General features: G+C 39.4%; 63 protein-coding genes and 1 riboswitch. Of the genes, 6 read left to right on the top strand and 57 right to left on the bottom strand.

Annotation, left to right across the window (positions count from 1 at the left end; translation table 11 throughout):
- Positions 1-325: 325 nt before the first annotated feature.
- The 6 genes from CSV70_RS07860 to CSV70_RS07835 form a co-directional block, all read right to left on the bottom strand.
- Complete coding sequence (locus tag CSV70_RS07860; protein WP_085132599.1) at positions 326-1,363, bottom strand: ribonucleotide-diphosphate reductase subunit beta; 1,038 nt, start codon at positions 1,361-1,363, stop codon at positions 326-328.
- Positions 1,342-1,779 (bottom strand): flavodoxin, encoded by a 438-nt coding sequence (locus CSV70_RS07855; RefSeq protein WP_099626920.1) that lies wholly within the window; start codon positions 1,777-1,779, stop codon positions 1,342-1,344. The genes CSV70_RS07860 and CSV70_RS07855 overlap by 22 nt, the downstream gene beginning before the upstream one ends.
- Complete coding sequence (locus CSV70_RS07850; protein WP_099628956.1) at positions 1,767-3,989, bottom strand: ribonucleoside-diphosphate reductase subunit alpha; 2,223 nt, start codon at positions 3,987-3,989, stop codon at positions 1,767-1,769. Before CSV70_RS07850 ends, CSV70_RS07855 begins: the two co-directional genes overlap by 13 nt.
- A gap of 159 nt (positions 3,990-4,148) precedes the next feature.
- Positions 4,149-4,324: riboswitch (cobalamin riboswitch) on the bottom strand.
- A gap of 488 nt (positions 4,325-4,812) precedes the next feature.
- A complete protein-coding gene (locus CSV70_RS07845) occupies positions 4,813-6,234 on the bottom strand; it encodes an alanine/glycine:cation symporter family protein (RefSeq protein ID WP_085132596.1) in 1,422 nt (473 codons plus the stop codon).
- Positions 6,235-6,309: 75 nt separating this feature from the next.
- Positions 6,310-7,428, bottom strand: a complete 1,119-nt coding sequence (locus tag CSV70_RS07840) for a glycerate kinase (RefSeq protein ID WP_099628957.1) — start codon at positions 7,426-7,428, stop codon at positions 6,310-6,312.
- A gap of 535 nt (positions 7,429-7,963) precedes the next feature.
- Positions 7,964-8,389: a hypothetical protein gene (locus tag CSV70_RS07835; protein ID WP_099626922.1), complete on the bottom strand. Its 426-nt coding sequence runs from the start codon at positions 8,387-8,389 to the stop codon at positions 7,964-7,966.
- A gap of 323 nt (positions 8,390-8,712) precedes the next feature.
- On the opposite strand from CSV70_RS07835, the gene CSV70_RS07830 reads away from it, so the two are divergent.
- Positions 8,713-9,216 (top strand): DUF2243 domain-containing protein, encoded by a 504-nt coding sequence (locus CSV70_RS07830; protein WP_099626923.1) that lies wholly within the window; start codon positions 8,713-8,715, stop codon positions 9,214-9,216.
- Entirely contained in the window at positions 9,206-10,042 is an 837-nt protein-coding gene (locus CSV70_RS07825; protein WP_099628958.1) for a cytochrome c oxidase assembly protein, read from the top strand. Before CSV70_RS07830 ends, CSV70_RS07825 begins: the two co-directional genes overlap by 11 nt.
- Before the next feature lie 30 nt (positions 10,043-10,072).
- Here the strand turns inward: CSV70_RS07825 and CSV70_RS07820 are convergent, their stop codons facing one another.
- From CSV70_RS07820 to CSV70_RS07810, 3 genes are all read right to left on the bottom strand, one after another.
- Positions 10,073-10,492 (bottom strand): PaaI family thioesterase, encoded by a 420-nt coding sequence (locus CSV70_RS07820; protein WP_099626925.1) that lies wholly within the window; start codon positions 10,490-10,492, stop codon positions 10,073-10,075.
- Positions 10,493-10,532: 40 nt separating this feature from the next.
- Positions 10,533-10,859, bottom strand: a complete 327-nt coding sequence (locus CSV70_RS07815; protein ID WP_099626926.1) for a YnfA family protein — start codon at positions 10,857-10,859, stop codon at positions 10,533-10,535.
- A 260-nt stretch (positions 10,860-11,119) separates the two neighbouring features.
- Positions 11,120-11,629 (bottom strand): YfiT family bacillithiol transferase, encoded by a 510-nt coding sequence (locus CSV70_RS07810; RefSeq protein ID WP_099628959.1) that lies wholly within the window; start codon positions 11,627-11,629, stop codon positions 11,120-11,122.
- 149 nt (positions 11,630-11,778) lie between these two features.
- On the opposite strand from CSV70_RS07810, the gene CSV70_RS07805 reads away from it, so the two are divergent.
- The gene (locus tag CSV70_RS07805) at positions 11,779-12,513 is read left to right on the top strand and encodes a MerR family transcriptional regulator (protein WP_099628960.1); all 735 of its coding nucleotides are present in this window, start codon (positions 11,779-11,781) and stop codon (positions 12,511-12,513) included.
- 73 nt (positions 12,514-12,586) lie between these two features.
- Here CSV70_RS07805 and CSV70_RS07800 read toward each other — a convergent pair whose 3' ends face one another.
- On the bottom strand, positions 12,587-12,841 hold the full coding sequence (locus CSV70_RS07800; RefSeq protein ID WP_099628961.1) for a GlsB/YeaQ/YmgE family stress response membrane protein: 255 nt from the start codon (positions 12,839-12,841) through the stop codon (positions 12,587-12,589).
- Between the two features lie 562 nt (positions 12,842-13,403).
- Between CSV70_RS07800 and CSV70_RS07795 the strand changes: the two genes are divergently transcribed.
- Positions 13,404-14,249: a DegV family protein gene (locus CSV70_RS07795; RefSeq protein WP_085132586.1), complete on the top strand. Its 846-nt coding sequence runs from the start codon at positions 13,404-13,406 to the stop codon at positions 14,247-14,249.
- Between the two features lie 81 nt (positions 14,250-14,330).
- Here the strand turns inward: CSV70_RS07795 and CSV70_RS07790 are convergent, their stop codons facing one another.
- From CSV70_RS07790 to CSV70_RS07755, 8 genes are all read right to left on the bottom strand, one after another.
- Positions 14,331-14,939: a serine/threonine protein kinase gene (locus CSV70_RS07790; RefSeq protein WP_099628962.1), complete on the bottom strand. Its 609-nt coding sequence runs from the start codon at positions 14,937-14,939 to the stop codon at positions 14,331-14,333.
- Between the two features lie 308 nt (positions 14,940-15,247).
- The gene (locus CSV70_RS07785) at positions 15,248-15,901 is read right to left on the bottom strand and encodes a VTT domain-containing protein (protein ID WP_085132585.1); all 654 of its coding nucleotides are present in this window, start codon (positions 15,899-15,901) and stop codon (positions 15,248-15,250) included.
- Positions 15,902-16,179: 278 nt separating this feature from the next.
- Positions 16,180-16,614, bottom strand: a complete 435-nt coding sequence (locus tag CSV70_RS07780) for a hypothetical protein (protein ID WP_085132584.1) — start codon at positions 16,612-16,614, stop codon at positions 16,180-16,182.
- Positions 16,615-16,825: 211 nt separating this feature from the next.
- On the bottom strand, positions 16,826-17,092 hold the full coding sequence (locus CSV70_RS07775) for a hypothetical protein (protein ID WP_099660993.1): 267 nt from the start codon (positions 17,090-17,092) through the stop codon (positions 16,826-16,828).
- A gap of 67 nt (positions 17,093-17,159) precedes the next feature.
- Positions 17,160-18,209 carry a threonine aldolase family protein gene (locus CSV70_RS07770; protein WP_099660992.1) on the bottom strand — a complete coding sequence of 350 codons (1,050 nt, stop codon included), beginning with the start codon at positions 18,207-18,209 and terminating at the stop codon, positions 17,160-17,162.
- 106 nt (positions 18,210-18,315) lie between these two features.
- A complete protein-coding gene (locus tag CSV70_RS07765) occupies positions 18,316-18,807 on the bottom strand; it encodes a DUF4825 domain-containing protein (protein ID WP_099660991.1) in 492 nt (163 codons plus the stop codon).
- A gap of 363 nt (positions 18,808-19,170) precedes the next feature.
- Entirely contained in the window at positions 19,171-19,452 is a 282-nt protein-coding gene (locus CSV70_RS07760; protein WP_099660990.1) for a hypothetical protein, read from the bottom strand.
- Between the two features lie 277 nt (positions 19,453-19,729).
- A complete protein-coding gene (locus CSV70_RS07755; RefSeq protein WP_099660989.1) occupies positions 19,730-21,121 on the bottom strand; it encodes an L-cystine transporter in 1,392 nt (463 codons plus the stop codon).
- A gap of 604 nt (positions 21,122-21,725) precedes the next feature.
- On the opposite strand from CSV70_RS07755, the gene CSV70_RS07750 reads away from it, so the two are divergent.
- Both CSV70_RS07750 and CSV70_RS07745 read left to right on the top strand, forming a co-directional pair.
- Entirely contained in the window at positions 21,726-22,085 is a 360-nt protein-coding gene (locus tag CSV70_RS07750; protein ID WP_099626938.1) for a hypothetical protein, read from the top strand.
- Between the two features lie 3 nt (positions 22,086-22,088).
- A complete protein-coding gene (locus CSV70_RS07745; protein WP_099628968.1) occupies positions 22,089-22,415 on the top strand; it encodes a type II toxin-antitoxin system RelE family toxin in 327 nt (108 codons plus the stop codon).
- 577 nt (positions 22,416-22,992) lie between these two features.
- On the opposite strand, the gene CSV70_RS07735 is transcribed toward CSV70_RS07745, so the two are convergent.
- From CSV70_RS07735 to CSV70_RS07540, 39 genes are all read right to left on the bottom strand, one after another.
- Positions 22,993-23,526 (bottom strand): hypothetical protein, encoded by a 534-nt coding sequence (locus CSV70_RS07735; protein WP_099628970.1) that lies wholly within the window; start codon positions 23,524-23,526, stop codon positions 22,993-22,995.
- A gap of 11 nt (positions 23,527-23,537) precedes the next feature.
- The gene (locus tag CSV70_RS07730; RefSeq protein ID WP_233191776.1) at positions 23,538-25,007 is read right to left on the bottom strand and encodes an FAD-binding oxidoreductase; all 1,470 of its coding nucleotides are present in this window, start codon (positions 25,005-25,007) and stop codon (positions 23,538-23,540) included.
- A 228-nt stretch (positions 25,008-25,235) separates the two neighbouring features.
- On the bottom strand, positions 25,236-25,544 hold the full coding sequence (locus CSV70_RS07725; RefSeq protein ID WP_099628971.1) for a hypothetical protein: 309 nt from the start codon (positions 25,542-25,544) through the stop codon (positions 25,236-25,238).
- Between the two features lie 39 nt (positions 25,545-25,583).
- Positions 25,584-25,937, bottom strand: a complete 354-nt coding sequence (locus CSV70_RS07720) for a YrvL family regulatory protein (RefSeq protein ID WP_143560420.1) — start codon at positions 25,935-25,937, stop codon at positions 25,584-25,586.
- 465 nt (positions 25,938-26,402) lie between these two features.
- Positions 26,403-26,540: a DUF2691 family protein gene (locus tag CSV70_RS07710; protein WP_099628974.1), complete on the bottom strand. Its 138-nt coding sequence runs from the start codon at positions 26,538-26,540 to the stop codon at positions 26,403-26,405.
- Between the two features lie 46 nt (positions 26,541-26,586).
- A complete protein-coding gene (locus CSV70_RS16470; protein ID WP_158232397.1) occupies positions 26,587-26,754 on the bottom strand; it encodes a hypothetical protein in 168 nt (55 codons plus the stop codon).
- A 57-nt stretch (positions 26,755-26,811) separates the two neighbouring features.
- The gene (locus CSV70_RS07705; protein ID WP_099628975.1) at positions 26,812-27,078 is read right to left on the bottom strand and encodes a hypothetical protein; all 267 of its coding nucleotides are present in this window, start codon (positions 27,076-27,078) and stop codon (positions 26,812-26,814) included.
- A 200-nt stretch (positions 27,079-27,278) separates the two neighbouring features.
- Positions 27,279-27,689, bottom strand: coding sequence for a DUF4181 domain-containing protein (locus CSV70_RS07700; RefSeq protein WP_099628976.1), 411 nt, complete (start codon positions 27,687-27,689; stop codon positions 27,279-27,281).
- A gap of 128 nt (positions 27,690-27,817) precedes the next feature.
- A complete protein-coding gene (locus CSV70_RS07695) occupies positions 27,818-28,027 on the bottom strand; it encodes a hypothetical protein (RefSeq protein WP_099628977.1) in 210 nt (69 codons plus the stop codon).
- Between the two features lie 176 nt (positions 28,028-28,203).
- Complete coding sequence (locus tag CSV70_RS07690) at positions 28,204-28,785, bottom strand: hypothetical protein (RefSeq protein ID WP_099628978.1); 582 nt, start codon at positions 28,783-28,785, stop codon at positions 28,204-28,206.
- A gap of 69 nt (positions 28,786-28,854) precedes the next feature.
- Positions 28,855-29,289 (bottom strand): membrane lipoprotein lipid attachment site-containing protein, encoded by a 435-nt coding sequence (locus tag CSV70_RS07685; protein WP_233191775.1) that lies wholly within the window; start codon positions 29,287-29,289, stop codon positions 28,855-28,857.
- Between the two features lie 148 nt (positions 29,290-29,437).
- On the bottom strand, positions 29,438-29,914 hold the full coding sequence (locus CSV70_RS07680) for a hypothetical protein (RefSeq protein ID WP_099628979.1): 477 nt from the start codon (positions 29,912-29,914) through the stop codon (positions 29,438-29,440).
- Between the two features lie 94 nt (positions 29,915-30,008).
- The gene (locus CSV70_RS07675; RefSeq protein WP_099628980.1) at positions 30,009-30,347 is read right to left on the bottom strand and encodes a PepSY domain-containing protein; all 339 of its coding nucleotides are present in this window, start codon (positions 30,345-30,347) and stop codon (positions 30,009-30,011) included.
- Between the two features lie 134 nt (positions 30,348-30,481).
- Positions 30,482-30,640, bottom strand: a complete 159-nt coding sequence (locus tag CSV70_RS16570) for a hypothetical protein (protein ID WP_199171603.1) — start codon at positions 30,638-30,640, stop codon at positions 30,482-30,484.
- Positions 30,641-30,757: 117 nt separating this feature from the next.
- Entirely contained in the window at positions 30,758-30,913 is a 156-nt protein-coding gene (locus CSV70_RS16465) for a hypothetical protein (protein WP_158232396.1), read from the bottom strand.
- A 126-nt stretch (positions 30,914-31,039) separates the two neighbouring features.
- Complete coding sequence (locus CSV70_RS07670; RefSeq protein WP_099628981.1) at positions 31,040-31,636, bottom strand: hypothetical protein; 597 nt, start codon at positions 31,634-31,636, stop codon at positions 31,040-31,042.
- Positions 31,637-31,697: 61 nt separating this feature from the next.
- Positions 31,698-32,132 carry a putative periplasmic lipoprotein gene (locus tag CSV70_RS07665; protein WP_233191774.1) on the bottom strand — a complete coding sequence of 145 codons (435 nt, stop codon included), beginning with the start codon at positions 32,130-32,132 and terminating at the stop codon, positions 31,698-31,700.
- A gap of 126 nt (positions 32,133-32,258) precedes the next feature.
- The gene (locus CSV70_RS16890; protein ID WP_099628982.1) at positions 32,259-32,360 is read right to left on the bottom strand and encodes a PepSY domain-containing protein; all 102 of its coding nucleotides are present in this window, start codon (positions 32,358-32,360) and stop codon (positions 32,259-32,261) included.
- Between the two features lie 766 nt (positions 32,361-33,126).
- Positions 33,127-33,309, bottom strand: a complete 183-nt coding sequence (locus tag CSV70_RS07650; protein WP_099628984.1) for a hypothetical protein — start codon at positions 33,307-33,309, stop codon at positions 33,127-33,129.
- An 88-nt stretch (positions 33,310-33,397) separates the two neighbouring features.
- Complete coding sequence (locus CSV70_RS07645) at positions 33,398-33,760, bottom strand: VOC family protein (protein WP_099628985.1); 363 nt, start codon at positions 33,758-33,760, stop codon at positions 33,398-33,400.
- A 100-nt stretch (positions 33,761-33,860) separates the two neighbouring features.
- Positions 33,861-34,082: a DUF3953 domain-containing protein gene (locus CSV70_RS07640; protein WP_099628986.1), complete on the bottom strand. Its 222-nt coding sequence runs from the start codon at positions 34,080-34,082 to the stop codon at positions 33,861-33,863.
- A 92-nt stretch (positions 34,083-34,174) separates the two neighbouring features.
- On the bottom strand, positions 34,175-34,645 hold the full coding sequence (locus tag CSV70_RS07635) for a DMP19 family protein (RefSeq protein WP_099628987.1): 471 nt from the start codon (positions 34,643-34,645) through the stop codon (positions 34,175-34,177).
- A 222-nt stretch (positions 34,646-34,867) separates the two neighbouring features.
- Positions 34,868-35,332: an ASCH domain-containing protein gene (locus CSV70_RS07630; RefSeq protein WP_085132565.1), complete on the bottom strand. Its 465-nt coding sequence runs from the start codon at positions 35,330-35,332 to the stop codon at positions 34,868-34,870.
- Positions 35,333-35,398: 66 nt separating this feature from the next.
- Positions 35,399-35,800 (bottom strand): DUF3139 domain-containing protein, encoded by a 402-nt coding sequence (locus CSV70_RS07625; protein ID WP_099626955.1) that lies wholly within the window; start codon positions 35,798-35,800, stop codon positions 35,399-35,401.
- Positions 35,801-35,891: 91 nt separating this feature from the next.
- Positions 35,892-36,182 carry a hypothetical protein gene (locus tag CSV70_RS07620; protein WP_085132563.1) on the bottom strand — a complete coding sequence of 97 codons (291 nt, stop codon included), beginning with the start codon at positions 36,180-36,182 and terminating at the stop codon, positions 35,892-35,894.
- A gap of 126 nt (positions 36,183-36,308) precedes the next feature.
- The gene (locus CSV70_RS07615) at positions 36,309-36,542 is read right to left on the bottom strand and encodes a hypothetical protein (protein WP_099628988.1); all 234 of its coding nucleotides are present in this window, start codon (positions 36,540-36,542) and stop codon (positions 36,309-36,311) included.
- A gap of 248 nt (positions 36,543-36,790) precedes the next feature.
- Complete coding sequence (locus tag CSV70_RS07610) at positions 36,791-37,153, bottom strand: hypothetical protein (RefSeq protein WP_233191773.1); 363 nt, start codon at positions 37,151-37,153, stop codon at positions 36,791-36,793.
- 700 nt (positions 37,154-37,853) lie between these two features.
- A complete protein-coding gene (locus tag CSV70_RS07600; RefSeq protein WP_099628989.1) occupies positions 37,854-38,354 on the bottom strand; it encodes a hypothetical protein in 501 nt (166 codons plus the stop codon).
- 50 nt (positions 38,355-38,404) lie between these two features.
- Positions 38,405-38,668 (bottom strand): hypothetical protein, encoded by a 264-nt coding sequence (locus tag CSV70_RS07595; RefSeq protein WP_099626960.1) that lies wholly within the window; start codon positions 38,666-38,668, stop codon positions 38,405-38,407.
- A 74-nt stretch (positions 38,669-38,742) separates the two neighbouring features.
- Positions 38,743-39,195: a hypothetical protein gene (locus tag CSV70_RS07590; RefSeq protein WP_099628990.1), complete on the bottom strand. Its 453-nt coding sequence runs from the start codon at positions 39,193-39,195 to the stop codon at positions 38,743-38,745.
- A 53-nt stretch (positions 39,196-39,248) separates the two neighbouring features.
- A complete protein-coding gene (locus CSV70_RS07585) occupies positions 39,249-39,809 on the bottom strand; it encodes a hypothetical protein (protein ID WP_233191772.1) in 561 nt (186 codons plus the stop codon).
- 21 nt (positions 39,810-39,830) lie between these two features.
- Complete coding sequence (locus tag CSV70_RS16750) at positions 39,831-39,962, bottom strand: hypothetical protein (protein WP_255397460.1); 132 nt, start codon at positions 39,960-39,962, stop codon at positions 39,831-39,833.
- A gap of 93 nt (positions 39,963-40,055) precedes the next feature.
- Positions 40,056-40,244, bottom strand: a complete 189-nt coding sequence (locus CSV70_RS07580) for a hypothetical protein (RefSeq protein WP_099628991.1) — start codon at positions 40,242-40,244, stop codon at positions 40,056-40,058.
- An 88-nt stretch (positions 40,245-40,332) separates the two neighbouring features.
- Positions 40,333-40,620 (bottom strand): hypothetical protein, encoded by a 288-nt coding sequence (locus CSV70_RS07575; RefSeq protein ID WP_099660988.1) that lies wholly within the window; start codon positions 40,618-40,620, stop codon positions 40,333-40,335.
- 124 nt (positions 40,621-40,744) lie between these two features.
- Positions 40,745-41,215 (bottom strand): PH domain-containing protein, encoded by a 471-nt coding sequence (locus tag CSV70_RS07570; protein WP_099660987.1) that lies wholly within the window; start codon positions 41,213-41,215, stop codon positions 40,745-40,747.
- A gap of 73 nt (positions 41,216-41,288) precedes the next feature.
- Complete coding sequence (locus CSV70_RS07565) at positions 41,289-41,726, bottom strand: GNAT family N-acetyltransferase (RefSeq protein WP_099660986.1); 438 nt, start codon at positions 41,724-41,726, stop codon at positions 41,289-41,291.
- Positions 41,727-42,344: 618 nt separating this feature from the next.
- On the bottom strand, positions 42,345-42,794 hold the full coding sequence (locus CSV70_RS07555; RefSeq protein ID WP_143560917.1) for a hypothetical protein: 450 nt from the start codon (positions 42,792-42,794) through the stop codon (positions 42,345-42,347).
- A gap of 101 nt (positions 42,795-42,895) precedes the next feature.
- Complete coding sequence (locus CSV70_RS07550) at positions 42,896-43,381, bottom strand: hypothetical protein (protein WP_099660983.1); 486 nt, start codon at positions 43,379-43,381, stop codon at positions 42,896-42,898.
- 390 nt (positions 43,382-43,771) lie between these two features.
- Positions 43,772-43,966: a hypothetical protein gene (locus CSV70_RS07540; RefSeq protein ID WP_099629002.1), complete on the bottom strand. Its 195-nt coding sequence runs from the start codon at positions 43,964-43,966 to the stop codon at positions 43,772-43,774.
- Positions 43,967-44,136 lie beyond the last annotated feature (170 nt).

The raw sequence follows: 44,136 nt of genomic DNA, 5'->3' as shown, positions 1-44,136 counted from the left end.
TATATGAGCGTCTCCTCTCTCAAGATGGATTAGGCTAGTCGCCGCGATGGACATTGAGCGGTTAAGCGAGTGCATAGAGCGGATACTGAGTCACGTAGGGCGGATAAACGGATGGATAGAGCGCTTTCCAAGGGTCATTGAGCGGGTGCGAAAATGTATGAGCGGGTAGCGTGAAAGTATGAGCGCTTGGCCATGCATATATATGAGTGTTATCTCTTAGGGAAAATGAAACTAGACGATCGTGAGCGCAGAGCATCGATCAAAGGCGCCCCCTTCCACAAAAAAAAGAGGAACCCATAACGGATTCCCCTTCCACTCTTACTTATTACAAATCATCAAAGCCGTTCAAATCACTAGTCTTCACGTACTGACGGCTAGTTTGTTCGAAGAAGTCCGTTTTCGTGTCGTCGAAGTTATCGACGTACGCGCGGATCCACTTCATTGGATTCTCTGTGAACTCTGGATAGATTTCGCTCAAGCCGAGCATGCGCAACATTTTGTTCGCGCGATACTTCACGTAGCCTTCCATCTCTTCTAGCTCCAGGCCATCGATTCCTGCTAATACATAGCGGCTCCAGATGACTTCTTGCTCGACGGAGTGGCGGAATTGGTCATAGATCCATTCCGTGAATTCGTCTGTGTTATACTCTGGATTTTCGGCCAAAGCTGCTCGGAAGATATCGCTGATCGCTTTACCGTGCTGCAGTTCGTCACGGTTGATGTACGAAATCATCGTGGATGTGCCAACCATTTTTTGATGGCGCGCTAAGTTATAGAAAAATGCGAAGCCACTGTAGAAGAATAGACCTTCTAATAATGTCGTATACACCATCGCTTTTAGAACTGTTTCGATTGTCGGGTTCTCCGCAAATTCATTGTAGACATCTACAATTCGTTCATTTCGCTTCATTAATACTTCGTCAGTGCGCCCCATTTCAAAGGCTTCCATTTGCTTGTCTAAGTTCGTGACAGATGAAAGTACATACGCGTAGCTATGGTTATGCTCACTTTCCTGGTCGGCAATAGTCGCGAGAATCGACTTGACGGAAGGATCCGTTGTGAAGTCTGCGATTTTCATTGCGATGACAGTTTGTGGACCGTCAAGTGTCGCCAGTAGGCCGATAATTTTTAGGAATGCGGATTGTTCTTCTTGTGTCAGGCTTGAGAACTGCTTGACATCTTGCGTCATGTCGACTTCATTCGCCGTCCAGAAAAGAGAACGGATTCGCTGACGTAATGTATAGAAATGAGGGTGCGCGATGTCGTTCCAGTTTAGGATGCCGCTTGCTTCGCCACCGAAAATAGCTGTCGCCTTATTCGGGTTTGCAGGATTCAGTACTTTTACTCTTGTAAGTGTCGCCAATGTTCGAGCACTCCTTTCGTCCAATTCGTAACCGTTTGTTCTTGTATGCCGCGCGGACTTTGTTCGATCTTCAGTGGGTCAAAAGGTGAATGATAGAATTTTGCCAGCTTATCTGCAGCTTTGCAAAATAGATCATCGCCGCCAAACTGCGTATCCCCTGTGCCAAAAACGTAGACGAGCTCGGGTTTATAACCGACGTCCGCCACGAAGTCTTTTACTTCATCGGGCGTTGCACCTTTTTCCCATGTGAATGAACCGATGCACAGCGCGTCGTATTCTTTAACGTTTGGAATGACTCCGATGCCGATACGATAGGTATCGACTTCGACGCCTTCACTTTGTAAACTTTCCGTAATCAATTCCGCTACTTCCTGAGTGTTGCCGCTCCAGGATGCATAGGCGATTAAGAATGACACCACTCGCACTCCTCGATCTCCGCTGCAGTTGAACGCATATAGTACGTGGTTTTCATGCCGGATTTCCATGCCTGCAAGTGTAAATCCAAAATAACGGATGCGCGGATGGAGTTCGGTACATAAATATTGAATGAAATTGACTGATCGATGTGTTGCTGACGCGCGGCGTTTTGCTTGATAGACCAGCGCTGATCGACGATGTAAGCAGAACGACGGTAAATGTCATACGTATTATGATCTAGATCCGGTGCAATAACCGGTAATTTATAGTCTTTCTTCTCTTCATGGTAGAACGGCTTGAATACTGGATCGATGGAAGCTGTTGAGCCTGCGATAACCGACGTCGAGCTGTTCGGTGCGACTGCCATCAAGTAGCCGTTCCGCATACCGTTCATTGCCACATCCATGCGCAGTTCACGCCATTTATTCGAATCGTATTCGCGTTGCTCGAAGTATTCGCCCGTTTGCCAATCCGAACCATCGAACAATGGATATGCGCCTTTTTCTTTCGATAATTCCATTGAAGCTTTAATTGTCAAATACGCGATATTTTCATACAGCTCGTCTGCGAAATTCACCGCTTCATCCGATTCCCACTGAATGTTTTTCAATGCGAGTAAATGGTGCCAGCCAAATGTGCCAAGTCCAATTCCACGGTAGCGCGTATTTGTGCGTTGTGCTTGTACAACTGGGATTTGGTTCTGATCAATGACGTTATCGAGCATACGCACTTGAATGCGGATCAAACGGTCTAGCACGTCTGCTGTAACCGCTCTTCCAAGGTTAATCGATGACAGGTTACATACAACGAAATCGCCTGGCTTCGTGCGTGTGACGACCATATCGTCTTCTAGTGTTACGGATTCATGTGTAGATGCTGACATATTTTGAAGTATTTCTGAGCACAAATTACTAGAATAAATCATGCCTTCATGCTTATTCGGGTTCATACGGTTTACTTCATCACGGTAGAACATGAATGGCGTTCCTGTCTCGAGCTGGCTACGTAGGATACGCTTCATGATTTCAATCGCTGAAACCGTCTCTCTGGATAAATCTTCATTGCGGACACATTCTTCATACTTCTCGCGGAATGTTCCTTTCCCTTTTGTTTCATCATAGAAGTCTTCCAATGAATAGCCCATTTTCGTGCGGACTTCATGTGGATCGAATAAATGCCAGTCTTCGCGGGACTCGACTTTCTCCATGAATAAGTCCGGCAAGCAAACGCCTGTGAAAATGTCATGTGCGCGCAAACGGTCATCACCGTTATTGAGCTTGAGATCAAGGAATGTGAAGATGTCTTGATGCCATACATCAAGATAAACGGCTACAGCCCCTTGACGTTGACCGAGTTGGTCGACACTGACTGCCGTATTGTTCAGCTGTTTGATCCATGGGAGAACACCACTTGATGCACCTTCGAAGCCACGAATCGATGCACCGCGAGAACGAACTTTCCCCATATAGACACCGATTCCGCCGCCGAATTTCGACAAGTTCGCGATATCAGTGTTGCTGTTGTAGATCCCTTGTAAGGAATCATCCACTGTATCGATAAAGCAACTTGATAGCTGTCCGTGCATCTTGCCTGCATTCGATAATGTAGGTGTCGCAACAGTCATATACAAATTGCTCATCGCCCAATACGCTTCGCTGACTTTATGAATGCGGTCTACTGTTTCATCTTGCATTAACGTCATCGCGATGATTAACCAGCGCTCTTGTGGAAGCTCCACTGATTGTTTCTTAAAGTTTACTGTTACATAGCGGTCTACCAATGTTTTCAAGCCGATATATGTGAATAAAAGGTCACGAGAAGGATCGAGTAGCTTGCCGATTTCCTGAAGCTCATCTTGGCTGTATTTCTCTGTCAGAACAGGTGTATATAAACCTTGTTCCACCAAGCGTTCTACATTTTTCGCAAAATCGGTATACACATCCGCTCCACGCAATGCTTTTTGCTTTGCATAGACGTCGAATAAATAAATACGCGCAGCTACAAACGTCCAATACGTGGTCGCTTCATCAATACGGCTTAAAGACTCTAGCACCATCGCATTCGTCCACTCAGTTGCCGAGCTTGCCGGATGACGCTCCTGGAATTTCTCGCTCGCTTCGATCAACGGTTCGATTTGTTTCTTGCCGAATTCCTCTTGTAAATTTTCCATCAATAGATTAAGTCCCACAGCTTCTTGAATAATAGCCATTATATCCGCTCCCTTTAGTTAATTAGTTCGGTTATATACTAAATAAAAAAACTCCCAATAAAATCGGGAGTCGTCAATTGACGCTTAGTAGATAGCGGAAAGTTTTAGGCAGACTGAAAAAAGACTGCTTTGTGCTTTCACTCTCCAACCCCGAAGAATGTTTTGCTGAGATGACTGGCAGGTCTACTGGCTGGCACATCGCTCTTCCATCTTTCCTTCCCGCCGAAGCAGTGGTTTTACAAGATAGTCGTCCGTGCCCTCAGTTGCGGGGGCAGCTCCGTTCGTGGCGGATTCCCTTTTAAACGTGGTGGGTACCAATTCATCTAATTGCTGTTACACACTATATATAGTGTATTGATTCATATATAACCCTAACATGTTGTGTTCAAACATGCAAAACAAAAATCGAACCGATGTTCAGAATCCTTCTTCTGAACTACGATTCGACTTTTGTTATTCAGTATTTTATAGTATATCAAACTTTTTACTTCTTGACTAAATTGTTTGTGTGAACGTTTTAATTAGATAGTGAAATTAGTGAGGAGAAGGGATTTCCGCTACAGCAGGGGGACGCTTTCCGGAGGGCGTGGCCTGAGCCAAACGAACAGCGAAGGGTTCGCTTTGCCGTATTTCTGTGTACTTTGCAGAAATTGAGGCACCTGGCCAGGGTCTCAGACTCACGCTGATCCTCCCGGAGTCGCCCCCTGCTTCCTCTACAATCCTACTTTCTAACGTAGACCACCTAGAAAATTCACTGTATTTATTAGTTCCAATTCAAAGTCTTAAGATCAAAATATAAAAAGCCCAATATTATCTATCAATATCACAAACGATCTTCTGCTCTTTCAGCTGTTTCTTCCCAACACTCTGCGCCTTTTAAATCAGGGATGCTAGCTGCTTTGAAGACGGGGTTCCTGCCCGCCTTTCGTTGTTTGGTGAAGTCGTCGAGTACTTTGAAGGCAATTTTGCCCAGGAGTAGTATAACGACCAAGTTAATGATGGCCATTAGTCCCATGAATAAGTCGGCCATGTCCCAGACGACTTGTACTTTTGCAACGGCTCCGAAGTAGACCATAGCGAGTACGAGAACTTGGTAGATTCGTTTCCACAAGACGTTAGCGTTGATAAATTCGATGTTCGTTTCGCCATAGTAGTAGTTACCGATGATGGAACTGAAGGCGAAGAACATGATCGCCACGGCGATGAAGTATGGTGCCCATGCGCCTACGTGTACTTCCATGGATGCTTGCGTCAATAAGATACCGTTTGTTTCGCCTGATTGGTACAAGCCGCCAAGTAAGATAATGAAGGCAGTTGCTGAACAGATGATGATGGTATCGAAAAATACGCCTAATGATTGTACGAGTCCTTGTTTTGCTGGGTGTGATACGTTCGCTGTAGCTGCTGCGTTTGGGACACTACCCATACCTGCTTCATTGGAGAACAGACCTCGGCGTACACCTTGCATCATAGCCATACCGATTCCGCCACCCATGATTTCTTTAATACCGAATGCGTGCTCGAAAATTAATGCGATCATCGCTGGAACTTCTGTAATGTTCAATATCACAATATACAATGCTACGATAATATAAAATGTTGCCATTATAGGTACGATAGTCTGCGTTACTTTAACAATACGCTGCACACCACCAAAGACAATTACTGCCGTCAGAGCAATGAGTCCAACTCCTACAGCCCAATGTGGAATGCCGAATACGTCTGTGAACGATTGACTGATTGTGTTCGATTGCACTGCGTTAAAGATGAATCCGAAACACATCGTCAGTAAAATCGCAAAGACAATACCAAGTTTCCGCCAGCCTAACGCTTTTTGCATATAATACGCCGGCCCTCCGCGGAAAGTATCGCCGTCTTTCACTTTATACACTTGCGCCAATGTACTTTCAATGAATGCAGTCGCCATACCGATTATAGCGATAACCCACATCCAGAATACCGCGCCGGGCCCACCGATTCCGATCGCAAGGGCTACCCCTGCTACGTTACCTGTCCCTACACGCGACGCGGCACTAATTGTAAATGCTTGGAATGGCGATACCCCGTCGTTGCTATCCTTCTTCTCAACAATCAGACGGAACATCTCACCAAATAAGCGTACTTGTACAAATTTCGTGCGAATTGAGAAATATAAACCTGTTGCCAATAAAAGTCCAATTAAAACATATGTCCAAATGAAATTATTCGCCGGCCCTACAAGCCAGTTGATTGCATCTTGAAACATCTGACCACCTCCTCGTGTATTCTATACCCTACCCGCCTACTTGCTATGCATCGCATAATAAAAAACTATTTTCTACTATCTACTTTGCATGACTATCGACGTTTTGTTTTCCAATAACTCTGCCGCATTTGCCATCAATTCGGCTAACGACTTCTTTCCATCATCCAATGAATGCAATTCGGTGAACCACACAAGAAGCTCTTGACGCGCCGCTTCTTCAATCGCTCCTGAAATGACAATAACCGGAACATCCTCTACCCTCGCAAGCTTTGCAATCCCCATTAATGCCTTGCCTGCAAGCGTCTGTCGATCCGTCTTACCTTCCCCTGTTACAATGAAATCTGCTGAAGATAGATGCTTTTCGAAATCCATCGCTTCGAGCATGACATCAATTCCACTTTCAAGACGCGCTCCACAATAGGCAATTAATGCACCCGCACTTCCCCCAGCTGCGCCTGCACCGCGTAACACATGCAATCGCACGCCCATTTGCTTTTCCGTCTCGTCCGCCAAATGTCGTAACCCTTCATCCAGACGCAGGATCATCTCTGCATCCGCTCCTTTTTGCGGACCGAAAACAAACGACGCGCCTTGCTCACCGACAAACGGATTGTCCACATCAGATGCAATGCGAATGTCCGTCTCCAGCAAACGTTTATCCAGTTGCGAGGTATCGATTTCATTGATTAACGGAAGCGTAGCCCCATTCATCCGCAATAGCTGTCCATCAGAGAGGAAACGAACGCCTAGCGCTTCAAGCAAACCCGTTCCCCCATCATTCGTCGCACTCCCGCCAAGTCCAATGATCATTTTCCTGTAACCCATATCCAGCGCATGACGAATTAACTGCCCCGTGCCAAATGTTGACGCTTTCATTGGATCGAGTTCATGCTCCTCAAGCAACAGCAAACCGGACGCCTGTGCCATTTCAATGACCGCTGTCTCACCGTCACCAAGCATACCAAAGCATGCATCTATTGTGCGACCAAGCGGATCTTGCACAGATACGGTTCGCAACGTCCCGCCAGTTGACGCGACAAGGACAGCAAGCGTTCCCTCGCCACCATCCGCGACTGGTAAACGGACTACTTCTGCATGCGGATATACTTTCTTCACGCCACTATACATAGCGTCGGCCGCTTGATCTGCCTGTAAGCTGCCCTTAAATGCATCAGGGGCAATGACAATTTTCACGGCTCACACTCCCTTTATTCGTATTCTAGCAGATTATGCAGGAAAAGTTACCATAAATTATTGGATAGCTACTATATTTTTATACTATAGACTTTCCGCTGCCTGTGGTGGATGTGGATCCGATCATACTTTAGTGGATAGCGCTCTATGAGACCGTTCAGCCGCTCTATCGGGATGTGTTTCCGCTCAAGGGCAACGGGAAGCCGATCATACTTCAGTGGAGTGCGCTCTATGAGGCCGTTCATCCGCTCTATCAGCACGCGTTTCCGCTCATGGGCAACCGGAGAAGCCGAGCATACTTCTGCGGGAAGCGCTCTATGAGGACGTCTATCCGCTCTATCAGAATACGTTTCCGCTCATAGTCAACGGGCATCCGATCATACTTCTGCGGAGAACGCTCTATGAGTCTGTTTATCCGTTCTATCGGGGCGCGTTTCCGATCATAGGCAACCGGCATCCGATCATACTTCTGCGGAGAGCGCTCTATGAGTCTGTCTACCCGCTCTATCAGGACACGTTTCCGCTCATAGGCAACCTAAGTCCGATCATACTTCTGCGGAGAACGCTCTATGAGGCTGGCCAGCCGCCCTATCGGAACACATTTCCGCTCATAGTCAACGGGCATCCGATCATACTTCTGAGGAGAACGCTCTATGAGGCTGTCTACCCGCTCTATCGGGACACGTTTTGGCTCATAGTCAACGGAGATCCGATAGTACTTCTGTGGAAAGCGCTCTATGAGGACGTCTATCCGCTCTATCGGAATACGTTTCCGCTCATAGACAACGGGCATCCGAGCATACTTCTGCGGGAAGCGCTCTATGAGGACGTTCAGCCGCTCTATCGGGACACATTTCCGCTCATAGTCAACGAGTATCCGATCATACTGCTGCGGGAAGCGCTCTATGAGGCCGTTCATCCGCTCTATCGGGACACATTTCCGCTCATAGTCAACCGGCATCCGAGCATACTTCTGCGGAGAGCGCTCTATCAGTCTGTCTATCCGCTCTATCGGGACACGTTTCCGATCATAGGCAACCTAAGTCCGATCATACTTCTAAGGAGAACGCTCTATGAGTCTGTCTATCCGCTCTATAAGGACACGTTTTGGCTCATAGTCAACGGAGATCCGATCATACTTCTTCGAAAAGCGCTCTATGAGGACGTCTACCCGCTCTATAAGCCCCCAGTTCATCCCCCGTCTAACATCCACACAACAGGTTTTAAATGCTGCATCCTCAGGGAACACTACATACATAAGGAAAGGAAGGGAGCGGGTGAAATATGGCTGAGTTACAAGTGAAAAACTGGACGAACCGAAAAAGTTATCAGAAAAGAAATCTATGGGCCGGCATACTATTTGGCCTTGGGTTTGTGGCGTTTTTGGATGAGACACTGTTCCATCAATTGCTGCATTGGCACAAGTTTTATGATAAATCTACCGTGGCGGTTGGCTTGGTGTCGGATGGTTTGTTTCATGCGTTCAGCTGGTTTGCGACGGTGGGCGGTTTGTATTTGGTAGCGGATTTGCGCAGAAGAAATGCGTTATGGCATAAGATGTTCTGGGGTGGCAAGTTACTCGGGGGCGGAGCGTTTCAATTATATGATGGAACTATTCAACACAAGGTCATGCGCATTCATCAGATTCGTTATAACGTGGACATTGTTCCGTATGATATCATTTGGAACGGTTCTGCGATTTTGATGATTGTGATCGGTCTGTTGCTCATCAAGTCCGCGCAACGGGATGCCCGCTCGGCGGAAAGGCTGATGCTTCATGCCACATGATTCATATATCAGTGTAACCGATTGGCTATTTGGGATTTCTGCGGTTCTCGCCATCCTATTATATGGAGTCGCTGTCTTTCATTCCAATCGGCAAAGACGTTTGCGAAAATGGCCACGGAGACGGATCGTGTTGTGGGTAGCGGGTGTAGTAGCCTCAGCAAGTGCTGTCGTCGGACCGCTTGCCGACCTGTCACATGATTCTTTCACATGGCATATGTTGGGCCATCTCTTGCTCGGCATGCTCGGCCCCCTTCTGTTGGCGCTCGCCGCTCCCATGACGTTATTGCTGCGGACACTACCCGTTCGGCAGGCACGTAAAGTAACCTACTTGCTAAAAAGCCGACTCGCGGGGTTCTATACACATCCCGTCACTGCATCCGTTTTGAACATCGGCGGACTGTGGCTGTTATACACGACGGGTTTGTTTGCGGCCATGCATCATCATCTTTGGCTGCATATCTTGATCCATGTGCACGTGTTCGTTGCAGGCTATCTATTTACCATTTCTCTTTTATACATCGATCCTGTATCTCACCGCTATAGTTATCGATACCGCACTGTAGTCTTTATTATGGCTCTTGCGGGACACGGAATTCTATCAAAATTCCTATATGCCTATCCGCCTGCCGGTGTAGCTGTTGAAGAGGCGCGTGCAGGGGCTATGCTTATGTATTACGGAGGCGATGCGGTGGATCTTGTGTTGATCATTCTATTGTTTAGAAGCTGGTATCACTCGGCGAAACGTCAACAGGCCAACATTCCGTCCACTTCAGACGGTCATGTGTATAAGAGTGAAACGACACAAAACGCACCTGCCAACTACTAGGTGCGTTGTTTTCTTCGGTTAGGCATTTCATTATTCTGCTATAGCTGTCATAATGGTCCCTTGGGCTGCGGCACACATCTTCTCTTCTCCATCTTTGACGGAAAAAACATCACAACGGCATACGGCTTGCCGCTTGCCTGCTGATATAACTGTCGCCCGGGCAATTAACTTTTCACCAACAGCGGGCCGTATATAGTTGATTTTGTATTCTGCCGTCAATACGTTAGGTCCCAGAACGGAACCGCCTACAAAGGTCAATGCATTATCAGCTGCATAACCAATGACCCCACCGTGCACAAAGCCATGTTGCTGCAATACATGTTCCGTGATGGGAACTTCCAGAACGACTTCACCTGGTTTAAACTCCATCAATTCAGTACCTAACAGTTTGCTGAAAGACTGGGCTTCTAGTGCTTGCTTTCCGATATGAAACATTTCATTTTGCGTCATATTCTCGTCCTCCCCTTATAAAATGTTGTCCTTCATTTGATTACGATCTCGGTGCAAACAATATGACGGACACACCAATCAGGCAAATACCCGCCCCTATGAAATCATACAAATCAGGGGTTTTTTTATCAATTCCCCATCCCCATAACACAGATAGAAAAACGAACACTCCTCCATACGCTGCATACACTCTGCCAAAAGACGGGAATGTCTGGAATGTGACCACCACGCCATATACAATTAATGCAATGCCGCCGAATAAGCCAAACATCGCAGATTTACCTTCGCGCAGCCATTGCCAAATCAAATACCCTCCACCGATTTCGGCCAAGCCGGCTAGGAGAAATATCACTACAACTTTCACCATCAGTAAACCTCCATTTAATCACTTCGGATAATCCAGCGTGGACTTTTCATCTGCTTACAGCTGTAGACGCACGCAAGATTATTGCTTGAAAACTAGTCCTAACTATATCATAATCGCAACCTCTTAAAAATCAGGTTGACTACATTCTAAACCCATAAACTTGGCGTGGAGCCAATTAAAAATGACGACTGTACTTTCGTTCATTGCTCGTATGTAAAAAGACTTACCGAAGTTCGATAAGCCGTTCACTACATCTTCCATTATTTCGCCAAAGCGATCTCAATATGTGCTAAATGATGCGCTTCATGCCAAGCCAACTTCGCGATCTTTTTCGCTACTGTAATCTCCCCGTTTACTTGATGAATAAATGTTCGTTGCAGTTGCTCTTCTGTCAGACTATTGCCTAACGCGACAATACGCTCATTGATCCCTTCGAGCATCTTAATGGAAGGCTCCACCGGTAGCTCGGTGTCAGGGAGTACAGCCCACTTCTCTTGATCGAAAGCAGGTGCTGTTGGATGGTCGTCTGTTAACGCAAGCTTTAATCGCTGATACATAGTCAACTGCGAGTCTGTAATATGATGCACCAATTGACGAACTGTCCACGCACCTTCGCGATACGTTTTAGTTAGTTCTTCGTCATTCAATGAATCTACAGTTCCCCTCAATCGAGTTGTATAGCTTTCAATTTCTTGTAACCACTTTCGAATATCTTCCAACGTCACTTGTTCAGGAACGTGTAATTCTCCGATCGGAAATCGATGATCCATGACGAAACCCCCTTTTCATTACCTCATTATCCCATAAATTATCTGATTACTCTATGATTTTCTCAGCACTACTTTTTAAAAACACTACTACATGTATTGACCCTCACGTTACGTCACACTTTATACTACATAATAAGGAGGTGCTGATAATGAAAATGAAGGTAAAGCAAGTCGCGGAATTAGTCGGTATTAGCGTGCGCACACTTCATCACTACGATGAAATCGGATTGCTGACACCCGAAGAAACCACCGATGCGGGTTATCGCTATTACTCCGAACAGAATCTCGAGACGTTGCAGCAAATACTATTTTTCAAAGAACTGGACTTTCCTCTGAAAGAAATAAAGGAAATTCTCAGCGATCCGTCATTTGACCGCCAGCAAGCTCTTCAGCTGCATCGAAAACTATTGCTTGAGAAACGCGACCGGATCGATCAAATGATTGCGACCATCGATAAAACTACACACTATCTAAAAGGAGAGATCGACATGTCCAATGAAGAGAAGTTTAAAGGATTTAATTTCAGTCAAAACCCATATGAAGAAGAAGCGCGGAAATTATGGGGAGCAAAGGCGATCGAACAATCAAACACCGCATTCAAAAATACAGCCGTCGGAGAAAAGATGAATGACATCTACCGGAAATTGGCACAGCTCAAAAACACACCGCCTGAATCCACTGAATCACAAACAGCTATTACAGAATGGTATGAGTTTTTGAATACGCATACTGGTCACCACTACACATTGGAAGCATTCAAAGGGTTAGGGCATATGTATATAGCAGACGAACGCTTCACGACGAATATCGATCAATTTGGTGCAGGTTTGGCACAATTCATGTGCGAAGCGATGACTATTTTTGCAGACACTCACAAAAAATAAACATCCTATTGCATGACGGATTTCAATCAATAGAAAAAGGGCTCCCGCTCGACAATGCGGGTAGCCCATCTAGTTACCGTCTTTTCCGCGTCGCTTTCATAATGTAACTGACGACAATGACAAAAATCAATGCACCTACAATAGTAGGGACGACATAATAGTCTCCTAACCGCGGGCCCCAGCTACCTAATAAATTGCCGCCAATCCACGCACCTATGATTCCCGTAATCATATTCCCCACAATACCGCCTGGAACACTTTTTCCAATGAGTAGACTAGCAAACCAACCAATCACACCGCCAATTATTAAATACAAAAGGATACTCATTTCACACGCCCCTTCAGCTATTTTAAGTGTATTTACTACTCAAATTGCGAACATGATGAAGTGATCGAGTTACATCTTATTAGTAATCTATTCCTTGTTACAGCATAGTATTCATCATAAAAATCCGTGTAGACGCATGTATGCAAAAAGTATCGCTCATATGTTCCAATCGTCGTGGATGATATAATCTACTACAGTACTAGATATACGCAGTAGGAACTGGAGGTTATAAAAGTATGCGATCCTTTCATTTCAACGGCAGTCGAATAGTGAAAACGAGGATAGCGATCTTTTTGACAGCTATTGTTTTATAGATGAACCCGTTATTACCTTACAGATGGTAAATTACACTATCCACAAACCACGTCCATGGGATTCTTCGTTAATTCCTACACTTCGATTCATTCTCCTCTCTAAACATATGTTCAATTTATGACAGCAAACACATTAATTCGACAAGATATGACAATTATCACTAGGTCCTGGCTAATCCGTAGTGTAAGTTATGGATAGAAGTTCGCTAGTTCATATACGAAATTTATAGTTTGAGGAGAAATTTATAATGAAGAAAATAGCTTGGATTACGGATACGGCAGCACAAGTAGATGAGGCTTTTATTCAACGACATCATGTATCTGTACTTCCTCTTGGCGTAGTGTTTGAAGATCGATGCTATAGGGAATCACTGGATCTTACAGAAGACGAGTTTTATGATAAATTACGCGCTGCAAAAGGTTCACCTAAAACCTCACAACCTACAATTGGTGAGATGACTACTTTATATGAAAAACTGCAGACAGAAGGATATGACTTTGCGATTGCCGTGCATTTATCCAGTGGACTTTCAGGTACATTTGAAAGCGCTCAATCCGCAGCAAAAATGACAGACTTCCCTGTGTACCCTATTGATTCGAAAATCGGTTCCTTTCCGATGGTCAAAATGATTGAGATGGGGAATGAACTGTTTGCAGAAGGTAAAGGACCAGAAGAAGTCGTGGAAGCCCTTACTGCGATGACTGCAAATTCTAAGTTATCGTTTATCCCAGGTAGTCTAGGCCAATTGCATAAAAGTGGTCGCGTTTCAGGAACACAAGCATTTTTAAGTAATTTGCTGAACATAAAAGTTCTCATTAGTTTTGAGAACGGAAAAGCCGTGATGACGGAAAAAGTGCGGTCCATGAAGCGGGCAAAAAAACATGTTACTTCCCTACTCCGATCCGATATGGAAAAAGGTTTTGTACCAGAAGTAGCGGTTATTCATTGCCATAATCCACAGGACGCTAACATATGGAAGAACGAGCTACTAAAAGAATTTCCGACATTACACGTTCAAGTCGTTTCACTTAGTGTTTGTGTGGCCGTGCATGCAGGCGAAGGAACGACGGGATTAAGCTGGGTCACCTATTGAATATATAAAGGGACCGAATCCATTGTGAATTCGGTCCCTTCTTTATTTATAAAAGACTAAAACTCGTAACGTGTGCATTCTTCATAACCGATACGATGGGATGAGTCCCTTTTTATACAAGTACGCTACACCATTCAAAAACGAGCTCGGGACTTTCTTCCAAAAGAAATGTTTTTGATAAAATTGGCGATGAGCTTTTTTCAAATCACCCCACTGCCTGCAATCTTTTTGCTGTCTATACCGCGCCACATCGATCAGTCTGACTTGGTCGTCAGGCGTGATCAATATATTTCGCAAATGAATGTCTGACGGATTCAACCCCGCGTTGGATGCTAACGATAAAGCATAGTCGATTTCTTTAATATGTGCGTCTGTAATCAGCTGCCCATTTGTCAGGCAATCAAAAAGCGTATCTCCTTCGACGTAATCCATCACTAAATAATTTGTGCCTGCTTCATAAATACGTGGAAAATAATGAATATCCTTGAGTACTAGATAAATCTCAGCCTCTTCCTTCGCAATGTAGACGAAATTTGGAAAGAAAACTTTAATCGCCTTGTTCGAGGATTGAATTCGAAATACAAACGCACTTCTCCCTGTTCCGATAAGCTGCAGAGATGGATGAAAGTCCATTAGTCGATTCTTTTTATTCACGACGATCGATTCCACAAGTTCCTGATATATACTCAAAGCGTAACCTCCAATAATTTTAAAAACAAAAAAGAGACATCAAAACCAATTAGTGGATTTGATATCTCTGTAAAAATCACAAGAGACCTCACCAAATAATTGGCAAGGTCTCGCAAACAACGTAAGTTGCCAGTAAAGCCGAGGATTTCCATCCTGTATTGACGACTTTTACTGTGATAGCTACTCCCCTTAACGGAAGTGTTCGTATATTAGTATAGGCTCACTATAAATTGAACCGCCTTATATGTCAACTAACTAGGAATGCATAGGTATTTATTGACTCACTATGATAAAACTACCGACCTTTCTCATCGTACAGCTTGCCTGCTCAATTTACTTTTCACCACACCGATTAACGCAGGCAGGACAGATAAAAAGATAATTGCAAGCAACACCGTGGAAAAGTTCTCTTTAATAACAGGAATATTACCGAATAAATACCCTAGCATCGTGCATAGACCTACCCAAAATGCCGCTCCAACGACATTATAGAAAGCAAAGTACCGATAATTCATGCGGCTCGCGCCCGCAACGAACGGAGCGAATGTCCGGACAAACGGCATAAAGCGGGCAATCAAGATAGTTTTTCCACCATGCGTATTAAAGAACGTCTCTGCAGCTCTCATTTTCTCTTGGTTTATCACTTTCCCTAGCCAACTGCCGGGAGAAATCGACATCCCCACTTTACGTCCAATATGGTAGTTCACTGTATCACCAAGGACAGCTGCAACGAAGAAGACCGCGACAAGCCACCAAATATTAAATGCATCTAACGCCGCAAATGCACCACCTGCGAACAGCAAAGAGTCACCAGGTAGAAATGGAAATATCACTACACCGGTTTCAATAAAAACGATTAAAAATAAGATGACGTACGACCAACCGCCAAAAATTTGAATGATATCGACTAGATGCTCATCAATGTGCAAGATAAAGCTGATTAGTCCTTGAATGAGATTCATGTAAAGGCTCCTTTTTTGGAAAAATGACTTCGACGCGACGCAAGTGGGAATATCAAACGTATACACACGATCTATCTACTTTACGTTTGGCTTAGGGTATTTATCCTTGAAAAGTGCTAAGCCCGTAAAATAAATAGCATCCGCTTCCCATTTGAAAGTAAAACAGGAGTTGGATAATAAACGTTTGCGCCTACTAAAGTGGTGTAGTAAATATACCATGGATTCCCGTAAGTTTATCCAACTTATTGTATTTTCCAAATAATCGAACCCCACACACGCTACACACGACCACGGTCTACGTATCGGATGACCAGGCTAGCAACGAGCACACCGTATATCAAATGACTTCCTGTCCAGTACAACCATGCCATGCCGTCATCCGCTGCTGGCGGCCGGTCAGTCAGCAAGGTAAGGAAATACAACACACCGCTTCCCGCTGTGTACACAACCACATACGGCCACATGTTGTATTGCCATTTGAAAAACTTCAATAGGTAAAAAAGCCCCAATACGCTGGCGATACAAAAAACGAAGTGAAAGACGATGCCGAACCAAGCGACATCCGAAAAGACATGAATGATGGGGAAGTAGTCTACATTATACAGTAAAACATACGCTTCATTTCCGGTTACGACCCATACGCCAAACAGGAGTAGCGCCAAAACGGCACCACTGACAATGCCTATGCTAACCAACTGCAAAAACTGCTTCATCTGCTTTCCCTCTTTTCCATAAGGTAGTTGGTTATCTATTCCCTTTGACTTTATGAATAAACGAACCTATTCATCCCGCTCTAGATTCGAAAAGTACGGATAAGCCGATGGATAATTCATCACTTTAAGGAGATTCATTGCCTCATGCTCTCGGGGGTCATACCATCACAAAAAGAGACCTCACCAAAATACTGGTAAGGTCTACGAATAGTTATTCTTTAATAGTATCCACAAGTCGCTTGGCATCTACCATCGACATGCCTTTATACTCCCGCAAGTATTTCACAGTTTTTACGACTCCGAGAGTTTTTAATTTTTCCTGCGCATCAGCGATCAACTCATCCTGACTTTCGACGGGACGCAATCTCTGATTCTCTTCCTTCAATACTCTAATTTGTTTGGCTTGCCCTAGAATCAGCAATAAGAATCCTACACTTGCTAAAGCGAGTGCTAAAATTAATATACTTTCCGTATTCATAAACGAACCTCCCTAACTAGAGTACATTTCATTTTACTCTCTACCGTAATTCAACATTAACCAGCTACTAGTAAGATGTAATACATAGCCGATGCAAATCGTTCACGAGCATGTCGACATGTTCTTTCTTAGTAGACCAACTTGTGCAAAAACGAACCGCACTATGAGTTGCATCGACCTTTTCCCAGAAAGTGAATGAATACTTTTTACTCAGCTCTGTCATGACATACTCTGGCAAGATCGGAAATTGCTGATTAGTTGTCGAATCATAACGTAATGCAAACCCGTTCTCCACAAATGCTTGTCGGAGAATCAACGCCATTTCTACAGCATGTTTCGAGACTTCATAGTACAAACCATCTTCGAACAACGTTTCAAACTGGATGCCTAACAGTCTTCCTTTAGCGAGCAAGCCGCCTCTTTGTTTGATAAAATACCGAAAATCCTTTTTCAATGAATCATTGGTAATGACGACCGCTTCACCAAACAACGCACCAACTTTTGTTCCGCCAATATAAAATACATCACATAGTCGTGCATAATCTGCTAACGTGATGTCATTATCAACCGAAGCCAAACCATACCCAAGTCGGGCACCGTCCAGTACTAATGGCAACTCGCATTCCCCACACACTTTACTCAAAGCTTCCAATTCCGCTTTAGTATAGGTCGTTCCATTTTCTGTAGGGTTTGATATATATACAAGACCTGGCTGTACACTATGCTCAGGGCTCGCGTCGTTCCAGTGAGCATCCACTAACTCTTTCACTTGCTCCGCTGTAATTTTCCCGTCCTCGCTAGGTACAGTAAGCACTTTATGTCCAGTAGATTCAATTGCGCCCGTTTCATGCGTCGCAATATGTCCACTCTCGGCAGCGATTGCGCCTTGGTACGGACGTAAAATCGACGCGATGATCGTAGTATTTGTTTGAGTGCCTCCTACTAAAAAGTGAACATCTGCCTCTTTCGCTTCACACTCTTTACGAATATACTCTCTAGCTTTCTCGCAGTGTTCATCCATACCGTATCCCGGCGTTTGTTCTTCATTTGTTTCGATCAATCGTTGCAGAATTCGCGTATGCGCGCCTGCCGTATAATCATTTTCAAATCGTATCATAGTTGTCCATCTCCAAATATGCCTGATTTTTTCTGCAAGTATACCATAGAATGATGGATTTTTGTTACATATTACATTGTTCTTTCAATGACGAATTTTCCGATTTTTATTCCGCGAACAGCTGTTGCATTTCACTGTCTTCATGTAACTTTTCTTGAATGAAGACATCCAATACTTCTTCATTTGTAAAGTCGTTTAACTCTTTGCCATACCAGTCCTGCAATTCCAACTTGTTGATTTTATAGGTGTAGTTTCCAAAAACAAAATCCACCCACTCCGCATTATCAATGAGCGTGAATAAATAGCTTGCATTATAAACCGCTGTCTCTTTATAATCCCTTTCTCCCATCGCCGCATCCATATTTTCATACTGGATCGTCATACCATACGGTTCTGTTTTGGTTTCAAGCGAAACTTCTTCAAACTGCTCAGCGTAACGCAGTTGCTCGATTATATGAATTACTGCACTGTTATCGCCAATAAATGATCCTTTGTATTGGAATACATCTTCACTTGGCTGATCGGGAGTGGAACTGCAACCAGTTAAGAACAGTATTAGTATTAATGAATACAAAAAGTATTTTGTGGGGTTTTTCATGGTATTCTCCTTTGGTAAAATGTTTTCCCTATCGCGCAATGAACATGACGATAGACGTTACTTGGATTTTACGTTGCTTGCCCACATTTGTGCTCAAAGTCGAGATAGTGGTTGGAACCAGTTGATCTGCGCTGCAGCCGGACGCGTTCCGGAGGGCGGGCGGTGAACCACACTCCTCACTTCGCTCGCTAGGTGTTTCACCTGTCAATGCAAAGATGTGCTCCTTCCCGCTACGCTTCACTCGCAAAAGCCGTTCTTCGTTACGGCTCTCGCTGATCCTCCCAGAGTCGCCGGCTGTAGCGAAGATCAACTAAGTGTTGGCTTATGACCTTATTAATTAAACGCCCCCGATTACTGAATGATTTAAATAACTTCAAAAAACAATAGTGTTACCAGAATAGAAACAACCAAAATCGTTGACAAAACTCTACCTGCTTTTGCTCCCCAATCACTTTTGAATTTATACCCAATAATTAAGGCTGGTATATAAAAAGCAAGAGAATAAAATACTGTATTATGCAAACCCGTATTACCGTTTGACCAAGGTTTTACACTCATAAAACGCAAAATATAATCGCCAATAGCATCGTATTTTCCAAAAGAGACAGAAAATAATATACCCAATATAAATAGCAATAACGACAATGATCACAATCCAAAGTTTTTATGAGTTTTAACATTTTCAATACTATTGTTAACCACTAGATTCACCCACTTTTTTATTTCAATTAATCATAATCTGGCCCTATTGTTTAACTGTAAACCTAATCTTATTTTTCTATTAGTATAGCAGAATTATCCAGTTTTTAAAAAAGCAAATGACACCGCTATATCCAGTTCCACTTAGTGTTCTAATCGGATATTAATTCGATTTAAAAAATCCCGCAGGAGACGATGCTGTCTCCTGCGGGATTTTTTAAACTTAAGCTTCTACTGTTTGTTTTTCAAGTGATTCATTATACATATCCGTATCCAGTTCACCCGTCACGCGGGCTGCCGTGACACCTGCTGTCATCGAGCCACTGACGTTTACGGCAGTACGACCCATGTCAATCAATGGTTCAACAGAAATCAATAACCCCGCGAGTGCGACAGGAAGATTTAGTGCCGACAAGACAAGAATGGCGGCAAATGTCGCGCCTCCCCCAACACCAGCTACACCAAATGAGCTAACCGCTACGATTGCAATTAATGTGACTAAAAATGTTGGGTCAAGTGGATTTTGACCTACTGATGGAGCAATCATGACAGCGAGCATCGCTGGATAAATCCCTGCACAGCCATTTTGCCCGATGGATAAACCAAATGAACCAGAAAAGTTTGCGATCCCTTCAGGTACACCTAAGCGGTTTGTTTGTGCATGAATCGTTAACGGTAATGTGCCCGCACTTGAGCGTGATGTGAAAGCAAATATCAACGCTTCTCCTGCTTTTTTCACATACGTCACTGGGTTTAATCCCGATAGAGTAATAATGAGCAAGTGAACACCGAACATCACCACTAAGGCGACATAAGAAGCGAGGACAAACTTCCCGAGACTGTAAATTGCCATAAAGTCAGACGTCGCGACCGTTCGAGCGATAATCGCCAAAATACCATATGGCGTCAAACTCAGAACGATTCGTACAACACCCATGATCAATGCGTAAATCGCATCAATTCCTTTTTTCACTGTGACCGCATTTTCTTCATCTCTTCTTGTAATCGCTAAGTAGGCAAACCCAAGGAACGCCGCAAAAATAACGACCCCAATGGTTGAAGTTGGACGTGCCCCTGTGAAATCTAGGAAAGGATTAGCAGGTAGTAAATCAATGAGTTTGTCAGGCAACGAAAGATCAGCTACAGTTTCGTAGTTTTCTTCTATAGAAAGCCCACGTGCCGCTTCTGCTTCTCCTTGTACAATTTCAGATGCGTCCAGTCCAAATAGAAGCGTTACTGAAATTCCCACAATCGCGGCAATCGCGGTTGTACCCACGAGCATACCTAAAATCGTAGCCGCCATCTTCCCAAAGTTTTTTCCAATGGTCACTTTCGTAAAGGCTGCCAATATGGAAATAAATACAAGCGGCATCACGATCATTTGCAGTAATTTAACATAGCCGCCACCTATTAGGTTAAACCATGGCATCGACTGCTTGAGGATCTCAGATTCTGTTCCATATGCGAAATGTAATATAAGTCCGTAGCCAATCCCGAGTCCAAGCCCCGTAAAAACGCGTTTTGAAAATGAAACCTTTTTACGATTCATTCTATATAACAAGCCTACGAGCAACAATAGACCCGCAATGTTCACAATAAGTAAAAAAGTATTCATCTTTCCATCTCCTTCTATTTTTATATTATTGTAGATTTTGATATAGATTACACTTTATCCCCTTAATCCCTATTCGTCAAGTATGATTTTAAATAATCTAACATTAGCCAAACTGTTACGCTATTAACTTACACCGAATACTGTAATAAAAAGGGAATATCGACTAAGTTAAATAGAGTCGGTATTCCCTTGAACTTTATGGAATTGTCATGAATGTCTCTCCCACTACAAATACTGAATCATAATCGACATAGTTACCGCTACTTGATCGGAACCTGAGCAGTTTAGCGGTAACAATTAATAAGTGACTGGCGCTAGTCATCGCATCAGTCACTTAAAATAAAGCTATTTCTTGAATTAGCTTTTCCTAAAGTTCCTTGGGGACGACAAGATAATTTACTTAAACATTGCAGCGTGTTTTACGTAGTATAAATATACCTTTTATTCTTCTTTACCCACTATACAAAAGATGAGAGTTTCATACTTTCTAAAAAAGTTATGTAATATACTATGTATAGTATTACACACAATATCAATGTACATATGATGTATTTTAATGTATACTTTTATGTAATTGAGACATACTATAAAGGAGATGATACGATTGGGGCGGATTGTTATGGAGAAACCGCAATTCAACAAAGACCAAGTAATTTCTGCTTCACATGCTGTGAAACGATTTGCAGAAGTTCGACGAAATGCAAAAAGCAAACCTCAATTCATTTCTCAAAACAACAATATTGATTCAGTAATACAAAGTTATGAGGACTACGAAAAGATGTATATGGAATTAGAGAGCTTACGTGAATTATTCTACGATCTTCAGCTATCTGAACGCATTAAAAAGGCCGATTTAAACCCACAGCACCGATTCCCTATCCGTGAGGTGATGGGATCAGACAATTATGCCGAATTCCAACAAATCGATCCGAATTCCATCTCTGATGAAGAATTGTTCGAATGATTTATGGCTAAAGAATTTGAGATTATCTTCATAGAAGATGCAAAAAAAGATTATCTGAAATTAGACGGTTCTGAGAAAAAGTATGTAGATCTTGCTCTTGCGAAAATCAGTATACGAGCAGATGAAATTGGAGATGAACTATCTAACAAAGCCGGCTCAAATTTAGCTGGTTGCAAAAAGATTAAGTTCAGGAAGATCGGAATCCGAATTGTCTTTAGAATAGTAGGAAACCAAGCTGAAATCGCAGAAATTATTTCAATCGGGAAGCGTAGAAATGATGAGGTATATAAACACGCAGCGAAACGTTTAAAAGATATCGATATAAAGTAAAACATCAATAAAGCTATTAGACTTTGTTGATGTTTTTTATTGATCGAACATCTTATTTACTTCAAAGAGTATCGATCGTCAGTATAATACAGAAGAACTATCCGTAAATTTTTTTGAAAAGCAAATGACACCGCTATATCCAGTTCCACGACCTCGCATCAAGCTAATCAGCATATTATTCCTCGCCCGGATTTTGATGCAGCTCGACTTCCAGATATGCATCCATGAATGTAATAGCTCATATACTTCGTCTTCACTGTTTAATCTATTTTAGATCCCCTGTTGCAACGCGAAAATAACTACAGTAATCCCTAAAAGAAATTACGTAATCCTAACATTTCAAGAAAAGACGGCAACGAATTACTCGCAGTTTCATCCAGTACTTTGGAGAGCTCGCCTAAAATTACTCCTACAATAAATATGGAAATCGTGTTTATACATTTTCTTGATACAGGCAAATTCATTGGTTTTCGGATTTCATTTAAACATGTTCCCATGTACTTCCCCAAAATGTAAATATTTTTTATTCTAGAAAAGCATCCGTTAAAGGAATCCACCTTAGCGAGCACTGTAAAACTCATTTCCGGGGAATAACGACTTCTTCCTTTTCATTTATGACAAGGGTCCACCCAGCACACATACACATCAAAATCCCAAAAGTAGTAATAAAGACAACAGGAGATATGATTTTAACGAAGCTGAAACCTATCATCGCACAACCAACAATCAAATAATGATGAATCGCGTGTAAATGGTAGGTATCTTGCTCAGCATGCCAAGCACGAAAGTACCCTTGTAAGAGTCCAAGAATAACCTGCAATAAAAGTACCACATAGGGGAGAATGTCAGACGAATACTTTATACCGCCTATACCTACATACACGATCCCCATACCCGCGTAAATGATTGCGATATAAGAACGATCCTTATTCTTTCTCGTCTGCGCGATTCGGTATCCCCAAGCAGCTGCAAAAGAAAATGCAGCAAAGAACCAGGCAAATAGAGTAAACGTCAACGATACCTCTTTCAGCCAAATTATATAATATGGAAAAATAACCACCTGACCGACTGTAACGATAAGCGGTAAATAACGTGTACTTTTATAGTGCATGCTGCGCTCCCTCATTTTACATAATAGTCGTAAAACATATTCTGGAAAACGTTATGTGGATCTCTACGTAATTTTTCATCTGCAAATGTATTCCACTGAGGATAAGAACGCCTGAACTGTTCTTTCGTCTGATAACGATAGTAAGGCAAATAATACGTTCCTCCATGGTCTAATGTCAGATTGGTCCAGTTTTGGATGAGAGACGTCGCTTCCAATATCTGCTCCTCTTTTAACCCATGTTGCATTAAAACAACCAAGCCAAACATATCCTCTTTGGCATAGTTGAGTGTTGTAAACTGATCTTTGGCAGCGTATCTAATGGTGATATTATGGATTTTAAAGTCATCATGTTTATCATTGACTGGAATTACATTCTTCAAATCCTTCATATAGGCCTCAAAACCATGAACGGGAACAAAGAATTCCTGCAATACTTCCACCCGCCCGGGCTTCGTATATTCCATAAACGTGGATTCCGAACGCATCGCATTATTTCGTGTAATCTCTTTCCCATTGAGGGAAGCAATGTAGCGCTTTTGTGTTCCCCAAAAAAGATTTTCTAAAGCGCCGCCATGTCGTCCAATATCAAGTGCTAACTTAGTTAATCGAACGCTTTGTTCTTTTTTTAACCCCGTAGTAAAATCTTGTTTTTCTGTATGATTGTAATTAATGACATACATTTCATCTAAAAAGGAGTTCGGTGCTACACTCACTCTCGCATAGTGCATGGCCGTATGTTGATCATTTAATAACCGGTCAAAATAGGAGGCATACGCACCCATTTGCAATTTTTCTGTTTGGATCGTATATAGATGATTTTCCGTTAATTCTACTGTCACATCTACTATCACGCCAAATAATCCATAGCCACCAAATATGTACTTCATCCATTCATCTGGATCCTCTCGGGTCACGGTCTTGATTTCACCTTCAGGGGTAATGATCGTCATTGCCTTTACCGTTTCTGCCATTGAACCAAAGCGGATATCCCGACCATGTGCATTGACAGATAGAGAACCACCTATTGTAAAAATCGATTGAGATTGCGTCACTTTCAAGGCCAATCCGATAGGTTGTATGGCCTCTTGCACATCTTCCCAAGTTGCTCCTGCTTCTACACGAACCGTTTTTTGCAGTTCATCTATTTCCAGTATACGATTGAATGTCCGCATATCCAGGACCACTCCGTTTTTGTAATACGTATGGCCACCTTGTGAATGCTGCAATCCAGCAATAGCAATTTGTTGTCCATTGACGTTTGCTTGTCTTACAATTCTTTGCAAATCACTTCGATTTTCTGCTCGAACCACTCTTTCAATGCGCTCAGGAAGTAATCCGGTGTAATCTGTTACTAAACCACTCTGAGAAAGTCCATATTTCCTTTTCTCAATCGGAATGTTCCATAAGATAACAGATACAAAAATAACCACTAGACTTCCTAGGAACCACGGATTCTTTACTAAATGTGCTATCGTTTGCATGTGATCTCCTTATCTAGTACGTACTGTAATCTATGCGTACCCGTGTCTCTCCTATGGTGTTAATCAATTTCATTTCATTCGGACGCGGTGTTCGGTGGCCATTTCATCCTACAGGGTAAAACTATAAGATTTTTTATATTGAGAGTATAAATAAAGACACCTGAACCATATCGTACGGGTGTCCTAATTCGGTTGGTAATGTTCATCTATTTTAACAATCGCACTTATTTAACGGAAAACAGGTGCAATAATCAGCATAATTATTGCGCTCGAAACTAGAATAGTACTGAGTCGACTTGGTAGTTTTACTTTTTCATCGCCATTGTAGAATCCAGAGAACTGAAGTTTGTTTCTATATAAGACGAAAAGAAAAATCAGAATGGATACCCCTACTAGCCAAGCACCACGAGTATCATCTACATGTATTCCAAAAGCGGTATACATTAACTTCACAAGCCCACCCATTAAGCTTCCGATAATTAATAATATAACTGCGATACGCAACATTTCCAACACAGCTTCCAATCCTTTTTTCATTTTTGTCCCCCCTAAAATAGTTTTAACATTAGTTCTACATTATTCTGCTACGCCTGATAAAACGACTGTTGTCATGGATGCGTTGACAATATGTATCACAATCCAGCTTATGATGAACTTAATTAAAGCTATCCAAATCCATTTTTCTTTACTGTGTGCTTTTGATCTCGCTATAAAAAATAAAGTGACCTGCTCTATTATTTCAAAGAACATGCCAACCAAAAAACAGAAGAAGATGAACCACAGCAAAGATCCAATTGATTCATACGAAACACCAAGTAAAGAGATAAAGCCTGCTAGACCAAAAACTATACCGCCAAAGACAATGGCAATCGACATAGCTACCAACAGAGTCATTGCTATACCAATCATAATCTTATCTCTCCACTGCAAGACCGATCACCTTTATCTATCTTCCTTAGTCAAAACTTTACATATAAGAATCAATTTATTATCGGACCCCATTTGTGCGTGATCTTCCCCGTTAATTTCATCCATTTGTTAATTCTCTACACTCAAAGGAATATTTGCTTGTGAGATTACTATGTATTTCTAATGTTTCTTCCCCACCGTTTTCCTGACATTGTGAAATTAACGACCCGATTTCCTTAGTATTAAAGTAACTGGTAGTAATGATTAAAAATGATACAACTAGCAAAAGTGTCATGATACTCATTAAAATACCTGTAGCATAATTACTTTTGGAGTAACTCATTTTTCACCCCACCACTCTTTCTTATTTCTTACTCTTGCCCTTTAAAAGATGCAGTCCTTATACACCCACTGCATCCGATTACGGAAAGAATTAAATAACTACAAAAAACAAGAGAATAAAATACGGTATAATGCAATCCCGTATTACCATTTGACCAAGGATTTACCCCAATAGAACGCAAGACATGATCGCCAATGCCATCTTGATACATCAACTTCTTTTAAGATATCGAATAACTGTTTACCGTATTCATTGGGAATTTCAAAGGAAATGCCTCGCATCACGGTCTCCCCTTTTATAAATACTTTTCACGATAAGTGTATGCACTTATCCTTTTCTATTCAATTGAAAGAATGTTAGTATTCCCACGAACCATAACAGTCCACCTACTAGATGCATGATTTTATTGCCTTGGTCTCCCAAACTGTTAATCGTGACCGAAAACATACCTCCGCCTAGTACCATCGTTAAAATAATTAGTATCTTTTTCAACACGCCAATCAACTCCTACTATGTGAATCTGTAACACTTCTTAAGTTTACGAAAGACTTTTTACCAATTAAAGATCAACATGATGACGCTTGAAGTAAGGAATACAACAAAAAATGCAAGCATGTAATACGTTTTCACTTGTTTTGGAGCCTCATTTTTCTTTTCGTAATCTTTCCAACCAATAAACAAACCTACAAACATTCCTATAATTCCTAAACGTAAAATCAAAATGACGTAATCATAAAGGGGCTTATAGGAAATTTCCCGCATTCCGTTACCCAAATCTTGTACATCTTTATAACTGACAAATAAGATAGAAACCGCCAATCCAAAAAACAACCCGTATATAGTGATTCGCTATCTTAAAGATGTACACCACCTTATATAACTTATTAAATACTCGGATAATAGGAGTGATGCATTTCTTTATGCCACAAGAAATCTCGCCATACTACTGAATAAATCGCTTATCTTTAAGTAAGAGTCGCACCCAAATGCTTTAGTAAAGCTACTTGAAATATTGATCCTTATGAAAAATATTCTAGCCAGAAGTAGAATCCAAGTAAGCATACAAAAGTTAAGGTAAGCGAGAGTAGAGATACCTGAAAGTCTTTTCTGTTATCCGAAAATTTCCATTCCATATATGTTTGAACACCGATTCGCGTTAACACGAAAAGCCCAGATAGTATATATGGTATAAAGAGCTGACTAGTAAAAAGAAGTACACTAGTTATGATAGAAGTCACGAAAACTATACATAATATCCAATCGATTTTTTTATGTAATGTATTTATTTGTTGATTTGAAAACCATTTATTTTTACTTGCACCTATTCTATAACGAAAAATAGCTGGAATAACACCAACCAGTAAAATAACAACTGACAGGATGATCATCATTTCTATCCAAAACCCATCTGGTATTCCAAGGTACCCCATTTAACTCCACTCCCTTCTATATTTCTTCTCCTTCTTTCAATAAGTTCACTTATATCATCTGGCTGGTTTTATCAATTAGCAGCAGATTCCTTTGCCGAAATTACACCTGCTTGCGAGTTGATTTATGTTTACTCATCAAAGTTGCTATTCTTATTTTTGTTTTTCCTCCATGTTAGGAAGACTGATAATTCTCCTATAATTAATCCTATTGATGTTAATATTATTCCAGTTTTATAGTCTGGGTTTTCAATTACAAGTCCGCCAATACCAAATCCTATTAGAACCCAAAAAATTATAAAGAGATAACTCTTCACTCTCCCCTTAAAGTACTCCATCATAACAACTACCTTCCATCGTTCAGTTTTCAGTGGATTTGAAACACAAACATTCGGCCAGAAAGGAAACTCATGATCGAAGATACCTTGCTACATTTCCCCTTTTTCAATCCAATAGCAAATACAGATATCAAAAATAACGCCAGTAACAAAATAATCCACCCGCTTGTGAAAAGTCACTATTTCAATGGCACCTTCATTTTCCCATAATATAGATACTTCTGGTCTTCACTAATTGTATAGTTATTCTTCTCAAACGAGTCGACTGTCTTATAATCATCCTTTTTGGAAAACCTTTGACTTTCACTGGTCACACGTTTATAAAGTAAAGGGTAATGCTCCTTATAAACTGCAATATATAATACCCCTTCCCCCAGATGCCCTTGATGACTAACCTGGTGGACAGCGTAGTTATCAGTCAAAGAAGGATCTTCTATTGATGTTAGACTTTGTGAAACAATCAGCATAGGAAACCACATAAAAACGGAATAGATAAATAGTAAAAATGCTGCAAAAGAGATGACCACACGTTTAAGGCCATCAAAATATATAAAAGCTACAGTAAAACAGATGGTACTCATTAAAATATCCATTGATGGTGCTAAATTCAATAAGTTGATTTCATATGTTCTTGAAAAGATCATGAAGTCGAAACCCTTTACTAAAACAATCGACACCACTCGCAGAACTAGATAAACGGCTGATAAAATCATTAAAACCCTGTATATATACTTTTTAATCGTATTTAAATGTGTCTTCAAAATACCCCTCTTAACCGCCGTATTAGATTCTAAGCCTGTTTAGCAATATGACCCGTCAGTTCAACAAAATCACTGATTATTATTATGCAGTTCAAACGACTCTTCCAAGTCACCCCATTTTATATGTACTTTTATCACTTCATCTCGCTCTACTTTTGCCCCACCTTTAGAACTACCTGAAGATGAAAATATTCCTGATGATGGAGGTTCCGTAAACTCTTCAGTACCACTCCCTTGACCACTGTTGGTTTCAAAGGAGTATTCGATTTTTTGTAATGAAGTCAACTCTTTTAAAGGACCTTTGTATGTTAATATAAACCTAAAGTGATCTTCGTTCGAAATGGCTTTTTGCCCGTCTTTCTCTTCCCACTTCTCTGTTCCATTATAAGTATACTCAGCTTCCCAATGCTCACTTTCCCCAATAAATATATAATCATTGTTGTTAGTTTCTGAACAAGCTGTTAAGAGTATTATTGCAAAGAATAAAGTTATTATTTTCTTCAAATTAACTCTCCCCCAAGTAAATATGAAGTTAAATTATTACCATATATTAACCATTCTTATACACTTCTATAAATACCTATTCTTCCACTAAACGGACGCATTACTTAAAAGCACGAAAGTTATTCTAGAATTACACCCATTTGCTGAACTATTTAGTTGAAAGCTCTTCTACAGTTGATGTGGATATAGTTTGCTCTCTTTTTTCTCCGTCTACGGTGTAATGAATTTTCATCTGCCTATTATCATTTTTATTTACGTTGCTTAATTTCACTTTCAGAATAAGAGTTCCTTCTTCTTTAATTTCATGTCCTTGGATATTTTGTTTTCCACCTATAGTATCTTTGGGATAAACTCCAATAGCTTTATTTGGATGTCCACCATAAAACTCGTAAGAAATACCCTCTGTATCTTGTATATCTGTGTCGCCAACCACTATCTTAACGGAGTCAATAACAGCGGGTTGGCTTCCAGACCATTCAATAGGCACGACCAAAAAGTAGGGCTGATCTGGAGGGAATTCGTCAGGAGACATACTGCCCACTGTAAACTTCCCTTGATCTTTATCCGAACATCCACTTAACATGATTACTATACAAATTGATAGAACGACAATAACTCTTTTCAACATACCACTTCCTTATCTAAAAAAATCTAGCCCGCTTGTTGCGCAACGGTTGTTCAATTAACGCACTTATTACTTAAACAGTAAAATGGAATACTTAGTTTAACGGTCCAAATATATCAATGAGTTTACCTGTATAAGCATCTATAACAACTGTTGGCTCGACACCATTATTTTTTATAGTGACTTCCCAATTCATTCTATTTGTTAAATTGCTCCAAAAACCACTCTTTTGATTTAGTGATACCGCAACGTTTTCTAATGGAGTATCATTCCAATCATAATCTGAAAACGACTTTCCCCACTCCTTTGGTGGATTTTGCAAGTGTTTTTCTGCATGATCTAACGCTTCCCATGTACTCATGATTGGCAACTGATATGAGTATGAAAAAAACATCGCAATAATAATAACTAAACCAAATAAAAGTTTTTTCAAATAATCACTCTCCCCCGTCAATTACCTGGTCGTCATGTAAATCGGAGGCAAACTCCACGATTTGGCCCGATTCTGGAACACAGCTATACTGCAAATGCACCCGATTAAAAAAGATTCCCATTTATTTTCGATACCTAATCTTTGCTGTCTATGTACTCTCTAATCCCATCTATCTTTTTATCCATTTCGTCTAATTTATCTTTCGTATGCTTAATAAAATTGGCAACTCTTGAGATTAGGTAAATGATAATAATAAAAAATATAATATTTACTCCGGCATCAACAGCATCCATATCTCCCCACCTCTTTTTTATAGATCATTCTATGCAACATGCTAGCTCTTTTACTGAAACGAGAGCAAATTCTTATTAAAGAATAACCCCATTTATAGCAATGAGTTACCAACAAAGCTAATCTATTTGCTCTTTTTTCCCGACACCATATCCCATAAAAACGCCCCACAGTAGTATAAGCAAGAAATCCCCGTCGAAGTTTTTTTTAATGATACTAATCACTAACCAACCAAATAAGATTCCTGCAATTAACAACATTATATTTTTAGACATATTTAATACTCCTTCATTTTGGAATATGGCGAATGTATCACTGAACAATAATACAAAATAACCCGATTGTGGAAAATCCTTATTTAGTTATCGCATCCATTAATTGAATAGTATTTATACAAATTTTCACTTGTTAAATTCGGCTTTCAGAAGGTAAACCACGTCGTATTTTTCTAACTCTTTCATATTCCCTTCAAAGTCTTCATAAAAATCAGTAGAAAGACTACTCATAGTTTCACCACTTGAATATGCGATATTAGCTAGCAAGAGCTCACCTTCAATAGAATGATCCTTGCCTTCAAGGTTGTTCAAAATGCTTGCCATAGCATCTAAATCATCTGAAGTTGTCTCGGAGTTATTTATAGAACTCATACCCCCATTACCGCTAATCCCAATATTGAATGTCTGCTTTTTTCCACTATCATATGGATTAGTAGTCGCAAAGATAATAGAGCCTTTTTCCTCTACATCTGTTATTAATGAGCTTATTGCATCATTAACCAACTTACCTGATTCGTATTTTTCAACCCATACTGATACTTCTTTATAATCACTGTCAACATTGAAGTCGAAAACAAATGATTTGTTTGAAGTAGTCGAAAGTATTGCATTCTCTCTCTCTGTTAATTCAACAGCAGAAATCGTATTTGATTTTGAATTATTATTAGCACAAGCACCTAAAACAAATACCAACAGTCCTACTAGTGCAAATAACCTTTTCATATTATTCCTCCCTTTAACCATCTGCCCTCATTCAATTTAATGGCCCGTTAATTCAAAAAATTTACTGACTATTATTATGCAATTCAAATGACTCTTCCAAGTCATCCCATTTTACATGTACGTTTATCACTTCATCTTGCTCTACTTTTGCTCCACCTTTAGAACCGCCTGAAGACGAAAATATTCCTGATGATGGAGGTTCCGTAAACTCTTCAGTGCCACTCCCTTGACCACTGTTGGTTTCATAGGAGTATTCAATTTTTTGTAATGAAGACAACTCTTTTAAAGGGCCTTTGTATGTTAATACAAACCTAAAGTGATCTTCGTAAGAAACAGTTGTTTGTCCGTCTTTCTCTCCCCATTTTTCCTTTCCATTATAGGTGTATTCAGCTTCCCAATGCTCACTTTCCCCAATAAATATATAATCATTGTTGTTAGTTTCTGAACAAGCTGTTAAGAGCATTATTGCAAATAATAAAGTCATTATTTTCTTCAAATTAACTCTCCCTTCAAGTAAATATCGAGTTAAATTATTACCATATATTAACTATTCTAACACACTTCTATAATTAACTCTTCTTCCACTAAATGGACTCATTACTTGAACAGTAAAATGGAATACTTAGTTTAACGGTCCATAAATATCAATGAGTTTACCTGTATAAGCATCTATAACAACTGTTGGCTCTGCACCATTATTTTTTATAGTGACTTCCCAATTCATTCTATTTGTTATATCGCTCCAAGAATCACTCTGGATATATTGTTGAACGGGTGCTAATCCTCATTCCAGAATTGCCCCCGTTAACTAAATTTCATAGTTTTAGCTTTTCCTTCTGAAATTCCAAAATACATTGCTAACGCGAGTAAGATTATCGGAATAAGTCCTACGTATTTCAAAGCAATATTTATCCCTAAAAAATAATATGAGATAGGCAAAAAAGTAATTGCGCTGATTAACATGTAAAACCAAGAACGCCTTGAAATCCCGAATACCATTGTCATAATTGATATCAAAAATGAAGCGTACCAAAGTAAAAGCATGCTAATTCCTTCCTTGTATTGTTCTTCAAAACAGCCCATTTAAAACACAAGTCTAATTCCGTTATTGCACCCGTTAATCCTTATTTTCCTTTTGAAAAGCTACTAAAAACTGCTCCTACTAAAAACAGTGCTCCTACTATGTTCATAATTTTACTACCTTGTACTCCTAAATTATTACTGGTGATAGAAAGCATAAGTCCTCCTAATACTGCAAAAGACACTATTAATATTTTTCCCCAAATAATAATCAACACCTATCATGTTTTTATACTAACTGGCCCGTTTGGTGCACAATAGTTTTTCAGTTAACACCCCCGATTACTGAAAAAACCGGCGAATAAGTGTTACTTATCATCCCTACGTTGTTGGCTATCTTTAATTCTCTTCGCCATTGCCAAGAAAATAAATATAACTAATGCCACTGCACTCATTTGCATGTAAACCATTTAATTATCTAAATCATCATCAGTAAATGACTTTTTATTTACTACAGGCTCGGTTGTTCTTTCTATTGACTGTCCCACTACAGACTTGTTAATTCCTTCTTTGACTGCTTTATAGATCACTAGATAAAGAATGAATAATCCTATAATCCAGAGAATAATCATCCCAAAAACCTGACTTGCCATTAACTCTCACTCCATTCTTTATACAAAGCTTCCCCGCTGCTAGTACGGTGTATATTCAACAACTGCTTCCATTTGCTGACCCCTGAACTTATAATGCTTGAATCATTTCTACTCTGTTTCCAAACGGATCTCTAAATTCAAATCGGTCATAACCTGGAATTGGTACGCCTTCAATGTTTTGAATCGTATGTTGTTCTAACACGCCTTTCCAATGTAAGAGATCCTCTACCAGATAAGCTACATGCGCTTTTGTTGTTAAGCGGTTAAAACCGTCTTCTGTGCCTACGTGAACTTCTCGATCGCCGACTTTTAACCAAAATCCTCCACGACCAGTAAGTGAGTCTGGCTTTTCTACTTCTTTCAATCCCAATACTTCACAATAAAAATGCTTACCTTCCGCTTCTGCATTTTTCGGAATTGTGATCTGGGCATGATGCAATCCAAGAATCATTTACCTCTCCCCCTCTGTATTGATACTTTGCATTTTCAATAATCTTGGCCGTATTGTTGAATGAATGCAAATCCTTATTCCAGAATCGTACCCGAGTGCTTTATAAAATATAAACTCCAACAAACAAGACAAATCCCGCTGTAAGAAAAAGATTAAAGGCATTTGCTTTTCGTTTTTGAAATTCAGTAATTCCCATAACTATAAAATTCAGCCCCATTACCAGTAACAAATAAGGCATTATTACTCCTATTGTGCCAGTTTTCCAACCATAACCCACTAACGCTATCCCCATAACCATGAAAATTATTCTAAGTATCTTCACTGCTACACCTCCAACTAAATGATCCGATTGGAGCCTTATCCTTATATAACCACTGCACCCGATTACGCAGGGTACTAGTGCTTCCTTCACGATTAATTTTCAACTACTTCAATTAAATCAGTATGAATACTAATAAAATATGTTTCTAATAAATCGGCTAACTTCTGATTAAGCTTGTAGTATTCATCATCAGCTTTTTCAATAACATTATAAAATTCATCTTCTTTATTCTCACCATTTTCCAAAACAACGTGCAACCTCCACATTTCTTGACCATACTTTCTCTCAATCATTGCATAGTCGTGAGCACCAATTTTCTCAAGTATAGCTATTAATTCTTTCAAATAACTTTCTATTCCTATTTCTTCGATATACGATCCAAACCGGTTGAGTAAGCTTTCATGTCCTCCGCTCTCAAGCTCAGAATAGTATTGAAACACCATACATGCTTCATTGACGACAGTATCTTTGGATGGTAAATCACAGTCACATACTACTGATACAACTGCATTCCATATATCGTCCTTGTTCAATAAATCTTCTCTGTTCATTTTAATTCTCATAATTCCCTCCCTCAACTCTTCTCATACTATTCATTTGTACAGTATGAATAGTGTGATAAATATTTCCGTTAAACGTGACCACAATGAAATTTAGCACCTGCACGATGTAGATGCCAAATATGACTTTCCAATATTTTTTTCAAATCAAAACACTCCGTAGTCTAAAATGCTAAATCTCATCCGATTGATGGAGATTTCTTATTGAAGAATTGCAACCGACCGCTAAGACTTGACGGGCTGTTCATCTTTTACATGGATCACTTCAAAGCGTTCACAAACGAGAAGCATATCTTCTGAAAATTCACGTTCAATCGCATGTAATTCCTTTCTAAAAAACTCCTCATGTGCTTCCCACCAATATCTGTACGTTCTATCCCCTTCACCTTCCGCTATAGCAAACTCTTCACTTACTTTATTCATTGGAGTTATCGTAACCTCTACAGTCTTAGTAATGGCTACGGGTTGATCGGCACTGTTTAAAATAATATTGTAATCTTTAGTTGTTGGGAGTGGTTCATTTTCGAGTTCGTAGAAAATGTGACCTGAGCATGTTGCAGTTTTAATACCGTCCACTACTAATTGTGCAAGGTAATCAGGTGCAGCCCCGAATTGCCACGCACTAACAGATTGTGGTTTCTCTTGATTTCCCCAATATTCATCCCAATATGTTTGTGTAGCTGAATTCATAATTCTACCCTCCATTAGCTTTATCTTTATTGATCTAAATGGTCCGATTGCAATATAAACAAGCCGTTATTGGCTTCTTTTCGGATTTTCATACCCTTCCTTCGAAGAATAGCCAACGAGATTCACATCACCATCTTCGACTATATACAGATAAGCGACTTCGAGTTCGTCTATGAATACCACTTCAACACCTGCCGAGGAAAAAGCAGATCGAGTAGCATATCTACTTACCCAATCGTCTTCAGGATACGTTTTTTCTAAATAGGCATTAACAATGTCTTCATGTTCGTACCACTCTTGAAGCGATGACTCTTGTTTGTACATCACATAATAAGTCTCGACGGATGCGACAACAATTGCTAGAACTAACAGGATAGTTCTAACCTTTTTCCAAAAAAGTGCGACAATGAGCAACAATATTAAAGGTGCAACTAAAATCATGAAAAGAATTACACTACTGGGACTCAAAACACGTACCTCCTAATCGTTGCTTATTTTATAAAACGCTAAGATAAATTCTCTATTGGCTATGAATCTTAATGAAGGTAAGGATTTATTTTTAAATAATTGTTTTAGTTTCTAACCATTTCTTGAAGTTCTGTCGTTCATTTTTATCTCTAAGAAGCTTTCTAACTTTTTTTCTAGATGAAAAATAATCCTTAAGTTCTTTATCTTCCTCTATCAATGAGTAGATACTTGGATTACTTTCCGATAACTTCCTAAACCAATATTTTTCTTTTACCAATCTAACATTGGATGAAAGTCTTCTTTCATTAGAAAGGAAAACATAATTAATATAAGTAAAAGTATCCTTTATCATTTCCCATATAGCCCTATCGTTTGTCTTCATTTATAGCTCCTTTAAAGAAAAGTGTATATCGAAACTAGCCTGCTATTTCATTCAACAAGCCTTACTCAATATGGTGCGATTGTGGAAAATACTATCTTGAATTACTCCAAACAAACCCAAATATAGTTAACTAAAAAAAACATTTTTTTGTTTTTCACTTTTCTTGGATTTTCGCTTTGTATAAATAACATAAGCGGCATTTCCAATTGTTGGAATTATTGCTGCTGTTAATAAACCAAGTACCCAATATATATTAAGAATATTAAAATCAAATATTAGGAACAAAATAGTTGCCACAATAAACGCTCCCCAACCTCTGATAGCCCAACGCCACGGATGTTGTCTATTATCGGAAAGCATATTAATCCCCCCGCCCGATTGCTTAAAGTTAAATTTAATTTTAGATCACTCGGGTTACATATTGAGTAGTCTTGGCAACATAGGCACCGTAAGCGTAAGTATTAATTCTTTTTCGTAATCTTCGACCGATTTTTTTCTAATTCTTCCCGGTTATTGAATCCATCAGCAACGCCTATACAATCCTCATATGCAATTCCTTTCTCTACAAAATCAATATTAAAATGGATTGTTTTATGACTATTAATTACTTATTCAGTTGGCATATAACCGATTACTTCATTGGTAGTAGAGTCAACAAGGATTTGGGGTGTTCCAGTAACAACGTTTTCTACGTCCTCAAAAGTAACGACCAAAACTTCCTGACCCTCATATTTTTTGTCTAACAGAACATAACGATTATCGGCCATAGTTTCTTCTACATCTGCACCTTGCCAACCATCTTCAGCTGTATTATTCCAACCTTTTTCATTAACAAATACCCATGCAGCAGCCCTAACATCACTATATTCGTCAACGTTATTTACTTTTTCTGAGTTCAATTTATTTGCGCAACCCATAATTAGTAAGGCTGACAACACTACTAAGAAAAAGCATATATATTTTAACTTCACTTTCCATCGCCTCCTCGCAAGGTTGGACGGCTTAAAATCATAGAGGTTACAATTATTCTGTCATATTACAGAATGGTTTTGTCCCAGTTTCTATATATTTTATCTAGTGATCATAAATTTAAAATGGATGATCTGGCCGTCACCACTAAGTTTAATTTTTACTTCATAGGTATCCAAATTTATATCAAACCAACATTGATAATCATTTATCAAAAATCACTCCAATTCATTTGTAATCAAAAACTCCTGTGTTTTGTAAAAATGCTATCTTGTTCAACTAGATGGCTCTATAGTGGCACTAACTTTCTGCCGTTAAAGGGAAAGTATAAGTTTATTATTTACTACTTTTCGTTTCTTGTTCGAGTCTGTCAATTTTCTTTTCAATTCTATTAAGTTGACTTCTTCTCTCTTTGTTAGTACGAAATAAAAACACTATGGCAACTATAATTAGCATTACAAATGCAATTAGAAGGATTTGAGCTAATGCATCTGCAATGCTAAAAACACTTTGTTTACTTTCCAAAATCATTTCAGAATTAATTTTACTCTCCCCTTGTTATTGATTTATTTCGAACGAATATTAGATTTCTTTAACTCAATTAATTTAATTGGCCCTATTACTAACAAGGGTGCAACTCCTTGTCATACAATTGCCACCGATAGCGAAATATTTACTATCCGTAAATTTACTCCGTTCATGTTATTCCTCAAAGTAATCAGATATAAAAAAAGGATTAACTCTAAGTTCCCTTAAAAAATATTTTATTGATGTATGCTTATTTAAGTAGTCACGTTTAGGAATTAACACTTCTTCTTTCAAGCGCTTGTATAATTCATTATCAATTTCGATGGTTGAATAAGCATATTTCCCACTATTTTCTTCTTCAATGCCAATTAAAAATGAAATGATATATTCATACATAATAGGAAAATCACTTTCAATTTGCTGATGACGCTCTACGAATGCCTTAATAAACTCTTCCAAATAAGATTCTTTATCTAAAAACGGGAAACTACAACCGCTATACCAATTTCCTAAATACACTGTAAATACAGCAATCGCATAGCGACGTGTTTCCTTATCTGAAGCACCAAAATAATTGTAATACGCATCCTCTTCAAAGCTTTGACCTGTATCAAAATAGCCAATTTCGATTCCCTCAAGTCCTTTTTTCACTTTTTCAATAATCTCATTTGGCACGAAGATCCCTCCAATCAAAAAATGATTATCCACTGGATTTCCTAGAAAATTCACGCCGCTGTATTAGTATCTATCTCACTTTTTCTAACGTCAGAAATTGTCTTTACGGCCACAATTAAAAAGAGAGCAATAAACCCTACTTTGAATCCTATTGACCAATTCCATATGAAAGTCGAGAAAGTGACTCCAACTGTTAATGCTATATGGTATAGAACTTTATAAGATCTTTTTGAAAAAACATCTATTACAAAAAACATAATGAATAGAATCATGAATATATTTCTTAAAACTTCAAACAGAGCATCCCAATCCATCGTTTAACCTCCTTCACAAAATGGCCCGATTATGGAAAATCCTTATTCATTTATTACGCTCTTTAGCTGAAGAACTAATCTGATGCACCATAAAATTTGTAACCATCCACAATTTGAAGAAATTCTTGGTTACTCACTTCTAACCAATTATTCTCCAAAAGAGTCCCATTATTTGCATTTATTTCTGCAACAGTTTTATTTGATTCTCTCGTAATAAAGTAAATATTTACGTCCTTTACTACGTCCAAATGTTCTTTAGAATAACTCTTTATAGCTTCCAATAATGCTTTTGTTTCAACAGCTACATCAAATTCCAGATCATCATTATTCAAAGTTTCAGAATGGGGAAGCATCTTAAATTCAATGTTTAATTCTCCTACTGTAAAATCAACAACTAGAAAATCATAAAAATTTTGACTTTTATCTTTTAAATAAGCTTGTATTTTTTCTTCCTCGCGTTGGGTGCAAGCTGATAACGTTAAAATGGAAGTCAATAATAATAACATGAGCAACATGTATTTTTTCATTGCTAAACTTCACTTCCTGTAACATCGGATAATGGTCCGATTATTGATTCAACTTATTTTATCAGCACTTCAATTTTCTCTTTATTCTGTTCAACTAGTTCCTCTAATAACTGATTTGATTCTTCGTTATAATCTGATATCTGATTTTCATTATCATTATCAAAATGATATGGCCCTATTTTTTCTTCCAGGTACGTAAGCACGTAGGCATTTTGTTCACTTACTCTTCTGGTATATTCCCGTTGAAATTCCTTTGTATCCATATCAAACTTTTTTGCCTGCGATTCAGCAAATTCCCGTATTTGCTTGCTATTCAGATCTTCCGTGTCTGCAGGTGGCAGTACTGCAAACGTGTCACTATCTGCATCCAGATGTCCAGAAATATCAAGGCCCATTTTCTTCACTTCCTGTTTCACCAGTTCTATCCGTATGGCACCGTCCAAATAGTTCAATGCTGTTTTATCGGGTAATAAGAACCGTAAATCCCCAACCGTGATCTCCTGCCCATTTACGATGGCTGCTGGTTCATCATTATCATATTTCGCTATACCGCTGCAGCCCGATAGCAAGATAAGGAGAAGCAGCACGAAACAGAACTTCATAGATTTTAACACCCAGACACCTCCTATTCTTTATTAATCTGTATTGAAAAAAGCTTGCCATATAAGCTTGTTTCCTTCTTGTTTAAGTACTCTTAATCCTTTTAAATTCCTAAGAATGGCATGGAACAACGCTTGATGTACACTAAGCACTTTCAAACTTTCCATTTTCAAACTCCTTGCATACTAAATTCACTATCTCAATGGAATTAGGAGAATCCTTCTGTCCTAATGGCATCCTTTTGTTTAGATACTTCATTCTCATTTTTGACGTATTAACCATCTTGAGTAAAAAAGTAGCTCCCCGATTATTAATCCAATTAAAATGGCGACAACAGCAGATTTATAATCAGGTTTACCAAATGAAAATGTAACAACTATAAATCCAATTAATAAACCAAGAATTATACTTATATAAGTTTTATATCTTTCCTTCAAGTATATTTTCATAGTCAATCCCCCTTCTAACAACTATTCATCAATATGGTCCTATTGTGAAAAAACCTCATTCAGTTATCGCGCACAATTGTGTTGTTTATCATTGAGTTATAACAAAATATCCAATCCAGCCGATCATTATTATTACTGGCACAATCAGCAAAACCGATAACCACATTATATTTTTCTTAAGCGATAAAGCTGAACCGAGATAAAAGAACGGCAAGATTATTCCCCACCATCTGAGTATTGGTGTAGCAGCTAAATAAATCGAAAAAGGGATTATTAGCAAGAAAGAAATAACGAGAAACAGTGGCTTTTTCTTAATTAAAGAAACAATAGAAAAAATAATGGAAGCAAGCATAAATGGCCAAAAAAGTATAACCATATTTCACCCTCCTATCTTTTATATAACACCGATGTATTACTTTCTCGACAAAATGGCCCGATTATGTTGTTTTACGCGATGCTCCTGTTAAGCAATTGCCACGAACGTGAAAGTAATAGTACCTCTACTTTTCATTGAATTCCAAAGAAGTCTTGTCTACTTGTATATTGGGATTTACAGCTAACAATGAATGTATAAGTTCACTCTCATTTCTTGGAGATATATTTATCACGTCATATTTACCATAAAGAATCTCCAACCTGTCAACGGATAGAGCAGGCGCTGTAAATGGACTTTTCGTTCTGCTGATTTTTTTGATCTCGTTGATATTTACCTTACTTTTAAACGGACCAAATTTTAATTTCAGCAACTTCCCCTCAACCTTATAACCCGTTCCAAACCAAATCCATATTAATAAAGCTAAAATGGATGCACCTATGATATATCCAGGGATACTTTTATAAGTGATTAGTTGCCAGCCAACAGGTTCTCCACCGAATATGTAAATCAAAATTATGAAAAGTATAAAACCCCAAACTATTAAGAAAAACCAAATGTCTTTCTTGGTTGGAAAATACAATTGAATCGCCTCCATTTAGACACTCATTCCATTAAACGGATCGTTTGTGGAAAATAATTATGCAGTTATCGCGTCCGTTAACGGATTATTATTTTAAAGGTTTCTTAAATACATAGCTTACTTTGTCATAATCCATCTTCTCCTCATAAAAACGATGGGCGTCTGTACGCTGTAATCCCGATGATAAGGCGACACTTTCATAGGCATTTTCTTTAGCCCATTCGTGTACGTAAGCCAGAAGCTTTTCGCCATATCCATTTGAACGTTTATTCTTATCGGTAACTAAATCACATACCCATACAAAACGCCCGTAATAAAGAGTTATCATAGGTTTAAATCCTGTAACAGCGACAATTCCCCCTTGGTCATACAAGGCAAACAATCTGTACATATCCTTTTCTTTGGCCTCTGTTACCAAATCAAGATAGGCTTTTTCATCAAGATGTGTACGTAATTGATTCATCACTGGAAAAGCTTCAAGAATTTCCTTTTGAGATTGGAGTTCTCTGATAGTTAATGTATCCATTGGCAATTTCCCCTTTTAATTTTTTTCACAATCTGGTTCGATTGCGGAAAATGCTTAGTCACTTATCACGCCCTCTTGCAGGAAAATAGTTATCCCATAAGATGTGTTATAAAATATAGAAAACCATATGATCCTAGCGAACCAATACTTATTACTAAAACCATCACCGATAAGATTAAAGGTCTGTAATCTGACCTCACCTTTGAATTAAAGAGGAAAATAAGGGATACACATATACTGGCGATAAAAAAGATCAACCATAGAATATTTAATGTGAAACTTTCAAAATTTATAAGGAAATTAGCTATATAAAATATGTTTATTAACAGCAGTATAGTTAAAATCATTTTTTTCAAGTTAACACCCCTAATCAACTAGATTATCTTCCTAATTTACACAACAATGTGGACCGATTGTGGAAAATCCTTATTCAGTTATCGCCCTCGATAAACAAAGACTAACTAACCTACGCGCCAAGGTTTTAATTACCGATTAAGGTTATCTATCTTCTTCTCAATTTTATCGAGTTGCTTTTTTCGCTTATTATTAGAACGAATCAATAAAACAACCAAGACTATAATTATTGATATTGTTGGGCAACCTTTTACTATGACTTAATTACTCTTTTACGGCTCTAATATCTTTTATTGAATTCCTAGCAATTGAGTCTTCCTTCGTTATCTGATGACCTTCAACAAGCGAAATATAATAATCTCCATTCGATAAAGGATAAAAGTTCTGATCTTCTTGCTTTTTTTCAAAATAGATGGTGTATCTGTGTTTGGAATCTGTTTTTAACTCCCAACTTCCACCTGATTCCATAGTGGCATTTGCTGATATTCTATTGGCAGTGTAGCCTTTTTTAGCTTCTAGCAATTCAGCTACAAAATAACTGTTTTCATTTTGTTCGATCACTAACATTTCTATTGCATCCGTTGTAGTGATCAAGTCAATACTTCCTTTAATTCCTTCGCTTTGAATCAAGTCTTCCAAAGCAGCCTCTGGTGTTGGGAAGTAATTTATATTATTCTCTTCGCTACAAGCAGATAAGAGGAAAAAGCTTGTCATTAGTAAGGTAACAATGAAACGCTTTATGATATTCGCCTCCTTCTAATCCCTTATTTGGACCGATTACAGCAAAGTCCTAATACTCAAATACACTCGATTGGTTAATTGACTAGTAGAAAATAATAATATTTTACTTCATGCAATAAACTGCTTAATTTAAAATATGAAGTAAAAGCGATACATGCTGCTATCGCTCCAAATGCACCTAGAATGATGGTACCTCCGCTATTAAGCATCTTTCTTTTTTTCTTATAAAGAATAAGCGTCACTACAACGATGATCAAAAGATAACAACCCGATAGAATCAATACTACTAATTCTAAATTACTGTCATTGACAGTAATCATAAACTTCTCCAAGTCCTTTGCATTATCTTCTGTTTCTAGAATTACTGATTTATCATCTTTGTAACTAACTTCCCAATTGAATTTATCCGCATCTTTTTCTACGGAATAAGAATAACCCATAACTGAACTATCAGATATAACTTCGGAATTTTCCTGTATCGTATCTTTTTCGCCTGCCGAACAAGCTGTTATCAATAACAAACACAAAGAGAGAAACATTAACAAGAAATTTCTATTCATACTCTCCCTCCCCGCGGTTTATATAATGTACTGACCAGATTGCGATATGGACAAAATCGCTTATAAAGCAATCTCGCCCGATAGCAGAACATGAAAGTTACTACTTATCCCACCACTACGACTTTTTCTTCCATTTGTAGAAGTAGAACCACATGATGAGGATAGTCCAAATTATCGCAGGTATTACCGCTGGAACCATTCTCGGCAAGTTAGTAAAACTCCTAAGGCTTACTTGTACAAGTAAAGTTGAACCAACAATTAGAAACAGCACGCTCAAAAACTTAGCGTTTATTTTAATTCCTTCACTCATTTACTTCAGCCTCTCCCGTTTAATAGAATGGCCTTGTTACTGAATAGGGTCCATATACCTTATAAAAGGATCGCCCCCGTTTATTGCACATATTTATTGTCAGGAGATTTCGATTCGCCTTGAAGAAATAACACAGAAATTAACATAATTACGCCTATAATCCCTACTATGAATTCAGCGATGTAAAAGTCAGAATCTCTTATTAAACGAATAAGAAATCCTCCACCAAAGATTATTGTCATGCTCATACCAAGAATTAGAAATGCAGTTTTCATTGCTTCCCCTCCAAGCATAAACTATTTCGCAAAATGGCCCGATTCTTGTATAAACCTATTCACTCGCGGTCTTTTCACCATATTTATTTTCCATAATGTAAAAAACAAAAAGTATTACGAGAATCACAATTGGAGTTGTACTATGCTCCATTAACCCGAAGTACGGCAAT

The sequence above is a fragment of the Sporosarcina sp. P25 genome (assembly GCF_002743235.1).
Classification (GTDB): domain Bacteria; phylum Bacillota; class Bacilli; order Bacillales_A; family Planococcaceae; genus Sporosarcina; species Sporosarcina ureae_B.
This window is presented reverse-complemented; position numbering and strand designations above follow the sequence as displayed.

Excerpts from the sequence above, each read along its gene's own strand:
- CSV70_RS07850 (WP_099628956.1), bottom strand. The coding sequence starts at position 3,989 with ATGGCTATTATTCAAGAAGCTGTGGGACTTAATCTATTGATGGAAAAT.
- CSV70_RS07845 (WP_085132596.1), bottom strand. The coding sequence starts at position 6,234 with ATGTTTCAAGATGCAATCAACTGGCTTGTAGGGCCGGCGAATAATTTC.
- CSV70_RS07835 (WP_099626922.1), bottom strand. The coding sequence starts at position 8,389 with ATGCCGGTTGACTATGAGCGGAAATGTGTCCCGATAGAGCGGATGAAC.
- CSV70_RS07830 (WP_099626923.1), top strand. The coding sequence starts at position 8,713 with ATGGCTGAGTTACAAGTGAAAAACTGGACGAACCGAAAAAGTTATCAG.
- CSV70_RS07825 (WP_099628958.1), top strand. The coding sequence starts at position 9,206 with ATGCCACATGATTCATATATCAGTGTAACCGATTGGCTATTTGGGATT.
- CSV70_RS07820 (WP_099626925.1), bottom strand. The coding sequence starts at position 10,492 with ATGACGCAAAATGAAATGTTTCATATCGGAAAGCAAGCACTAGAAGCC.
- CSV70_RS07815 (WP_099626926.1), bottom strand. The coding sequence starts at position 10,859 with ATGGTGAAAGTTGTAGTGATATTTCTCCTAGCCGGCTTGGCCGAAATC.
- CSV70_RS07810 (WP_099628959.1), bottom strand. The coding sequence starts at position 11,629 with ATGGATCATCGATTTCCGATCGGAGAATTACACGTTCCTGAACAAGTG.
- CSV70_RS07805 (WP_099628960.1), top strand. The coding sequence starts at position 11,779 with ATGAAAATGAAGGTAAAGCAAGTCGCGGAATTAGTCGGTATTAGCGTG.
- CSV70_RS07800 (WP_099628961.1), bottom strand. The coding sequence starts at position 12,841 with ATGAGTATCCTTTTGTATTTAATAATTGGCGGTGTGATTGGTTGGTTT.
- CSV70_RS07795 (WP_085132586.1), top strand. The coding sequence starts at position 13,404 with ATGAAGAAAATAGCTTGGATTACGGATACGGCAGCACAAGTAGATGAG.
- CSV70_RS07785 (WP_085132585.1), bottom strand. The coding sequence starts at position 15,901 with ATGAATCTCATTCAAGGACTAATCAGCTTTATCTTGCACATTGATGAG.
- CSV70_RS07780 (WP_085132584.1), bottom strand. The coding sequence starts at position 16,614 with ATGAAGCAGTTTTTGCAGTTGGTTAGCATAGGCATTGTCAGTGGTGCC.
- CSV70_RS07775 (WP_099660993.1), bottom strand. The coding sequence starts at position 17,092 with ATGAATACGGAAAGTATATTAATTTTAGCACTCGCTTTAGCAAGTGTA.
- CSV70_RS07770 (WP_099660992.1), bottom strand. The coding sequence starts at position 18,209 with ATGATACGATTTGAAAATGATTATACGGCAGGCGCGCATACGCGAATT.
- CSV70_RS07765 (WP_099660991.1), bottom strand. The coding sequence starts at position 18,807 with ATGAAAAACCCCACAAAATACTTTTTGTATTCATTAATACTAATACTG.
- CSV70_RS07755 (WP_099660989.1), bottom strand. The coding sequence starts at position 21,121 with ATGAATACTTTTTTACTTATTGTGAACATTGCGGGTCTATTGTTGCTC.
- CSV70_RS07745 (WP_099628968.1), top strand. The coding sequence starts at position 22,089 with ATGGCTAAAGAATTTGAGATTATCTTCATAGAAGATGCAAAAAAAGAT.
- CSV70_RS07735 (WP_099628970.1), bottom strand. The coding sequence starts at position 23,526 with ATGCACTATAAAAGTACACGTTATTTACCGCTTATCGTTACAGTCGGT.
- CSV70_RS07730 (WP_233191776.1), bottom strand. The coding sequence starts at position 25,007 with ATGCAAACGATAGCACATTTAGTAAAGAATCCGTGGTTCCTAGGAAGT.
- CSV70_RS07725 (WP_099628971.1), bottom strand. The coding sequence starts at position 25,544 with ATGAAAAAAGGATTGGAAGCTGTGTTGGAAATGTTGCGTATCGCAGTT.
- CSV70_RS07710 (WP_099628974.1), bottom strand. The coding sequence starts at position 26,540 with ATGCGAGGCATTTCCTTTGAAATTCCCAATGAATACGGTAAACAGTTA.
- CSV70_RS07700 (WP_099628976.1), bottom strand. The coding sequence starts at position 27,689 with ATGGGGTACCTTGGAATACCAGATGGGTTTTGGATAGAAATGATGATC.
- CSV70_RS07695 (WP_099628977.1), bottom strand. The coding sequence starts at position 28,027 with ATGATGGAGTACTTTAAGGGGAGAGTGAAGAGTTATCTCTTTATAATT.
- CSV70_RS16570 (WP_199171603.1), bottom strand. The coding sequence starts at position 30,640 with ATGGATGCTGTTGATGCCGGAGTAAATATTATATTTTTTATTATTATC.
- CSV70_RS16465 (WP_158232396.1), bottom strand. The coding sequence starts at position 30,913 with ATGTCTAAAAATATAATGTTGTTAATTGCAGGAATCTTATTTGGTTGG.
- CSV70_RS07670 (WP_099628981.1), bottom strand. The coding sequence starts at position 31,636 with ATGAAAAGGTTATTTGCACTAGTAGGACTGTTGGTATTTGTTTTAGGT.
- CSV70_RS16890 (WP_099628982.1), bottom strand. The coding sequence starts at position 32,360 with ATGAATTGGGAAGTCACTATAAAAAATAATGGTGCAGAGCCAACAGTT.
- CSV70_RS07650 (WP_099628984.1), bottom strand. The coding sequence starts at position 33,309 with ATGGCAAGTCAGGTTTTTGGGATGATTATTCTCTGGATTATAGGATTA.
- CSV70_RS07645 (WP_099628985.1), bottom strand. The coding sequence starts at position 33,760 with ATGATTCTTGGATTGCATCATGCCCAGATCACAATTCCGAAAAATGCA.
- CSV70_RS07635 (WP_099628987.1), bottom strand. The coding sequence starts at position 34,645 with ATGAGAATTAAAATGAACAGAGAAGATTTATTGAACAAGGACGATATA.
- CSV70_RS07630 (WP_085132565.1), bottom strand. The coding sequence starts at position 35,332 with ATGAATTCAGCTACACAAACATATTGGGATGAATATTGGGGAAATCAA.
- CSV70_RS07620 (WP_085132563.1), bottom strand. The coding sequence starts at position 36,182 with ATGAAGACAAACGATAGGGCTATATGGGAAATGATAAAGGATACTTTT.
- CSV70_RS07615 (WP_099628988.1), bottom strand. The coding sequence starts at position 36,542 with ATGCTTTCCGATAATAGACAACATCCGTGGCGTTGGGCTATCAGAGGT.
- CSV70_RS07595 (WP_099626960.1), bottom strand. The coding sequence starts at position 38,668 with ATGGATTGGGATGCTCTGTTTGAAGTTTTAAGAAATATATTCATGATT.
- CSV70_RS07590 (WP_099628990.1), bottom strand. The coding sequence starts at position 39,195 with ATGAAAAAATACATGTTGCTCATGTTATTATTATTGACTTCCATTTTA.
- CSV70_RS16750 (WP_255397460.1), bottom strand. The coding sequence starts at position 39,962 with ATGGAAAGTTTGAAAGTGCTTAGTGTACATCAAGCGTTGTTCCATGCC.
- CSV70_RS07580 (WP_099628991.1), bottom strand. The coding sequence starts at position 40,244 with ATGAAAATATACTTGAAGGAAAGATATAAAACTTATATAAGTATAATT.
- CSV70_RS07575 (WP_099660988.1), bottom strand. The coding sequence starts at position 40,620 with ATGGTTATACTTTTTTGGCCATTTATGCTTGCTTCCATTATTTTTTCT.
- CSV70_RS07570 (WP_099660987.1), bottom strand. The coding sequence starts at position 41,215 with ATGGAGGCGATTCAATTGTATTTTCCAACCAAGAAAGACATTTGGTTT.
- CSV70_RS07565 (WP_099660986.1), bottom strand. The coding sequence starts at position 41,726 with ATGGATACATTAACTATCAGAGAACTCCAATCTCAAAAGGAAATTCTT.
- CSV70_RS07555 (WP_143560917.1), bottom strand. The coding sequence starts at position 42,794 with ATGACAAGCTTTTTCCTCTTATCTGCTTGTAGCGAAGAGAATAATATA.
- CSV70_RS07550 (WP_099660983.1), bottom strand. The coding sequence starts at position 43,381 with ATGAATAGAAATTTCTTGTTAATGTTTCTCTCTTTGTGTTTGTTATTG.
- CSV70_RS07540 (WP_099629002.1), bottom strand. The coding sequence starts at position 43,966 with ATGAAAACTGCATTTCTAATTCTTGGTATGAGCATGACAATAATCTTT.